Source organism: Spartobacteria bacterium UBA695, assembly GCA_002298145.1.
In the GTDB taxonomy this organism is placed as follows: Bacteria; Verrucomicrobiota; Verrucomicrobiia; order Chthoniobacterales; family Chthoniobacteraceae; genus UBA695.
Genome location: DBMP01000004.1, coordinates 57672 through 115342 on the forward strand (window position 1 = coordinate 57672; position 57671 = coordinate 115342).

The 57671-nt window shown below is 58.8% G+C and carries 40 protein-coding genes, 1 tRNA gene, 2 other RNA genes and 2 pseudogenes (2 of these 45 cut by a window edge); 18 read left to right on the forward strand and 27 right to left on the reverse strand.

The features are described 5' to 3' along the window. The 5 genes from B2828_RS01400 to B2828_RS01420 form a co-directional block, all read left to right on the forward strand. Window positions 1-138 carry the final stretch of a GYF domain-containing protein gene (locus B2828_RS01400; protein ID WP_479631889.1) on the forward strand. The gene continues 888 nt to the left of window position 1, outside the view, so 138 of the gene's 1026 nt are visible here — the last part of the coding sequence; its start codon lies beyond the left edge, outside the window; it ends in the stop codon at window positions 136-138. A gap of 24 nt (window positions 139-162) precedes the next feature. Further along, complete coding sequence (locus tag B2828_RS01405; RefSeq protein WP_479631890.1) at window positions 163-666, forward strand: HIT family protein; 504 nt, start codon at window positions 163-165, stop codon at window positions 664-666. Between the two features lie 52 nt (window positions 667-718). Further along, window positions 719-1861: an AI-2E family transporter gene (locus B2828_RS01410; RefSeq protein WP_479631891.1), complete on the forward strand. Its 1143-nt coding sequence runs from the start codon at window positions 719-721 to the stop codon at window positions 1859-1861. Further along, a complete protein-coding gene (locus B2828_RS01415; protein WP_479631892.1) occupies window positions 1858-2217 on the forward strand; it encodes a hypothetical protein in 360 nt (119 codons plus the stop codon). The genes B2828_RS01410 and B2828_RS01415 overlap by 4 nt, the downstream gene beginning before the upstream one ends. Before the next feature lie 132 nt (window positions 2218-2349). After that, window positions 2350-5367 carry a hybrid sensor histidine kinase/response regulator gene (locus tag B2828_RS01420; RefSeq protein WP_479631893.1) on the forward strand — a complete coding sequence of 1006 codons (3018 nt, stop codon included), beginning with the start codon at window positions 2350-2352 and terminating at the stop codon, window positions 5365-5367. 88 nt (window positions 5368-5455) lie between these two features. Here the strand turns inward: B2828_RS01420 and B2828_RS01425 are convergent, their stop codons facing one another. Next, window positions 5456-6703 carry a TIGR03862 family flavoprotein gene (locus B2828_RS01425; RefSeq protein ID WP_479631894.1) on the reverse strand — a complete coding sequence of 416 codons (1248 nt, stop codon included), beginning with the start codon at window positions 6701-6703 and terminating at the stop codon, window positions 5456-5458. A 108-nt stretch (window positions 6704-6811) separates the two neighbouring features. Continuing rightward, entirely contained in the window at window positions 6812-7300 is a 489-nt protein-coding gene (locus B2828_RS01430; RefSeq protein ID WP_479631895.1) for a hypothetical protein, read from the reverse strand. Window positions 7301-7488: 188 nt separating this feature from the next. On the opposite strand from B2828_RS01430, the gene B2828_RS01435 reads away from it, so the two are divergent. Together B2828_RS01435 and B2828_RS01440 are read left to right on the forward strand one after the other, a co-directional pair. After that, complete coding sequence (locus B2828_RS01435) at window positions 7489-7689, forward strand: hypothetical protein (protein WP_479631896.1); 201 nt, start codon at window positions 7489-7491, stop codon at window positions 7687-7689. Window positions 7690-7736: 47 nt separating this feature from the next. Further along, on the forward strand, window positions 7737-8231 hold the full coding sequence (locus B2828_RS01440) for a 3D domain-containing protein (RefSeq protein ID WP_479631897.1): 495 nt from the start codon (window positions 7737-7739) through the stop codon (window positions 8229-8231). Between the two features lie 9 nt (window positions 8232-8240). Here the strand turns inward: B2828_RS01440 and B2828_RS01445 are convergent, their stop codons facing one another. Next, on the reverse strand, window positions 8241-8936 hold the full coding sequence (locus tag B2828_RS01445; RefSeq protein ID WP_479631898.1) for a YggS family pyridoxal phosphate-dependent enzyme: 696 nt from the start codon (window positions 8934-8936) through the stop codon (window positions 8241-8243). A gap of 67 nt (window positions 8937-9003) precedes the next feature. Between B2828_RS01445 and B2828_RS01450 the strand changes: the two genes are divergently transcribed. Continuing rightward, window positions 9004-9894 carry a LysR family transcriptional regulator gene (locus B2828_RS01450; protein WP_479631899.1) on the forward strand — a complete coding sequence of 297 codons (891 nt, stop codon included), beginning with the start codon at window positions 9004-9006 and terminating at the stop codon, window positions 9892-9894. Between the two features lie 52 nt (window positions 9895-9946). On the opposite strand, the gene rnpB is transcribed toward B2828_RS01450, so the two are convergent. The 5 genes from rnpB to B2828_RS01475 all read right to left on the reverse strand — a co-directional run bounded on the left by rnpB (window position 9947) and on the right by B2828_RS01475 (window position 15120). Continuing rightward, window positions 9947-10345: RNase P RNA component class A (gene rnpB / locus B2828_RS01455), an RNA gene on the reverse strand. 107 nt (window positions 10346-10452) lie between these two features. Continuing rightward, window positions 10453-10633, reverse strand: a non-coding RNA gene (gene ssrS, locus B2828_RS01460) — 6S RNA. A gap of 157 nt (window positions 10634-10790) precedes the next feature. Continuing rightward, window positions 10791-13148, reverse strand: coding sequence for a phenylalanine--tRNA ligase subunit beta (gene pheT, locus B2828_RS01465; protein WP_479631900.1), 2358 nt, complete (start codon window positions 13146-13148; stop codon window positions 10791-10793). A gap of 5 nt (window positions 13149-13153) precedes the next feature. Continuing rightward, window positions 13154-14170, reverse strand: a complete 1017-nt coding sequence (gene pheS, locus B2828_RS01470; protein WP_479631901.1) for a phenylalanine--tRNA ligase subunit alpha — start codon at window positions 14168-14170, stop codon at window positions 13154-13156. A 50-nt stretch (window positions 14171-14220) separates the two neighbouring features. After that, window positions 14221-15120, reverse strand: coding sequence for a LysR family transcriptional regulator (locus B2828_RS01475; RefSeq protein WP_479631902.1), 900 nt, complete (start codon window positions 15118-15120; stop codon window positions 14221-14223). Window positions 15121-15241: 121 nt separating this feature from the next. On the opposite strand from B2828_RS01475, the gene B2828_RS01480 reads away from it, so the two are divergent. Beyond that, window positions 15242-15967, forward strand: coding sequence for a class I SAM-dependent methyltransferase (locus B2828_RS01480; protein ID WP_479631903.1), 726 nt, complete (start codon window positions 15242-15244; stop codon window positions 15965-15967). Between the two features lie 5 nt (window positions 15968-15972). Here B2828_RS01480 and B2828_RS01485 read toward each other — a convergent pair whose 3' ends face one another. Continuing rightward, window positions 15973-17121: a cysteine desulfurase family protein gene (locus tag B2828_RS01485; RefSeq protein WP_479631904.1), complete on the reverse strand. Its 1149-nt coding sequence runs from the start codon at window positions 17119-17121 to the stop codon at window positions 15973-15975. A gap of 85 nt (window positions 17122-17206) precedes the next feature. On the opposite strand from B2828_RS01485, the gene B2828_RS01490 reads away from it, so the two are divergent. Then, on the forward strand, window positions 17207-17812 hold the full coding sequence (locus B2828_RS01490; protein WP_479631905.1) for an HD domain-containing protein: 606 nt from the start codon (window positions 17207-17209) through the stop codon (window positions 17810-17812). Window positions 17813-17851: 39 nt separating this feature from the next. Here B2828_RS01490 and B2828_RS01495 read toward each other — a convergent pair whose 3' ends face one another. Next, a complete protein-coding gene (locus B2828_RS01495; protein WP_479631906.1) occupies window positions 17852-18964 on the reverse strand; it encodes a M24 family metallopeptidase in 1113 nt (370 codons plus the stop codon). Window positions 18965-19124: 160 nt separating this feature from the next. Between B2828_RS01495 and B2828_RS01500 the strand changes: the two genes are divergently transcribed. Beyond that, window positions 19125-19216: transfer RNA gene (locus tag B2828_RS01500), tRNA-Ser, on the forward strand. 237 nt (window positions 19217-19453) lie between these two features. On the opposite strand, the gene B2828_RS01505 is transcribed toward B2828_RS01500, so the two are convergent. The 7 genes from B2828_RS01505 to B2828_RS01535 all read right to left on the reverse strand — a co-directional run bounded on the left by B2828_RS01505 (window position 19454) and on the right by B2828_RS01535 (window position 33070). After that, window positions 19454-22759 (reverse strand): hypothetical protein, encoded by a 3306-nt coding sequence (locus B2828_RS01505; protein ID WP_479631907.1) that lies wholly within the window; start codon window positions 22757-22759, stop codon window positions 19454-19456. Window positions 22760-22811: 52 nt separating this feature from the next. Then, a complete protein-coding gene (locus tag B2828_RS01510; protein WP_479631908.1) occupies window positions 22812-26210 on the reverse strand; it encodes a cellulase family glycosylhydrolase in 3399 nt (1132 codons plus the stop codon). A gap of 37 nt (window positions 26211-26247) precedes the next feature. Continuing rightward, window positions 26248-29820, reverse strand: a complete 3573-nt coding sequence (vccA, locus tag B2828_RS01515) for a Verru_Chthon cassette protein A (RefSeq protein ID WP_479631909.1) — start codon at window positions 29818-29820, stop codon at window positions 26248-26250. Beyond that, complete coding sequence (gene vccD, locus B2828_RS01520) at window positions 29817-30419, reverse strand: Verru_Chthon cassette protein D (protein WP_479631910.1); 603 nt, start codon at window positions 30417-30419, stop codon at window positions 29817-29819. The genes vccA (B2828_RS01515) and vccD (B2828_RS01520) overlap by 4 nt, the downstream gene beginning before the upstream one ends. Next, window positions 30407-31390, reverse strand: coding sequence for a Verru_Chthon cassette protein C (gene vccC / locus B2828_RS01525; RefSeq protein WP_479631911.1), 984 nt, complete (start codon window positions 31388-31390; stop codon window positions 30407-30409). The genes vccD (B2828_RS01520) and vccC (B2828_RS01525) overlap by 13 nt, the downstream gene beginning before the upstream one ends. A gap of 3 nt (window positions 31391-31393) precedes the next feature. Next, the gene (gene vccB, locus B2828_RS01530; protein ID WP_479631912.1) at window positions 31394-31915 is read right to left on the reverse strand and encodes a Verru_Chthon cassette protein B; all 522 of its coding nucleotides are present in this window, start codon (window positions 31913-31915) and stop codon (window positions 31394-31396) included. Between the two features lie 138 nt (window positions 31916-32053). Continuing rightward, window positions 32054-33070: a LacI family DNA-binding transcriptional regulator gene (locus B2828_RS01535; RefSeq protein ID WP_479631913.1), complete on the reverse strand. Its 1017-nt coding sequence runs from the start codon at window positions 33068-33070 to the stop codon at window positions 32054-32056. 135 nt (window positions 33071-33205) lie between these two features. Here B2828_RS01535 and B2828_RS01540 point away from each other — a divergent pair, with 135 nt between their 5' ends. The 5 genes from B2828_RS01540 to B2828_RS01560 all read left to right on the forward strand — a co-directional run bounded on the left by B2828_RS01540 (window position 33206) and on the right by B2828_RS01560 (window position 40162). After that, the gene (locus B2828_RS01540; protein ID WP_479631914.1) at window positions 33206-34234 is read left to right on the forward strand and encodes a glycoside hydrolase family 130 protein; all 1029 of its coding nucleotides are present in this window, start codon (window positions 33206-33208) and stop codon (window positions 34232-34234) included. Window positions 34235-34240: 6 nt separating this feature from the next. Further along, the gene (locus B2828_RS01545) at window positions 34241-35671 is read left to right on the forward strand and encodes an ADP-ribosylglycohydrolase family protein (RefSeq protein WP_479631915.1); all 1431 of its coding nucleotides are present in this window, start codon (window positions 34241-34243) and stop codon (window positions 35669-35671) included. A 200-nt stretch (window positions 35672-35871) separates the two neighbouring features. After that, complete coding sequence (locus B2828_RS01550) at window positions 35872-38259, forward strand: beta strand repeat-containing protein (RefSeq protein WP_479631916.1); 2388 nt, start codon at window positions 35872-35874, stop codon at window positions 38257-38259. A 19-nt stretch (window positions 38260-38278) separates the two neighbouring features. Next, window positions 38279-38866: a hypothetical protein gene (locus B2828_RS01555; protein WP_479631917.1), complete on the forward strand. Its 588-nt coding sequence runs from the start codon at window positions 38279-38281 to the stop codon at window positions 38864-38866. Window positions 38867-38917: 51 nt separating this feature from the next. Then, a complete protein-coding gene (locus B2828_RS01560; RefSeq protein ID WP_479631918.1) occupies window positions 38918-40162 on the forward strand; it encodes an acetylxylan esterase in 1245 nt (414 codons plus the stop codon). 438 nt (window positions 40163-40600) lie between these two features. Here the strand turns inward: B2828_RS01560 and vccD (B2828_RS01565) are convergent, their stop codons facing one another. The 4 genes from vccD (B2828_RS01565) to B2828_RS01580 are packed head-to-tail and all read right to left on the reverse strand — an operon-like array spanning window position 40601 to window position 46394. Next, window positions 40601-41242: a Verru_Chthon cassette protein D gene (vccD, locus tag B2828_RS01565; protein ID WP_479631919.1), complete on the reverse strand. Its 642-nt coding sequence runs from the start codon at window positions 41240-41242 to the stop codon at window positions 40601-40603. Then, window positions 41239-45024, reverse strand: coding sequence for a Verru_Chthon cassette protein A (gene vccA, locus B2828_RS01570; protein ID WP_479631920.1), 3786 nt, complete (start codon window positions 45022-45024; stop codon window positions 41239-41241). The genes vccD (B2828_RS01565) and vccA (B2828_RS01570) overlap by 4 nt, the downstream gene beginning before the upstream one ends. After that, complete coding sequence (gene vccC, locus B2828_RS01575) at window positions 45021-46043, reverse strand: Verru_Chthon cassette protein C (RefSeq protein WP_479631921.1); 1023 nt, start codon at window positions 46041-46043, stop codon at window positions 45021-45023. The genes vccA (B2828_RS01570) and vccC (B2828_RS01575) overlap by 4 nt, the downstream gene beginning before the upstream one ends. 18 nt (window positions 46044-46061) lie before the next feature. Further along, window positions 46062-46394, reverse strand: a complete 333-nt coding sequence (locus B2828_RS01580; protein ID WP_479631922.1) for a hypothetical protein — start codon at window positions 46392-46394, stop codon at window positions 46062-46064. Here B2828_RS01580 and B2828_RS01585 point away from each other — a divergent pair. After that, window positions 46393-46629, forward strand: a complete 237-nt coding sequence (locus tag B2828_RS01585; protein ID WP_479631923.1) for a hypothetical protein — start codon at window positions 46393-46395, stop codon at window positions 46627-46629. The two genes, B2828_RS01580 and B2828_RS01585, sit on opposite strands and share 2 nt — an antisense overlap. A 42-nt stretch (window positions 46630-46671) precedes the next feature. Here B2828_RS01585 and B2828_RS01590 read toward each other — a convergent pair whose 3' ends face one another. Further along, window positions 46672-47625 carry an IS481 family transposase gene (locus B2828_RS01590; RefSeq protein WP_479631924.1) on the reverse strand — a complete coding sequence of 318 codons (954 nt, stop codon included), beginning with the start codon at window positions 47623-47625 and terminating at the stop codon, window positions 46672-46674. Between the two features lie 208 nt (window positions 47626-47833). Here B2828_RS01590 and B2828_RS01595 point away from each other — a divergent pair, with 208 nt between their 5' ends. Continuing rightward, complete coding sequence (locus B2828_RS01595) at window positions 47834-48925, forward strand: LacI family DNA-binding transcriptional regulator (RefSeq protein WP_479631925.1); 1092 nt, start codon at window positions 47834-47836, stop codon at window positions 48923-48925. Between the two features lie 82 nt (window positions 48926-49007). Here B2828_RS01595 and B2828_RS01600 read toward each other — a convergent pair whose 3' ends face one another. The 5 genes and pseudogenes from B2828_RS01600 to B2828_RS01620 all read right to left on the reverse strand — a co-directional run. Then, entirely contained in the window at window positions 49008-51665 is a 2658-nt protein-coding gene (locus B2828_RS01600) for an autotransporter-associated beta strand repeat-containing protein (protein WP_479631926.1), read from the reverse strand. Window positions 51666-51939: 274 nt separating this feature from the next. Further along, window positions 51940-54768, reverse strand: a complete 2829-nt coding sequence (locus tag B2828_RS01605) for a sugar-binding protein (protein ID WP_479631927.1) — start codon at window positions 54766-54768, stop codon at window positions 51940-51942. A 430-nt stretch (window positions 54769-55198) separates the two neighbouring features. Next, window positions 55199-55552: pseudogene (tnpA, locus tag B2828_RS01610) on the reverse strand (IS200/IS605 family transposase); the annotation flags it as partial. A 116-nt stretch (window positions 55553-55668) separates the two neighbouring features. Further along, window positions 55669-57063 (reverse strand): annotated as a pseudogene (locus tag B2828_RS01615) (GH1 family beta-glucosidase). An 89-nt stretch (window positions 57064-57152) separates the two neighbouring features. Then, window positions 57153-57671: the 3' end of an MFS transporter gene (locus B2828_RS01620; protein ID WP_479631928.1), read on the reverse strand. The gene runs 858 nt beyond the window's last position; 519 of the gene's 1377 nt are visible here — the last part of the coding sequence; its start codon lies beyond the right edge, outside the window; its stop codon occupies window positions 57153-57155.

A 57671-nucleotide genomic window follows, 5' to 3' on the forward strand; every position in this document is an offset into this window, starting at 1 on the left:
CTGGTCGCCGCCTCGGGGCTGCTCCTGCTGGGCCTCGGGTTCATCATCACCGCGCCGCTCTATACGCTGATCATGCTGGCGCTTTACGAGGAGATCTTTCGCACGGAGCCGCCAGGCCCCGGCGAGCCGCAAGCCTAATAGACTGCCGAGTGCTTTTTTGCCATGTCATTTCCCGATTCTCTGAAATCCGTCTGGGCGCCCTGGCGCGTGGAGTATTTTTCCATCGATAAGTCGAACGATTTCCTCGCGCAAGCGGCCCAGACCACCGACGACCCCGGGCACCTCGTCGTGCGGCGGCTGAAATCCACCTTCCTCATCATGAACCGCTACCCGTACACGGTGGGGCACCTGATGGCGGTGCCATACCGCAAGGTGGCCGACATCGCTGACCTGACGGCCAGCGAGCGGGAGGAACTCTGGGACCAGGCGGCCTTTGCTGAACGCATTCTGCGCCAAGTCGTCCATGCTCAGGGCTTCAACGTGGGCCTCAACCTCGGCACCGCGGCAGGCGCAGGGGTGGCCGATCACCTCCACCTTCACATCGTCCCCCGCTGGGAGGGCGACAACAATTTCATGCCGGTCCTGAGCGGCGTTCGCGTCATGGCCGAGGCGCTCGGCTCCTTGTACGAAAAGCTGGTGGCGGCGGCGGCCGAGGCCGAGGTGTAGACTCTCATATTTGATAAAAACATTTCCCGGTAATTTTCAACCCTGCGCATTTATGAACTATCCGACGCTCTGGCAGAAAAAAATTCTTTGGGGCGCTCTGACCGGTCTGGCCATCGGGGTCATCGGGGCCCTGGCCGTGGGGCTCATCTGGGGGGTGAACGCGCTAATGGGGTTCCTCCAGCCGCTGCTGGTGCCCGTGGCGGTGGCGGGGATCTTCTCCTTCCTGCTCAATCCACTGGTGAACCGTTTCCGGAAGTGGGGCCTGAGCCGCCATACCGCGGTGCTGGCGGTATTCGCCTCGGTTTTTCTCCCCATCGCCTTGATCTGCCTCTGGGCCATGCCCGAGGTTTACGATCAAAGCGCCGATTTCGCTGTCAAGCTGCCCGGCTACGTGGACCAAAGCGTTGCGGCTGTAACAGAGCAGACCCGGCGGCTGGTCACTTGGTTGCAAGTTCAGTACCCGAACAACGATTACCTGGCCGAGGCCATGGGCTGGCTCCAGAAACAAGCCCCCTCGCTGCCGCTCAAAGTGTGGAAATTCGTGACCGGCGGGGTGCAAGGTTTCCTCGGCGTGGCCGGATTCTTGCTAGGGATGGTCCTTGTCCCCGTGTACCTTTATTATTTCCTGATCAATTCCGAATCCATTTCCGCCCATTGGGGCGAATACCTGCCCTTGAGAGCGTCAGCCTTCCGAACCGAGGTGGTCAGCTGCCTCACCGAAATTAACAGCTATCTTGTCGCCTTCTTCCGGGGGCAGATCCTGGTCACCATGATCGACGGTCTGCTCATTGGCACAGGACTCAGCATCCTGGGGCTTCATTTCGCGCTCTTGATCGGCCTGATGGTGGCCATACTGCAATTGATCCCCTATCTGGGCGTCGTACTGTGCTGGATTCCCTCGGTCCTCATCGCCTTTGCCCAGTTCCACGACTGGATCCACCCGGCCCTGGTAACGCTGGTCTTTTTCATTGTCTTTCAACTGGAAGGGTTCGTGATCGCGCCCAAAATCGTAGGCAACGCCGTGGGGCTCCATCCGATGACGATCATTGTATCCATGTTCGCCTGGAGCTTGATCATCGGCGGGCTTCTGGGAGCGCTGCTGGCAGTGCCGCTCACCGCCACGCTCAAGGTGCTCCTGCGCCGCTATGTGTGGGAGAAACGCGTTGCGGAACGGGAGGCGCCCCCTACCCCATGAGCCAGCCGTACATCGTTCCCAGCACCGCCCGGCGGGATTGGCTCCTCGGGCTCGCTGCGGGCGCGCTATTCCTGGGGGCGGTCATCTACGCCGTCATGAACCTTTCGGGCGGGCTTTCCGGCAGCACGATCAACGGCACCGTCGTAGCCAAGCACTTCACCCCCCAGCCCGAGGATCGCATCACCATCGGCAAGCGGGGGCTCGATGCGCGCCATTCCGAAGGCGAATATGTCCTGGAATGCGTCGCCAAGGACCGATCATACCTTGTCACTGTGGATAAGCAAACCTACGAAGCCAAAGCGGTGGGCGATTCGTTTATCTTTTCACGCCCATTGGACGAATCCACCCCGAGGTAGCTATAATGCGTACACCAAACTGTTTGATTCCCGAGAGGTTGCGTAGTTTGATACAACTATTCCCCAATAGGTTTGCCCCAGCCGAAGCCGGTCGCCTTTAGACAGCCGATCCCCGAGAACAGATTCAACGCCATGCCCTCACTCCGTGTGCTTCCAGTGGGAATTCTCGAACGATACGACTCCATCGTACCTGCGGAATTCCGTGGCGATAAAAACGGGGGCCTGGAATGGCTCTCGCCCGTCAGCTTCGAGCGCCTCAACGAGGCTCTCTCTCATGAGAAGCCCGACCTTATATTATTTTTCGACGAATGCCGGGGCAGCACCGCGATCCGCCAGTCCATTGCCACGGCAGGCCGCCTAGCCTCCGTCGTGCTCGTGCCGACTTACGACGAAGACGATGCCACAGACTGCATTCAGCGGGGAGCGCAGGATTACTTGGGCACCGAGGGGCTCGCCCCAGGCACGTTTCACCGCGCCCTGCTCCACGCTTGGCAGCGCGCATCCATCCGGGCCGCGCTTTTCCGCTCAATAGAAGGCTCTGCTTCGAACCATCCGGGGCCGGCCTCCTCAGTTTTCGCAAGCCGCTTGAGGGAGCTTTCCGAAGAACGCGTTCGCGCGGAAAAGGCGCTGGTGGAGACCGTCAGCCGCTACCGCTTCCTGCTCGATATCGTTCCCCAGATTATCTGGACCACCGACCGCACGGGAGACATCATTTATATCAATCGGTATGGCACCGATTACACGGGCCAGCCCATTGCATCGGCGGCGAACCAAGGCTGGCGGGTGCTGATCCACCCCGATGACCTCGACCACACGCAGCGCGCTTGGGAGAGAGCCATCCCGGAAGGCGTCGGTTTCGAGATCCAACACCGCATCCGAGCCCGGGACGGCAGCTACCGCTGGTTCGACCTGCGGGCCGTGCCCCGGCGCGATGAAAAGGGCAACGTCCTGGAATGGATCGGCATCGAGGCCGATATCGACGAAGAGAAGCGCGTCGAGGCCCGCCTGACGGAGGCTCAAGACGAGCTGGGCATCCGCATCCTAGAGCGCACCTCCGAGCTGGCCTACGCCAACGAAATGCTCAAAGCAGAGGTGGCCGAGCGCCGCTTCGCCGAGGCCGAGGCCCAGCGGGCAAGGGAAATCGCCGAAGCCGCCAACCGCTCGAAGAACGAATTTCTGGCCAACATCAGCCACGAGATCCGCACACCGATGAACGGCATCATCGGAATGACGGAGCTGGCGATGGAGACCGACCTCACCTCGCAGCAGCGGGAGTACCTGCAACTGGTCGCCCACTCCGCCGACTCGCTTCTGGTGCTCATCAACGACATGCTCGACTTCGCCAAGATCGAGGCGGGCAAGCTGGAGCTGGAGAACGAGCCCTTCCTGCTGCGCAAGGCCGTGCAAGAGTCAGTGGACACGATGGCGGTGCGCGCGGCCCAGAAGGGATTGGCGCTAGACGTCCTGGTGGGCGACGAAGTGCCCGCCGTGGTCTTTGGCGACGCCATGCGGCTGCGCCAGCTCATCATCAATCTGCTCGGCAACGCCACGAAATTTACTGAAAAAGGACGCATCGGCGTGCGCGTCACCGCGGCTTCCGACGAAGCCGGAAAATCCGAGGTACTCTTCGAAATTTCCGATACCGGCATCGGCATTCCCGACGACAAACAGGCGGTCATTTTCGAGGCCTTTGCCCAGGTGGACGGTTCGATGACCCGCCGCTACGGCGGGACGGGGCTGGGGCTGGCCATTGTGTCGAGCCTGGTCCACAAGATGGGCGGCGAGGTCGGCGTGAGCAGCAAGCTCGGCGAAGGCAGCACCTTCACGCTCCAGATCCCCTTCAAAGTCGGCGTTGCCAGCGACGTCCCCGAACCGGCCACCTCCGGCCAGAACGATGCCACCGGCCAGGGCAAACCCCCGCGCCAGCAGGTGATCGTAGTAGCCGAGGAGAGCTCCGAGACGGCCCAGGCGCTGGTCCAGATGCTCGAGGGAATGCGCCGAGGCACAACGATCCAGGGCAGCGGCAAGAGGGCTGCAGAAGAGATTCTCCACCGGCGCGAACAAGGCCGCCCATTCCATCTCGTCATGGTGGACGCCACGCTTTCCGACATGAGCGGCGAGGCATTTGTGCAGTTGATCAACGGCGAAGAGCGGAGTTTCTCCGCGCCCGTGGTGCTGATGCTCCCGGCCACATCCACCCCGGCGGAGGTAAAATCCGCCTGGTCCGCCGGGCCCGACTGGGTACTTTACAAGCCGGTGATGCCCGCCGACCTGCGCGAAACGCTCGAACGCAGCGCCATGTCGGACCCCGGCAATGACAGCGACCGCTCGCCCTTCGGCGGAGGCTCCCCGGAAACCCGCGCCGCATTGCGCGTGCTCGTGGCGGAGGACAACCTGGTCAACCAAGTAGTGGCCGAGCGGATTCTCTCCAGCTTCGGATGCTCGTTGGTGACCGTCGCCAATGGCCGCGAGGCCGTCGCCGCCGTGGAACACGAGCCCTTTGACCTGATTTTGATGGACATCCAGATGCCGGAAATGGACGGCATGGAGGCCACGCGCCGCATCCGTTCGCTCCCCGACGAGCGGGCCCTCCTGCCCATCGTGGCCATGACGGCCCACGCGATGAAGGGAGACCGCGAACGCTTCCTCGCGGCGGGCATGGATCACTACATCTCCAAGCCCTTCCACAAAGACGAGTTGCTGCTCCTGATCAAATCCATCAAGCCGAGGGTACGCCGTGCCGTGGCCATGCCGGTCTCGTCGGCACCCGCCCCGGCGGTCCCCGATGACCCGGAAGCGCGCTCCAGCGTCTCCCTCAAGCGCTTCCTCAAGACGATGGGCGGCGACGAAACCCTCTTCCGGGGCGCCTGCGAGCTCTTCGTGGAGTGGATTCCCGGCCTGGTAATGGAGCTCGGCAAAGCGCTGGAGGAACACCGCGCCGACGACGCGGGCCGCCTCGCTCACAATTTGAAGGATTCGCTCGACTCCGTGGGAGCCCGCGAATGCTCTGAGCGCGTCACCGTGCTGGAAGCCAACCTGCGCTCCCGCGATTTCCCCGGGGCCCTCAATCTCTTCAGGACGATCGAAGAGGAAAACCGGGCCATCCTGACGGAAATGGATAAATTCCGGAGTTCCGCCGTGGCCGGTTAAGCTGAAAATTAGCCGCAAAAAGGCGCAAGAGGAGCAAAGAAGGGAAGGAACTGTTGCCTTCGTCTTTTGCTATTTCCCCTCGCGGCTTTTACGCCTGCGCGCACGACCGCAACCACTCGACCGCTCGCCGCCCGGCGCGGGTGCCGGTGGCTAGGCAGCCTTGCAGCAGGTAGCCGCCGGTGGGGGCTTCCCAGTCGATCATCTCCCCGGCCACGAACATGCCGGGAAAGCGCCGTAGCATCAGCGTCCGGTTCAGCTCGGACCACCGGATGCCCCCCGCCGAGGAAATCGCCTCATCCAGCGGGCGCGGCCCGGTGAGGAAGAGGCGGCAGTGCTTGGTCTCATTGGCAAGGGCCAGCGGGGTGGCATACGGCCCCCGCGAGGCGAGGATAGCCGCAGCGGCAGGTCCCAGGCGCCAGCGGTTGCGGGCCTCGGGAAGCAAGTCCACCGTGGCTTTGCCCAGAGTCCCGAGCTTGGCCACCAGCTGCTCCACGGTGAAGTCCGGTTTGAAATCGAGTTCGACCTCGGCGGTGCCGTTGGCGCGGTGGAGTTCCCGCAGGACGGGTCCGAGAGCATAAAGCACGCTGCCTTCCAGGCCGTAGCGGGTGACAACCAGTTCCCCCACCGTCTCAGTCGTCCCAGCGCGGGCGCGCAGGTTCTTTAGCGGGAGGCCCTCGGCTTCTTTCAGCACCGTGTCAGACCACGGGATTTCCCAGCCGCAGTTGGCCGGTTCCAGAGGCGAGAGGCCGATCTCCATGGAGGCAAAACGCCGGGTCCATTCGCCATCCGAGCCGGTCTTGGCCCAGGAACCGCCCCCCAAGGCAAAGATCACCGCCTGGGTCTCGACAGAAACCGGCCTCCCCTCGGGGCCCACGGCGAAGTCGAGCCGGATGCCCTGGGGATGGCGGGAGCCGTCGGAAAAGGTCATGCCCGTCCAGCGGTGCCGGGTGCGGAACACAATGCCCTGGGCGCGCAGGTGCGAAAGCCACGCGCGCAGCAAGTGGGCCGATTTGAGCCCCATGGGGTAGACGCGCCCCGAGGAGGCGGCAAAAGTTTCCACCCCGAGCGAGGCCGCCCAAGCGCGCGTGGCGGCGGCGTCAAAGTCGGTAATGAGCGAAGGCCAGATGTCCTCCGGCATTTCCGGCCCGACGTAGCGCGTGGCCATCCGGTCGGGAGATTCGGCGCGGGTGAGGTTGAGCCCTCCGTATCCGGCCACGAGGAATTTGCGACCCAGCGAGGGTTTGGCGTCATAAAGGGTCACTGAGACGCCTTCGGCCGCCGCGACTTCGGCCGCACGCAGGCCCGCCGGACCGCCTCCAACAATGGCAAGATTCATACGCAGAATAGGATATTTCTCCTCTTTATGGCCCAAGTCCCCCCCGAGTTGAAGTGTTTCCGCCGCGAAATCCCACAAATCTACTGGGATTTACTCTGCGGGAGAAAATTACTGCGGGAGCCCGCTCAAGCCTCGCTGCTCAGTCAAATTATGAATGTGCTTGGAGGCGACCAGGACCAGGACCACCGGCAGGTAGACGGTAACGACTGAGAGAATGAGCCAGAGTTTATACTGGGAATCGCCCGAATCCGGCAGCGAGGGCAAGATGGAGACCGAGCCGATGATAATGAGTAGCAGCGTGCCCACGAGCACGTACTTCGCCCACGTCTGGCGGAACCACAACGCCGCGAGCAGCCCCGTGCTCCAAAGGCCGATGGCCATCAGAAACACCACGAGCAAATGCTGGTAGCCGACGGATAGATGCGGGTGCAGGAAGCGCATCACGGCAAGGTCCACGATCCGCAGCCAGAGAAAAAGCCCGAAAATATAGAGGCGGCCATACTTCGCCCGGTGTCTACGGCGCTTTTTCTTGACCCTCATGATGAGGGGAAAGTCGTCGGGATCTGGATCGGGGTCGAAGTGGGAGGAGGGATTCATGCCTTATGGCGAAGAACGGACCGGGATCCGTCGTAACCTTTTATATAACAAAGCAGGACGCTGGCCAAAAAGCAAAATTTGTCGCGCTCGCCCGCCGTTTTTTAACGCGGGCGGCCCTCCCCGGGGTTGCCGGGAGGCAAAAGAGCGGAATATAAGCAGCAAGGTGTAATACACCCACACTTAAAATCATGGACGAAATTCAAGACGCCGCGCCGAAACAGAAATTCAAACGCCTGCACCAGGAATCGTGTGGCTTTGCCCGCATGGAATACGACAGCTACGATGACGTTCGCCTGGCCTGCGAACGGAAGCTGGAGGAATGGGTACGCCGGGGGGTGATCCCGCCCTGGCAGCCGATGGCGAATAATGACTGGATTTTTTCCCGCTAAAGGCGCATGGATCGTGGCCGAACCGCCCGCACTCCATGCCTCTCCCTTTGTCCTTTTTTCGACGCAGCCTGCCGCTGGCCCTTGCGCTGACGCTGCTGACCGGATGTTTCCGCTCCCTGCCCCCCTATGAGGAACCGCTGCCCCGCGCGCGCGTCCAGACCGTACGCACCACGGCCTACACGCACACGGAGCGGGACCACTGGCGCTACGGGAAAAAGAACGCGCTCGGGAGCAATCTCTGCCACGGCAAGGTAAACAGCGCGGCCGCCGACTGGGCGCGCTGGCCTGCCGGGACGATTTTCCGGATTCAGGAAACAGGGCAGATTTTCGAAGTGGACGACTACGGCTGGGCCCTCGCCGGGCGCAACACCATCGACCTCTACAAGCCGACCGCGCGCGACATGAGCCACTGGGGAGTGCGCCGGGTGCACATCGAGGTGCTCCACTGGGGCGACCCCTGGGCCAGCTACCGCAAGCTCAAGCCCGCCCACGGCTACAAGCACGTCCGGCGGATGCTGCGCGAAATCCGCGAGTTTTATTGAGAAGGCGGATTACGGCTTCCAAGCCTTGCCCTGGCGCTCGCCAAAGAGGGCGGTACCGACGCGAACAAACGTCGCCCCTTCCTCGATGGCTACTTCAAAATCGCCGCTCATCCCCATGGAGAGCTCCGGCAACTGGACGCCGAATTCCCCCGCCAGCCGGTCGCGCAATTCCCTCAGCGCCACGAAGTAGGGCCGGGCCTCCGAGGGCTCGTCAACAAACGGCGGAATGGCCATCAGCCCCTCAATGGAAAGATGCTCCAGCGCAAGGAGTTCCGGCATCGCCACGCGAAGGGCCCCGGGATCGAAGCCGAATTTGCTCCCCTCCCCCCCGACGTTCACCTCCAGAAAGACCTTTGGCTTCACGCCCAGCTCGCCCGCGATCCGGTCGACATCCCGCGCCAGATCCACTTTATCAATGCTGTGGATGCGCTCGAAGAGCCCCAGCGCCTGGCGCACTTTGTTGGACTGCAAATGGCCGATCAAGTGCCAGCTTACCGGAGCGGCGACCAGCGGCGCCTTGGCCCGCGCCTCCTGCACCCGGTTCTCGCCAAACACCGTCAGCCCTGCCTGCGCCGCCTCCAAAACCGCCTCGGGGCCATGCGTTTTGCTCACCGCCACCAGCGTAATCTCCTCCGGACGGCGTAATGAGCGCCCCGCGGCTTCAGAAATCCGGGCGCGCAGGGAGGCGATATTTTCAGCAATCATATATTAGTGAAAGATGGGATGTTGACGGCGGTACGGGGATAGCATTAGGTTGGTTAATACCTCGCCAATGCATATCGAGACACTCAAGATATTCTGTGATGTTGTGGAAACCGCCAGCTTTTCCAAGGCGGGATCCATGAATTCCATGACACAGAGCGCTGTGAGTCAACAGATTCTGTCGCTCGAAAAGAAGCTCGGACGCACGCTGCTGGAGCGCGGCCGCCGCCAGTGTTGCGTAACGCCCGAGGGCGCGGTGCTCCTGGAAGCCGCCAAGGAAATGCTGGATATTTACAACAGCCTTGGCGAGCGCTTCAACGAACTAGCCGACGTCGTCGCAGGCGAGCTGCATATTTCCGCCGTTTACTCGGTAGGTCTCCATGACCTGCCTCCCTACCTGAAGGCCTTCCGCAAGATTTACCCGCAGGTGGACGTCCAGGTGGCCTACCGGCGTTCGGCTCAGGTCTACGCCCAGGTGCTTAGCGGCGAGGCGGTGATGGGCCTGGTGGCCTACCCCGCGGTGCGCAAAGGCATCCACATCGAGCCGTTCAAGGACGACGAGATGGTGGTCATCTGCCCGCCGTCGCATCCGTTCGCCGAGTGCGAGAAAATCGCTCCGATCGCGCTGAAAAAAGAGCGTTTCATCGCGTTCGATCCCGATCTGCCAACGCGCCAGTACCTCGACCGCCATTTCCGCGAAAACGGGGTGATGCTCGGGCATGCCATCGAGTTCGACAACATCGAGACCGTCAAGCGGGCCGTGGAGATCGAGCAAGGCATTTCCATTTTGCCAAAAGCCTCGGTAAAGGACGAAGAGGAGAGCGGCGTGCTGAAAGCCATCCCGCTCGACCCGCCGCTGCGCCGCCCCCTGGGCATCCTGCTCAAGCGCAACCGCCCCCGCAGCCCCGCGCTGCGCGAATTCCTGGCGCTACTGCAAGGCAAGACCGCAGAGGCGAGCTAAGGCGCGAGGCAAAAAGAAAGGGGCGCTCCCCGGTTTCCCCGGAAAGCGCCCGTATTAGCGGATGGCTATAAGCCGAATTTTGTCGAGCCGTGTTGCCACGGCCGGATGACCATTTATCTCACGACCCAAGCCCCCGAAGGGACCAGGGCCGAGCCAGCCTTGCAGCCGGTGCGACGATAACCCGGGAGACAACGGGCAGGCGGCCCAACTCCCTGTTCTGTCTTGCACCGCATGGGGTTTTTCGTGCCCCGGAGCTTACGCCCCGAGCGGTGAGCTTTTACCTCGCCTTTTCACCCTTACCGGAGTTGCCCCCGGCGGTTTGTTTTCTGTGACACTTTCCGTGACCGTGGACTTTCGCCCCCGGTCCCCGCATGTTCTACGCGGCATGCTGCCTTGTGGTGTTCGGACTTTCCTCCAACGGTTGCCCGCCGGCGATCACCCGCCATTCGCTGCGCGCAATCTAGCCCCGTTCGCGCCGCGGGGCAATCGTAGAATACTTGATCCCCTCCCCCTTCAAAAAAAGAGACCCTTCTGCTGGGAATGCCAACAGAAGGGTCATATTACCCCACAATGCCGTTCAGGAGCCTTAACCCGTTCCCTTAAGGAAACGGTGGATGACCTGGAACACCTCGCAGAAGTCCCACTGAAGGGCTTGTCTTTGAGAACGCCACATTGGCCTCCTTACGAATCAGTATCGGCCCGGGATTGCTGCCTTAAATCTCGAACATCGCAGGGTAAATTTAGGCGCCCTGCCCTCCCTCGCTATCGGAAAGGCAAAGCGAAATTTAGTTTGAGGGGCAAAGAGCATGGCGAACCTTGATTTCAAGGGCTCCGCCGATGGGTCTATTCTCCTCTCGAAGTGGCCGGATGTCAAACGATCCCGAGCCCTTTCGGGACTACTCGCGGAAGGTCGCGGCCAGTTCCGCTTTCAGCCGCTCTTTGAGCTTCTGGTGTGCCTGGGCGACTTCCTCGGCGGTGAGGGTTTTCTCCGCCGAACGGTAGGTCAGGGCGTAGGCCACTGATTTCTGTCCGGCGGGGACTTTCACGCCTTCGGGGTCGGTGAAGACGTCGAAGAGTTCTACCCCCACCAGCAGCGGCTCTTTCGCGCTGAGCAGGGAGGCGGTGATTTTCTCGTGCGGCACCTCGGCGGCGACCAGGAGCGCGATGTCACGCGTGACGGCCGGGAATTTCGGCAGCTCGGTGAACCGCCGGGTGGCGGGCGCGGGGTCGAAGACGTCGAGGTCGATCTCGGCCACGAGGATCGGCGCGGAGGCGTCGAGGTCGCGGGCGGTGGCCGGGAGCAACTGCCCCGCGACGCCGACAACGCGCTTGCCGCGATGGAGCTCGACGGCAAGGGCAAGGGCCGGGTGGGTGGCCGTTTCCAGCGTAACGCCCTTGAGGCCGAGGGTGGCGATGACGCCCTTCAGATCAAAGAAATCGACCGTGCGCGGCTTGGCCTCGCGCCAGGAGGCGGGGGCGGCGGCTCCGGTCAGGACGAGGGCCAGCGAGGTGTGTTCCTCGCGCTTGCCCGCCTGGAAGACGCGGCCCAATTCGAAGAGCCGCAGGTCGCGCTGGCCCGCGCGGAAGTTGCGGGCGAGCGATTCCAAGAGCCCAGGAACGAGGCTCGGCCGCAGAACGGCCTGGTCTTCGCCCAGCGGGTTGCGAACCTTGAGGAGGTTCCCAGCGGGGAAGACGGCGGCGGATTTTTCGCTGATCAGCGTCAACGAGCGGGCTTCGTGGAAGCCGAGGCCGGGCGCGGAAAGCTGGCGGCGGATTTGCGTGGCCTGGTCGAAGCGGCGATCGGCCTCGGAGCTGGCGGTGTAGCGGGTGACGAAGCGGGCGGGAACGGCTTCGATGCCGATGACGCGGGCGACTTCCTCAATGAGATCAATCTCACGAACGAGGTCGGGGCGGAAGGAGGGGGAGCGCCAGCCGTTGGCGGTCTTTTCCAGGCCGAACCCGGTGAGGATGCGCTCCACGGTCTCGGCGGCGACGTCGGCTCCCAAGAGCGCGCGGCAGCGTTCGAGGCGGAAGGGGACTTCGGGCGCGGAGACTGGGGCGGTCCCGGCGGCGCGGGGCGCGGGTTCGGCCTGGCCTCCGGCGACTTCCTGGATCAACGCGACGGCGCGGGCCGAGGCGGCGAGGACGCCCGCCGGATCGACGGTGCGCTCGAAGCGGTAGCTGGAATCGCTGGAAAGGGCGAGTTCGCGCGAGGTGTGGCGGATCTTTGCCGGAGCAAACCAGGCACTTTCGAGCAGAATGTCGGTGGTCGTTTCGGTAACGCCACTCTCTTCGCCGCCCATGACGCCCGCGATGGCCAGGGCGCGCTGCTGATCGGCAATGACCAAGTGATTGGGCCCGAGCTCGTAGGTCTTGCCGTCGAGGGCGAGGAATTTCTCCCCGGCCGTGGCGGGCCGGACGCGAATGCCGCCCTGGAGCTTCGCCTGGTCGAAGGCGTGCAGGGGCTGGCCGAGCTCTAGCATGACGTAGTTGGTGACGTCGACGATGTTATTGATGCTCCGCAGGCCGACGCTCTCCAGCTTGCCGCGCAGCCACGCGGGGCTGGGGCCGACTTTGACGCCGCGAATCGCCCGCGCGGTGTAGAAGGGGCAGACTTCGGGGGCTTCGAGGGCGATGGCGTCGCCCGCCGGGGCGGATGACACGCTCTTGCAGCCGAGGATGGCCTCGGGAATGCGCAGCGGCTTCTCTAAAAGGGTGGCGATTTCCCGCGCCATGCCGACGTGGCTCAAGAGGTCGGGACGGTTCGGGGTGACTTCGACGTCGAGAACGGTCTCGGGAGGGAAGAGGTCTTTGATGGGGGTGCCGACCACGGCTCCGGGCGAAAGGATGAGGAGGCCCTCGGCGTCCTCGGCCAAGCCGAGTTCCTTGGCGCTGCACATCATACCCGCGCTCTCAACGCCGCGCAGTTTGCCGGTCTTGATCTTAAAATCGCCGGGCATGACCGCGCCGGGCAGCGCGAGCGGGACTTTGTCGCCCACCTTGAAGTTCTTTGCGCCGCAGACAATCTGGCGGGGTTCGGCGGAGCCGTCGGCCACCTTGTTGACGCTGAGGCGGTCGGCGTTGGGGTGCTGGGCGGTTTCGAGGATCTGAGCCACGACGATGTGGTCGAGATCGCACCCGCGCGTCTCGATGCCTTCCACTTCCACGCCCGCCTTGGTCAGGATTTCGGAGAGGGCGTTGACGTCGGCGGGCAGGTCGACGAGTTCTTTAAGCCAGTTAAGAGAAACTTTCATGGTGCTTACTTGTATTGCGCGAGGAAGCGCACGTCGTTTTCAGTGAAGAGGCGGATGTCGGACACGCCGCTCAGGATCATGGCCAGCCGGTCGAGGCCGAAGCCGAAGGCGAACCCGGTGTATTTCTCGGCGTCGTAGGCTTGGTCGCCACGCTTTTTGTTGATCTGGGCGAAGACGGCCGGGTCGACCATGCCGCAGCCCGCCAGTTCCAGCCACTTGTCGCCTTTGCCAAGCGCGGAGGCCTTGATGTCGACCTCGAAGCTCGGCTCGGTGAACGGGAAAAAGTGGGGGCGCATGCGCACCTGGGCGTCGGAGCCGAGGAGTTCGCGGAAGAAATACTCGATGGTCCCCTTGAGGTCGCCCAGGGTCACGCCTTCGTCGACGTAGAGGCCCTCAATCTGGGTGAACTGCGCCAGGTGGGTGGCGTCGGCCTCGTCGCGGCGGTAGACGCAGCCGGGGGCGATGATGCGCACGGGCGGGGCGACGAGCTCCATGGTGCGGGCCTGGACGGTGGAGGTCTGGGTGCGCAGGAGGCGGCCGTCGGGCAGGTAGAAGGTGTCGGCCTCGTTGCGGGCGGGGTGGTCCTCGGGGGTGTTGAGGGCGTCGAAACAGTGCCACTCGTCCTCGATGTCGGGGCCGTCGGCCAGCGCGAAACCCATTTTGCGGAAGATGGCCACGGCGCGCTCCAGCATCTGGTTGATGGGGTGGACGGCTCCCTGGGGCACGGGAATGCCGGGCAGGGTGAGGTCGATCCCGGCCAACGCGGCCTGGTCGCGCTCGGCTTCGAGGGCGGCCTTGCGGGCTTCGACGCCGCCGGAGACGGCGTTACGGACTTCGTTGAGAAGCTTGCCGATGCGGGGCTTGTCCTCTTTGGAGACGGTGCGCATCCCCTCGCTCAAGACGGAAATTTTACCCGTTCGCCCAAGGAAGGCGATGCGAACGGCTTCGATGGCGGCTTCGTCGGCCGCCGCCGCGAGGGCCGCGAGGGCTTCGGCGCGGAGTTGTTCAAGTTGCTGGTCCATGGTTGTGGAGAAAGATTCTCATTGAAAGCCAGAAGATGCCCGCTGGCAAATCAAAGATGCAAGGCGCGCAATTCCGCCAGGAAGTCGGCCAGCGGAGAGGCGTCGGCGGTGGGGGCCGGGTAGGCGAAGGCGTGGCGCAGCCGGGGCGCGGGGGCGGGCAGTTCGAGGAAGGTGACGCCGGAGGCGATGAGCCGCCGGATGGAGGCGGAAACCAGGGTTACGCCGCTGCCCGCCGCGACCATGGTGAGCACGGCGGGGAGGCGCTCGGATTCCTGGACAATCCGTGCGGAAAGCCGGTGTTCCTCGACGAGTTCGGAAAACTGCTGGCGGAAAGCCGGGGCGGCCGTTCGGGAGACCATGACCCACGGCAGGCCATCGAGGTGGGCCCATTCCAGCGGATCGACGAGGGAAAGCGGGTGCCCCTCGGGCAGGGCAAGGACGAAGGGCTCCTCGTTCCAGACGGTAAAGGCGATGCCCTTGGGGGCGCGGGCCGGGGCGGCTCCGATGAAACCGCCGTCGAGTTGCCCCGCCTGGAGCGCGGCCATCTGAGCGGCGGGAGCGAGGTCGACGACATCCACCTGGCAGGCGGGGTGGGCGGCGCGGAATTGTTGCAGGAGGTGGACTAAGTTCTCGTCCAGGAGCGCGCCGATGAAGGCCAGGCGCAGCCGCACGGTTTCGCCCCGGCGGGCGCGCCGAAGGGTGTCGGTGGCGCGGTCGAGCTGACGCAGGGTGGCCCGGGCGTCCTCCAGGAAGAGCTGGCCCGCCTCGGTGAGGGTGACGGAGTGGGTATCGCGTACGAAGAGGCGGGAGCCGAGCTTTTCCTCCAGCGTCTGGATGCGCCGGGTGAGCGGCGGCTGGGAGAGATGCAGCGCTTTGGCGGCTTTGGAAAAGTTGAGCGCCTCGGCGACGGCGACGAAGCACTCCAGTTCCCGGATGTCGGGGCGGTTCATGCCGAAACGGTATCGCCATTATTTGGCAATAGCAATTCTGACAATCCAACTCACAGCTTATGCTTTGAGCTATGCCCGAACCCACCCCCCAAAGCTCCGCCCGAAAGGAGCGCTAATTTTTATGAGCACGCCATTGGAAAGCAAATCAACGATCGAGGAAATCCGTGCGCGGTTCGACGCCGACGTGGAGCGGTTCAGCAACCTGGAGACCGGCCAGCAGGCGATCCCGGACGCGGCGCTCATTCTGGACTTGGTGGCCCGAGGGAGCACGCTCCATCTGCGGCCCGGCTCGACGGTTCTGGATATCGGCTGCGGCGCCGGGAATTTCACGCTCCGGGTGCTCGGGGAAACGGCGGGGCTGCATTGCCACCTGGCCGATTTGAGCGCGCCGATGCTGGACCGCGCCCACCTTCGCGTGCGCCAAACGGGCCGGGCGGCTTCGATTACGGCGCACCAGGGGGATTTCCGCAACCTGAATTTCCCCTCGGGGACCTTCGACGCCATCCTGGCCGGGGCCGTGCTGCACCATTTGCGCGACGATGAGGATTGGAGGCGGGCGTTCGCTCAATTGCACCGCTGGCTTAAGCCCGGCGGGCGGCTCTACGTTTCGGACCTCGTTTGTTTCGCTCTGCCGGACGTGCAAGCGGTAATGTGGGCGCGCTACGGCGACTATCTCACGAGCCTGGGCGGCGAGGCCTACCGGGAAAAAGTCTTCTCCTATATGGATAAGGAAGATTCCCCCAGGCCGCTCCAGTTCCAGGTGGATTTGCTGACCGCCAGCGGGTTCACGCACTGGGACGTGCTGCACCGCAACAGCGTCTTTGCCTGCTACGTGGCGGTGAAATAAAAACGCTAAAGGCCGCGCAGCCGGGCGACGATGCCTGGGAGCACTTCCAGCACGCGCTCCACCTCGGCCCGGGTATTGAACCGCGAGAAGGAAAACCGAAGGCTGCTCCGGGCCCTCTCGCGGGAAAACCCCATGGCGGTCAACACGTGCGAGGGCGCGAGCGAACCCGCGGTGCAGGCGGACCCCGCCGAGGCGCAAATCCCCGCCCGGTCGAGCATGATGAGCGCGCCCTCGGCCTCGATGCCCTCGAAGGCGAGGTTGGTGGTGTTCGGCAGGCGGCACGCGCCGCCACCGTTGACACGAACGCCGGAAATGCGCTCCAGCACGGAGCGTTCGAAGAAATCACGCAGCGCAGCCACTTCGGTGCGCTCGTTTTCCAGCGCCTCAGCCGCCAGTTCCGCCGCCACGCCCAAGCCGACAATGCCCGGGACGTTCTCCGTACCCGCACGTTTTCCGCCCTCCTGACCGCCCCCGAGGAACAGGGGCCGGAAGGCCACGCGGCGGTCGATGTAGAGGGCTCCAACGCCCTTGGGGCCGTGGATTTTATGAGCGGAGATGCTCATAAAAGAAATGGCGGTTTCAGAGACCTTCAGCGGAACCTTGCCTGCCGCCTGGATGGCGTCGGTATGGAAAAAAACGCCCCGTTCCCGAGCCTTCGAGGCAAGCGCTTCGACAGGGAAAAGGACCCCGGTCTCGTTGTTCGCCGCCATGAGGGAAACGAGGGCGGTCTCGTTGTTAATTATATGATCTATGTCAATCGTATCCAGATTCCCCTTACCATCAACTCCGACGCGCGTAACGCTGTAGCCATGGGCTTCCAGCGCCTCCAACGGCTTGATGACGGCGTGGTGTTCAACGGAGCTGGTAACGAGGCGCTTCCGGCTGGGATTGAGCTCCAGGGCCGAGTGGATGGCGGTTGCGTTTGCCTCTGTCCCGCCGCTGGTGAAGAGGACCGCTTCCGGCTCGCAGCCGAGCAGCCGAGCCACCTGCTCCCGCGCCTTGCGCACGGCGTTGGCGGCGATCTTGCCGAAACGATAGCCGCCCGAGGGGTTCCCATAGTTCTCGGTCCAAAAAGGGAGCATCGCCTCGACCACGCGAGGGTCCACGCGGGTGGTCGCGTTGGCGTCGAAATCGATGAGCGGATCTGCGGGCATCTCAGGTGCTCTTTCCGCTCTTTTGCGGCAGGAGTCAACGACAAACCGTCTCGCCAACGCCCGGCCCGTTGCTTATTCAATGGGCATGACCGCACCCGTTTTCCGCCAAGCCATCGAGGAGTACCTCCGCGCGAACGCCTTGCCGGTGGAGAAATTCAGCCACCAGCCCCGGCTCTACCTACTGGCGCGGAAGCTGGCCGAAGGGCTCGCTGTGGACGACGACGTGCTCCACGCGGCGGCTTGGCTGCACGATCTGGGGGTGTTCACCGGACATCGCCCCGAGGAGCTGGAGGCGCTCGCCCGCTGGGATAACTTGGCCTACGTCCTGGACCGCGCGCCGGAACTGCTGCGGCAATTCGCCTTTCCCGAGGCGAAAATCCCGGCTGTCATCGAGGCGATCCGCACCCACCAGCCCTCGGCCACCCCCACCTCGCTGGAAGGGGCGCTGCTGCGCGACGCGGATATCCTCGAACAGCTCGGAGCGGTGGGGATCCTGCGCACCGTCTGCAAGATCGGGCGCGACACCCGCTTTTCGACCTTTAAAGACGCGCTCCGTTCTCTGGAACGCGCCCTGCATGAGCTTCCCGGCAAACTGCATTTCCCGGCCGCCCGCGCGGAAGCCGAAGCCCGGGTGCAGGCGCTCGACGCCTTTCTGCAATCGGCTGAGGCCGAAGGCGGAGAGTGGCTCTGAATTGGCAAAGCCGCCCCCCTTTCCGGCGCCAATCTGACCTCAGATTTCCAGGCGCTTCTCGAACCGGCTCAGCACGCGGATGCCTTTTTCCGTCACCGTCACCACATCCTCGATCCGCACGCCCCCCAGCCCCGGATAATAGAGCCCGGGCTCGACGGTGAGAACCTGCCCCGGCTTGAACCGTGTGCGGCCAAAGCGGGGCTCCTCGTGGATCTCCAGCCCAAGGCCGTGGCCGGTGCCGTGGAAGAAGCCCGTCGGGCGACCGTCGCGCGTCTCGGTCGGATAGCCCTTGGAGGCAAAGAACTCGGTCAGTTTCCGGTGCACCACGGCCCCGTCCATGCCCGGCTTCATGGTTTTAAGCACCCAGTTCTGCCCTTCGAGCACCGTCTCCCACAGCCGCCGCTGGGCCTCGGAGGCCCGGCCTCGAACCACCGTGCGGGTCATGTCGCCAAAGTACCCGGTGCGGGCATCGCGCGGAAAGATATCCATGATGATAAGCGAATTCGCTTTCAGCGGGCCATGGCCGGTTTCATGCGGGTCGCACCCCTGCTCGCCCCCGGCCACAATGGTATTCGCCGGGCTGCCTCCGGCGCGAAGAATGGCTGAATCGATCTCCGCGCGCAGTTTTTCCGAAGTGAGGGTTCCCCCACCCCATTGGAGGCGTCCCGCGGAGCCCGTCTTGGTGGCCGAAAGGACTTCCATGGCGCGCGCAAGCCCCGCCTCGGTAATCACCAGGGCCTTACGGAGCAGGCGCAGTTCATCGGGCGACTTGAATTCGCGTTCCGGGAAAAACAGCCCCTTCACCGGCTCCAGTTTGACGCCCCCCTTGGCCAACGCCATGGCCAGCCCGAGCGGGAACGAAGCGGGCACCAGCGCCTTGCGAACTCGGCGTTCTTTGAGAAGCTGCAAGACCACCGCAGCAAACGTCGGAGAGCGTCCAGCACGCCCAGCCACATCGCTCCAGGCGAGCACCTCATCCACCTGGGCTTGAGCGCGGCCACGGTTGAGCTCCAGGTCATTGAGCATCACCGTGCGGCGGCCCCCGGCCTCCAGGAAAACAAAGGCATCGGGAGCGGAAAACCGGGTAGCATACAGGAGATCGGGATCGGATTCGCTAACAGCGACAATCAGACGTGCGGGAGAGTTTTTCATGGCAACAAGGGGGCCATCGTAACCGAAAGCCACCCAAAGATCGCGCCGAAAGTTCCGGAAGGTCGCCGTTGGGGTAGAGAAAGGGCGGAAAGAGCGCGCTGCCCGCCACTTTTTGGTTGCGCAACCCCCGGGGGCCCACTACCTTGGCGCGGCAACCAACGGAAGGGTGGCTGAGTCCGGTTTAAGGCACTCGACTCGAAATCGAACGATGGGGTAACCTGTCCGCGGGTTCGAATCCCGCCCCTTCCGCCATTTTCTACTCTGAAATGGTTGCCTTCTAAAGAGTTACAGTTCTCTCGTTCTGTTCACTCCTAAAACGGGTCTCATTTTTCGTGCAGTATCAGGCACTATGGTAAGGGTCAAAAAGTGCGGATTTTGGTAGCTTCTGGAGTATCCCCCTATTCTCAACCATGCCGTCCAATCAGCTTCGATGGACTGCCGGGCGGCGTAATGACATTATGGGCGCTGGACTCATCGCCTCGCTCTTGCCTAAATCTTTATAACTGGCGATGGCATCCCCTCTTTCCCTTCGGCAGAAACAGCCGAAATTGTATAAAAATAGGTCTGGTTTTTTTGGGTGGAAAAATCGGTGAATTCCGGTTCAGGGCTCCAGCCGACAAATTCGAAGGGCCCTTTCGCACTCGACGCCCGGTAGAGATTATAATGGCCCCGGTTCGTTTCGAGCGATGCCTGCCACCACAACCGGACGGCTTCGCTGCTCAGTCCCGTTGAGTCGATCCACGCGGCGACGGCCCCCGCAGGCTTGCCTGGTATTTCTGCGTGAGAGGAAATGCGAACTCTGAGCACCCCCGGGCGATGCAGCCGGAAGCGGATGAATTGTTCATCTTCCGCACAGGCGTCGATTCCAAATCCGTTGGGATGCTTAAACTGATGGTGGGTAAAGACAGTTTCTCCATTGAACGAGATTGCCGTGTTCTCGGAGCGCGACGGAAGCTCCAGCCATAGCGGTTCGTCTGCAAAAATCTCCACTTGGAAATCCTCTGCGCCCACATAGTTGATCACTCGGGCATGCAAAATTCCCCCCTCAAACGAAACGGCCACGGGGAGCGTACATTCCGGATGGAGAATATCGTGTTCACCTGTCTTTTGGGCATGGGCGACACATCGTGATATCGGATCGTGAAAAACGGCCTGTCCGTCGGTCAGCTTGTTGCCATTGAGAATATTCCCGTCCGCGTCGGTCCAGAGCCGATCGTAAATGACCAACCCTTCGCTGCCGACGGCCCCAAAGAAGTGCAAGTCGGTATGGTTTGCGTCTTTGACTAGTCGCTCCACGTGCACATCCGATCCGAGTTCAATCAAAGGTGTCCAAGTGCGAACGAAAGACGACTCTTGGATCGTCTCATAGCCTTCATCCGGTGGCAGTGTCCGAAAATAGCTTTCCGGCTGGGAGGGAACATGGAAGCTTTTCTCCGCAATCGGTGCGTAGGGATTGTGCAGCACTATATTGCGGCGCACAAAATTGCCGCCGAAAAGCTCGTTCATGCCCGCGGCGAACAACGTGCTTTCTTTTGAGGCAAGACGATGGTGTACCAGCAAGGTTGCCGGAGATTCTGCTCCCAGAACGATCCGCAGGTGATTTTGCCTTCCGCCAAGCGCCACAGCGAGAACGTCCATTTCTGTCGCTTCCTGATGGCCAAGAATGAAAGGCCCGGGCAACACATGGCCGTTCACCTCCACCCGTTCGATATTCACAACTGCGCAACCGGCGTTTGTGATTTTCAGCAACGACAATTCGTGCGTGCCGTCCGGGAGGTCGAACCATGCCTCGATTTCTCCGGGGTGGGCTCCTTCAGGGGCGGAAGCCGCATCCACCAGTTTTCGGCAGCCCTCCAGAGGCCCACGATAGGCGGCCCGGTCGTCAAAGCGGAATCCCGCGCTTTCCGCCCTCAGCAATGTGCCTGCCGCGATCCACGGGGACATGATGCGCGATCCTGCGCTGCGGTTTTCATAATCTCCCTTCCACGCATAATGGGGGATCCACGCCTCTCCGGCGGATTCCGGGTCATCCGTGTTTGTTCGGATAACGGAACCGATCAGCATGATGGATCGCCGCAGTTTTTCGCGCAGATAGGCGTCCATCGGGTAATGCTGAAGCAATCCCGCCGCCGTGTAGATGTCCTGGAAATACTCGCCGTCGCTCCCCCCGGTGGCGGTATTCAGACTGGCATCGGATTGGAATTGGGACGTAAGCGTTTGCGGATATTCAAAATTGATGTCGAGAAATTCATTGCCGACCTTTTCGCCGATATAGCGGAGATAATTCGAGACACGCCGCGAGGCCAGGCGAATCCAATGTTCATCTCCGGTGACTTCATACAACCGGATGAGACCCTCTGCCCGGTAGTGAATGGCGTCCCGCGAACGCGCCCATTGCATGTGCAGAGAAACATAGTAGCCGAAAAGCTCTCGGCTTCCGGGGCTGTCTTGAAGCCGGGCGGGCACCCGCACCGCTCCATAAACCGGATGTTCCAGGTAGCCCATGCCCCGCTCTCCGATCGCTTCGTGCAATAGCTCCGCGGAATGCGTAACCCGGAACGCTTCCGTCACCGCAGCATGCATGGTTTCCTCGTGCCCGTTGGCCGTGATGGTCGGCAGCAGATGTTCGCCACGGTAATTATGGCATTGCTCGGGAAAAGAGCGCATGGCGGTATGAACCTTTTGGGAATCCATGTATTTGGCCACGAACCGCAGAAGGCGTTCCTTGAGACGTTCGTCTTGGGTGACGTGCCAGAGCATGGCGACGGCGCCGTAATAGAAATTCCCCGTCCCGCAATACTCAAGATAGCCGCTTCGTTTTTCCGGGAAGAAGGTTTCCAGAAAGTCCGTCAGGCAAACGTAATCGGCCACTCCCTGGAGCAGGTTTGCCGGAGCGTTTCCGCGCAACGCCATTTCCACCAGCGGCATCACCATGTAGGGGCGAATCCACATCGTGTGTCCGGAGGCGTAGAAGGTCTTGGCAAAAGAATCATAGTAGGCCAGCGGGAAAGCCCCTCGGCGCGCTCCCAAGCGGGGATCCGCGTACCGATGGAGTACCCATTGGCAGGCAGCTTCCGTCGGGTTCTTCGCGGCGGGCCCATCGTTCCGGCGCACGAGGATTTTCTCCAGGCGTTCGCCTCCGCCTTCAAAGATCCTGTAGTTAAATTCCTTCTCGCGGAATCCGTAGGGAAACGGGGCCGAGAGGTTCAGCCGCCAAGCGCCGGACGCATCCGGCTCGGCGATGTAACACGGAATCATACGCGCCGAACGCACATAAATAACATCCTCCGGCGCCAGATCCAGCCGGAAGCCCAAATCGGGATCGAAGGTTTTCACGGCAAACCGCAGCCGGTGGAGGCGATCTCCCTCCAGACCGGCCAACTCGTGGGTCTCCCACTCCGAACCGCTGGCGGCGCAAGCATCGTCGTCATTCCCGCCGGGGCGCAAATGCACCGTAAGGCGCTCGATGGGTTTGGGCGCGTAAAACTCCAGGGCAAACATCGCGGCGGACACCTCCCGGGAAACAACAGGCGTAAAGCAACCGTAGGCGTTGTCATGGCAGTGAAAGCCAAAGCCGTAGGTGACACCGCCATCTTCGGGATTCGCCCGGGGGTACTTTCCGCCGACCAGTTTTTTGAACGGACGCACGAATCCGTTGTTGATCGGGATGAACAGGTTGGAGTAGCCCGCGTCCTCCGCCTCGATTCGCACCGGTCCCGATTCGGGGGCCGCGCGGCCCGAGAGTTCGAAGGTTTCCAACGGCGCAACCGCTCGTGTGTCTCGATTAGTCATCATGCAATCCTCTGTTTTTAGAATACCATTTGTGCAAGAGAGCCTCCCGGTCTTTTTATTTATGGGATTGTTGCTCTTCGGATTTGGATGCTCCGCGCTCCGGCAATAGTTTTCCGTATAGGGAGGGATCTTTTACTCCGCCGATGCCGCCGCCCCATTCAAGGTAGCCCTGCCTCCCGGCCCCGTCGTTGTTGTTGACGACCATGGAGAGGCGCAACGGCCGCCCGGGAACGTAAACCGCCGGATACAATTCCGACCATTCAAGGAAAAGCCGGTAAGCGGTGACGCCGTCCTTGCGCGCAATCTCACAGTTCCCATACTGGATGGGGCTGTTGTCAAGTGACCGGCGCGCGGGAATATCCGCTCCCGAATCGGCATTCTTGATTTTCCAAAACACGGTGCTCCCGGGTTTCAGCGCCGCTAGAATTTCGGCGTTCTGTCCGTGGCGTCCCCGTCCCTCGCAGTCGATGCCGATTTGCACCGAATCCCCATTCCACCACTGGCTTTCTTCATTTTGCACGTGCTTGGCATCCTTGACCTCGATTTCGATTTCAAGCCCCTGTTCCGTGGCGCTCACGCGTGCCTTTGCGGAAATGGGAACCTTGGGGGCGTCCGCAAAAAGCGGAGTCCATTTCCAGTTCTGGTCGATCCATTTCGCCTCGGCTTTTCCCGTGGCATAAGAGGCAACCGGCGCATCCGCCGACTGCCGCTGGATTCGCTCAGCCGGGTCCAATGTATCCGCGTTTTCCGCCGTACGCCAGGTGTCGGCCAAAGCGCTTAAATAATAGATTTTACCGGAAGCGAGTTCTTTTTGCCCCTGGATCGGGAGTGTCTTGCCTTCCCAATCCTTCAAAATGGAAGAGCCGCTCGCGAAAATCGCCGCCCGTTCCAATGGCGCCGGGCCTTTTTCACTCCAGAATGCCAGGAGCGGCCCGTGGTCAGTTTGCAAAACAATCCCGGTGGCGTCGTCGCCAAGCCGCACTTCCTTTACAAAACGGGCTTCTCTTCCGGTGACTCGCAGAAACTGCGCCATGACGACCGCTGGATGGCGGGGTTCGAGCCGAGGCGCGCGGCGGAAGAGTCCTGCGCAATGGGTAAACCACTGATTCTCCCGAGCGAAAGGGAGCACTTCCTTTTCCACCTGGTCGGTCATCTCGAAAATGACCAGCATCGACACGCCCTGCTTGATTTGCAGCAACGCCGATTTCATCATGCGTAGCGAGAGCGCCTCTTCCGAGGGAAGGTCTTTGCCATCCGCAAAACTGCCGATCAGAAACGCGTGCCATTCCGAATTCACCACCGGCTTGAAGGGCACCTGATGGGCCTTTTCCACGGCCTGAAAATTTTCCACATCCACATTTCTTCCATGGAGCGAAAGGTCGTCGAAGTAAGCGCCGCCGCCGCCCGCTAGCACGCGATTTAGAAATTCCCGATAGGATGGAGTATCGGCGATGCCCCCATTCCAGACTCTTGCCTCGGGCTGCAAGCGCTTGATGGTTTCATACCCCGCCTTTTGCAGCCGGAGATAATTTTCCGGCGTATCGGACCAGAAGCAACTGGCCCCGGGGAGGTTGGGTTCGTTCCAGATTTCCCATGTCCGGATCGTCTCTCCGTAGCGTGCAATCGTCTTTTCGATGAACCGGGTGAAATCGTCCATGTTCACCGGCGCATAGGCGGAGGCTTCGCGAACGCAAATGTTGATTTTGTTTTCCCGCTCCGGATACGGAGACGCCCAAATGGGGGTGTAGCAAAACTGGCCTCCGATCTCGAACCCGGCCTCGCTGAGCGCCTTGACATCGGCGTCCAGCGCGTCCCAGCGGTAAACATCCCGAGCGGGCTGGATGGCCTTGCCCAGTGATGCAAAATGAGCCCCCCATGGAATGGAGTGGATCATCGTAAAATCGAAACCGACCGCTTTGGCCAGTGGAATTTCGCTCTGGTTGAGGTGATATTGCCAGCCGAATTCGCCGATGGCTTTCGGCGCGGCATCCCACGGGGCCACGACGGCCACACTGTACGCCGCGCGTTCAAAGCGGGCTTTCGCGCCGTTGGGCGCCTGGATCCAGAAAACGTCTTTTAGTTCCACTTTTTGCCCGGACGCTCTGTTCCAAGAAAATGCGATTTCGTAAAATCCGGGTTCCGAGGGATGCCACACCCAGCCCTCCCGCAAAAGCGCTTCGCGCGAAACGGAAATCGTCTTGAGGCCCTTGCCGGAGCCATCGGTTATCTGCCCCTCCAGCGCCTTCAACTCCGCGGGAACCTCCGGCTTGGCCGGTTTGAAAACAACCGCCTCCCCCGTCTCCCACCACGCTAAAGCTTTTGCCGCTTTCAGGGAAAACGTTCCCGGCGCGTCGGCGGCGGTATTCGGGACGTTGGCGCTCCATTTTTCCTTGAGAACAGCGAGGCGGTCGGTTTCCTGCCCGCCCCCCTGCGAACCGTCAATCGGGGCATCGGGCGCAACGGAAGGGTCCCAGCCGTTCCAGCCCCCGAGGGAATGAAAGGTCCAGTCCCACCCAAGCTTTTCGAACAAATCAATCGAGTCCTTCAACCACTGGGCGTTCCCTGCGGCCCATCGAATCACACCAAATTCGCCGACTAGAATGCGGACCCCCGGGTTGCGTTTCTGGAAATCAATGACCGGCTTCATGCTCTCCTCCAGCCTCTGGGCATTCCAATGCTTCACATCCGTTCCATCACCAAAGGTCGGGCAATCGCCCGGATAAGAATACCACCCGCGAGTGTCGACCGCCGATGCGTTGCCCACGTGGCTCACTCCCTGGTGCGTGTAGGCATGGGGCATATAGTGATGGAAGCTGTAAATGACCCGCGCGTCGTCCAGCGTGGGCATCTGCTCAAACCCGGAGGGCAATCCCCACGGGCCCGGCTCTACCACGATCCAAATCGAGGCGTCCGACTCGCGAATTGCCGCGACGGATTGCGGGAGCGTCTGTTTCCACCAGTTGTCTGCCTCGGAGCTTTTGTAAGTCGGCTCGTTGAGAATGTCGTAGCCGATCAAAGCGGGTTCGTCTTTGTAGCGCGCCGCGAGGGCGCGCCAAATCTCGACAATCGAGGAACGGTAGTTCTGCCCGTCCGCAGTCTGATTCCAAAACACGTCGAGCCTACGCCCGGGCACTCCCGAGAGGCAGAGAATCACCTGGATGCCCCGAGCCCGGCAGGCGGGAAAGACCGACCCCAGGTTGGCGAGGGATTTCTGGTAAGGGGCCAGCGGATCCCCTCCGGCCTCCGCCCCCTTGTCCATGTCGAGATTGACGCGCAGCGCGTTGCACCGGTACGCCGCCATACGCTCGATCAGCGCCGGGGTGACATCGGCGGAATGCACGTTATTGCCCCGCAAACGGGGAAAGATGTCCCGTGGAATTCCGGCAAAGACGCCGGTGGCGAACACGAGCGACAGCAAGCTGTGCAGAAGGTATTTGAGGAATGTTTTGGTCATGGTCAAGGTTGATTCCCGTGGGCTCGTGCAGCGGAAACTAGGGATTGAACTGCGTATTGCGTATGACACGCCACTTGTAAAACGAATCCAGCGTCTTGTCGCCCGCGAGCGTGGAGTTGGCTGCGTCCTTCGCGTAGTCGGGCACCGCCGTGTCAGGAGAGATGAACCGTTCGATCACCGTGGCCCCGCGGTATTCGCCGATAACCGAGTCTCTTTTTTCGGTCCAGGTTCCGGTCGCAGCGGTTTTTGGGGGGCAGAGCGTCTGAACGCGGAAATGAACCGTGTAGGTGTTTGAGCGGACCGTCAGGCGCGGATAAAGAGTCGTGTACACTCTCTCTCGCAAATTATCGCCCGTGAGTTGGTGAGCGGACCAGAAAGCGGTCATGCCGGAGAGGGACGTTCCCTGCGGCACAATGTCGAGATCGCAAATTTCCGAGGCCGCTTTAAAAACATCCCCCGTCGAGAACTTGCTGGTGAACTGTTTGAGCGTCTCCGTGACATTGACCGAGTACCGATATTCCCCTGTATTACCGCTCGTTTTGTAGCCGGATTGATCGTTGCCGATGGCCGCCACTTTCTCGCCGTTCAACAAGGCGTAAATACCCGTCACCCGCGTCAGGTTGGTGAACGGCAGGATCTGGTAGTTGAGGTTGATTTTTCCGGCGGTGGAAAACCGGTCGCTGATGGCGTAGGGCTCCACCACCGGCATCCAGAAAAGGTCCATCATCAGATGGTCCTTGGGACTCGCCGCGCCCGGGTGGCCGTCCTGATGCCGGAAGAGCAGCGTTTGCCAGGGTGTCCCGGATTTCACCCCTGTCGGAAGCGATCCGAACATCCCGGGCGAGGGCATCTGGCGGTTCGGGGAAAAATAGGTGTCGTTGGTTGGAACCTGGGTGTAATCGTTGGTGAAATAAGGGATGGCCGAAGTTCCCGCTCCGTTCAAGTTCCCCTCGTCGGGCTTGTTGACATAGGGGCCGTCCGGCGAATCCGCCATTCCCGTGTCGTAATCCCCCGTGGACTCGGGGGTTACCGAGGCGTCCGAGGGGATCTTGGGGGCACAGCGCGCAGTATAAGTAATATTGGATATGTATTTTCCGCCAGAATCCCAGGGTGTTTCCGCAGAGGGGTCGTAGGGCGCGCCGAAGCTGGCGGCGATCCGCCGCGCGGTATCATCATAGCCGGGATGTTTTTCAAACGGTGAGCCCGAAGAGTTGTCGGTGCGGTTTACGCTGGAGGGGAGGGTGATCTGCTGGGCCGCCGCGATCAGCCGGTAATCTCCATGGGACGGGATCACGGTGCGCAATACGTCGAAATTTTTCTGCACCACGGCCCCGTTGCTTGTGGGGGAATTGCGCGCGTAAAGCAGGCGTCCGCCGGGCGTGGTTGTTCCGTTGATTCCCTTGGCTTCCATCCGCCACCAGAATTCCTTGGCCGTAGCGCCGTAGGTATTGTCCACCAAGTTTGGAATCGGGAAGGTTCCCCCCGGAATTTTGATTTCCATTTTTTGCACCAGGGCGGATGATGCCGTGCTGTCACCCGCATAAAGGCTGACGGTCACCACTGCCCCATTCATCACGATGGTGCCCCCGGTGGTCGAAATCGTAATCGGACTGCCTACGAACGGATAATCCGGGGTCGTTTTGGAGGGGATGCTCCGGCCTGGCGCCGAGGTATAGCGGAAGCAAAGGTTCCCGCCGTAATCCCGCCCGTTCGACATCGAGCCAAGCGGCTTGGCAAAATAGGCGCTCTGCGAGGCGGGTAGCCCCAGGGGTTTTGTATTGCCCGCGCCGTCGGTGACGCTCAACTGATCGAGGCCGACGATTTGAACCGTCACGGAAGGGACCATTCCGTTCCAGCCCTGCATCACGGAAAATAGCTCCAGGAGCGTCGCGGCCTGGATTCTTTTTTGATTCACGCCCAACTTCGTCCCGCCCAGGGTGTTGTTGGTCGAGGGATCGTTGCTGCCAAGGGACTCATCGGTGCCGGTCGTGCTCGGGTCATCCGGCGCGGCATTGCAGATGAAGAGCGTTCCGATTTCGCTCAGCGTGGCGAAACGGCCGAACCCCATGGTGCTGTTGGGCCCGTGGGAAGGAACGACCTGGCCGTAACCGGGCCACCACAAACCGCTGCCCAAACCGGGGTTGGCGCTGCTTGGGTCGCGGTAGCTGGTGTACTGGTAGCCCGATCCGGTGGTGGAGGCGGATGTCTTGGTCGCCAGCATCGAATCGTACAGATTGACGGAGCGGATATAGTCGAAAATCTCCGTCAGGATCTGGTCGGCATCGGACGGATACTTGTCCGAGAAGCGCCCGCCGGAACCGGGAATCGACTGGGACATGAGGTAATGCAGATATTGGTAGATTTGATTATTGCGTGTGATCGCCACATCGCCGGTGATGCTTTGGGAGTCCGCGCGTTGGAAATAATAGGGTACCGTAGCGCCGGTGGTTCCCGTTGACGCGCAAAAGGCGATCAGGCGATCGAAGGCGGTGGTGTAAGGGCTTTCCGCGTTGGATGCGAGGTCCGAGTGGATCGGCCAGCAGGCGACGCGGGGCAGGTTGAACAAATTGGTTTCGGGGGAACGGCTCTGCGCGGTGATGAAGAATTTTGCCTGCTCGACCTGAGCCTGCGAAAGCCCGGTGTTTACCGACCGCGACGGCGTGTAGAGCAATTCATCCACGCTGGCGTACAACCGGTCGTTGTCCAGCGTGATGGCTGCCGTGGGAGCTATGGTGCCTCCATACGATCCGCCCCCCTCCACGCGCGGAACGATGGCGTAAATCTGCGACCCCGAAAGCGCCGGGAAAACGGAACTCAGGCAGGTCATCGCGGGATGCCCCGGGTAACGCTGGAATTCATTGCGCGCAGGCTGATAGGAGGCATAGGCGCGTTCGGTGGTGGTATCGGCCCGCGGCATGTCCCAATAGGTGCCCTCGCCGGCGGTGTTGATATTGACCTTGCAGCTCTCGTCATCCGTCCAGAAGGCAATCCGCCCCACGATGGACGATGTCCCCTCCACTGCGACGGTGTTCGATCCTGTAGCCGTGGGTGCCACCACCGAGCCGTCCTGCAACACATAGAGCCACTTCACCGGCATGACGACGGACGTGCCAGAAGTGTTCGTGTAACCCGTGGGAGCAGCCGAGGGGTCGAGGATCGGATAAATGCCGTTCATCGGCTCGTTCAAATCGGTCCACAGGGCTGGAGAGGAGGCCCAGTCGGAGGAGGGGAGATCGGACGAGCTTCCGGAGGCGATACCCGCCGATCCGGAAATCATATCCGGTGCGCTATAAAGCTTGTAGGCACGCTTGAGACTTCCCGCCGTATCGAAAGTGCGAACCATGCCAGGCTGCGAAACCCAGGCGATATTGGAGCCTTGCGTGCTGGCAAGGTTGATTTGCCCCTGCACCAGACTTACCGCTGTATCGGCAAGCTGCCGGGTCGTCACCGAGGAATGGAAGCTCGACGCCGCAACCCTTTCCATATTGGCGCGAATCAGCAGACCCACAACCAGCGCCGCGGTGAGCGCGAGTATGGCCAGCACCGTTACGAGCGCGAATCCCCGTGCCGTAAAGGCCGGGCCGCTGCTGTTTGAAAAATATTTGTTCATGGCCTGAAGACGGTGGTTTTGCCCGTCAGCGGATTCACTTGGAGCGTATAGTAATTGGGGGGAGGATTGCCGCTTGCCGTGGCGTAGTTCAAAGTCACGAAGTTATTGCTCGTGGTGAGGGCGCTTTCCGTGAAGCCGTTTGCGCGAAAGCGAAACCCGGCGCACGGGACGGCTCCATAGGCTTGCAGCCGCATGGTGCCGGTGTTGAGGGTCAGCATGGGCGAAAGCGCCGGGGTCGCCGAAATGACGACACCTTCCGGAAGGCGCTGCATCCGCCCCAAAGCCACGGTGCCGCTGGTCGAGGAAATCCCCCAGAGCTGGAGCGCGCTCCAACTGGTGCGTTCGCCGTCCTGAAGCTGATAGAAAGTGACCAGGATATCCATGTTTCGTGTAATCGCCTCCTGCCTCGCCAGCGCAAACTGATCGCCGACCACTTGCCCGGCGCGATTGAGGTTCGTCCCGGAAAGCAGTGTGACAGCCGAGGGAAGGGCGAGCGCGGTCAATACCCCCACGATGACCAGCACCAGCAAAAGCTCGATCAACGTAAATGCCGCCGCTTTTCCCGTTCCCTTTTGAAGGCCGTATTCTATTTGCTCCATTTGGATTCCCGGATGGGGACCGCGCTTGAAAATACGCGGTATTCGATGTTGCTTTTGATCAGGGCCGTTTCGAGATCGCTCAAGTCCTTTTTAAATGCCGTGTCGGAGGAGGTTTGGAACTTTCCCGCCAGAGCCGACTGGATCGCCGCGGGTTGCGAGGAGCCGCTCTCCAGTCGTTTCGCGGAGGTTTCATCAATGGCGACCATCGTCACTTGGATCACCGGCGGCAGTTGATTGGCGGTGATCGGCTGCGGGTTACTGGCCGCATTGGTCTCGGTGTTGTAGGTGTAATCGGTGGTGATATCCGACGGGGTTGAGGAGGGGTCCTGCGGCCGCAGAATCAAGAGAATGACATTGTCCGCCGCAATGGTGGCCTTGCCGGAATTATTGGTAAACCAGTCCGTCGAATTGGTTCCGCCGGAATAGATCCCGTTGCTTTCCGTGGGAACGAGCAACTGCATCAGCCGGTACCGGCTGGGATTGACGGCAGTGAGGTTTGCGCTGTTGAGCACGTGGGCGGGGATGTCGGTATTGGTCGAAAAACTGATATAGTATCCGCACGTGTTCAGTAGCGAAGTGAGCGGGGCGTTTGCCGTCACTGCGGAGTAACCCAGCGGAGCCTGGAAAAATACTGCCTGCCCGGTATTGGCAGTGCCGGGGAAGGGGCCCGTTCCCGCCGGACCACAGACAAATGCCAGTTCGGACTTTCTCAAGTAACGTGTGGGCGCGGTGCTGCTGTCGTAATCAAGGTAGGTGTTGAGGGTGGCCTGGCTCAGATTCCGGGTCAGAAGATCAAAGCCGATGCGGGCGCTCTGGAAGGCTTCGATCTTTTCCGAAGAGCGCTTCCACACCGTAGAAGTCTGCCGGATGACCGAAAGCAGGATCGCCAGCAACAGCGAGAACACCCCCATGGCCACCATCACTTCGAGCAAAGAAAATCCGCGACGGGCCTTATGTAAACTTCCGCGCATCGCTCAATTACCCGAGTTCGGCACTAAAATGTTGAAATAATCCGTTCGCTTTTGCGCCGCCGACGCACTCGGAGCCGAAACCAGTTTCACCTGAACACTCACGAGGCTGTCGGCGATCGTGTCGCTCGTCGCAACGGTGGCGGACCCCGGGTAAAGTGGCGTTGCGATATTGGCGGTGAGCCAGTAGCGCGTATTCGTTGTGGGGGATGTTTGCGCCTGCCCTTCCTGATCGTAGTAAAAAGTGGTCTCGGAAAACTTGTCTTTCAATCCACTAAATGGGGTCAGCAGGGTCTCACCACTGAATTTTTGGATGATCTGCGCCTCGACGGTGCTGTCCATCGCGGACCGCAGCGTATTCAAGCCCGTGGGCACCACCCCCAGCAGCGAGAGCAACGCGACGGCGACCACGCCAATGGCAATGGTCACTTCGATTAGACTGAACGCAGCCCGGCTATTTCCAGGGCGGCAAATTGCGGAACCGGTTCCGATGGATACGCTGACAATCTGGGGAGCATGACGCGTCATTAGAATGTGGGGGATGCGAGATATAGTCCACCATTCGGGGTGTTTCGTCAACACGAAATGAAATAAAATGAAACTCTTTCATACCACTCACCAACCCTCTTTGACGGAAACGCTTTACGTCAAAACGTGAACGCTCGCTTATTCCTGGATTGCCACCGCCGCCGTCGAGTGCCGGGCGACCAATGAAATCGCGATGTGCTTGGAAATGCAATTTTTCCGAACGGTCTTTTGCTTGGCATTAACCATCGTGCGTAGCATCTTCACGGCTTCTACGCCCATCGTATAAGCCGGAGTCTGCATCGCGGTGATGGGCGGGTCCAGCAGGGTCAACGCCTCGGTTTCCTCAAATGCCAGTAGAGAAATATCCCGAGGCACCGAAATCCCCATCGCCTTGGTTTCCGCCTGAAAGCCGGCCGCCAATTCCTCGTTGGTGATGATCACGGCGCTGGGCTTCTCGTGCGGACTCAGCAACTGACGCGCCGCCGATCTGCCCGCTTCATAGCTCGCCTCGTTGCACTGAATGCAAACCGGCTTGTCGGAACCGATGGCGCTCATCGCGCCTTCAAAGCCACGATAGCGGTCCAAATGCCCTTGATCCAAATGGCTGAAGGAAACCATGGCAATCCGACGGTGCCCCAGCGACAGAAGAAATTCCGCCGCGTTGCGTCCCGCGTCAAAGTCGTCCAGAATCACCTGGAGCACGTCGTCATCCTGCGGTTTATGCCCGATGACCACATGGGGCAACCCAGCTTCGTCCAGCCGGTCAGGAATGGAATACCCCTGATAAAGAGAAATCAGAATGCACCCCGACACCGCCTCCTGCATATAAAGCTGCCGAAGGTCGCTTACATCCTTGGCCTGGGAGGGGAAGCGGCGCAACTGGAGCCCAAAACCGAGCGCAAAAGATTCATCGGCGATGCCGCTCATGATGCGGGCCACATAGCCATTATCGAACGCCCGTTTGTAATCCGGCGCAAAGACCAAAAAACGGTTGCGATCCAGCGCCTTCCACCGCGGCTGAAAATTCAGCGTCTCCATCACGGTTTTGATCCGGTTGGCTACTTCGGCCTTCACGCCTTCGCGTCCGTTGATCACTCGTGAAACCGACGCTGGCGAGGTTTGGGCGGCCTTCGCGATATCGTAAATCGTCATCATGAATAAGAAACTGTTTCATTTTTCCCTATTGGGGTCAAGAAGCAAACCCGTTTGAGATGTTTGCTTTCTGGCGTGTCATGAAATCAATCAATATTTATATTGCTATTCAAGAAACTGTTTCAGTATGATCCATCCATGCTCCTCGAAAGCCAAAACTCCAGCCGCACTGCTGCCCCTGCCCAGAACGGCCATCCCACCCCCAAAACAACGCTTCCCCTGACTTCCCGCGTTCTCAAAAAGCACCCCGCCAATCCCGTTCTTTACCCGGGGAAATTCCCGGAAGGGGTCATGTACGTCTTCAACCCCGGCGCGATCCGCTACCAGGATGAGTACATCATCATCGCGGATGCGGCCACTTACGCCCAGCCGGTGGTCTTCTGGATCGCCCGCAGCAAGGACGGCGTGCATTTTACGCCCGACCCGGCTCCGCTGAACTGGCCGCCCGCTCACCCGGATCATCCCGAAGATTGCGTCTACGATCCTCGAATCACCAAAATCGGCGACGAATATATCATCGTTTACGCCAGCAGCTCAGAAACGGCGGGCGTACGCGTGGGAATTGTCAAAACCAGGGACTTCAAAACTTTCGAGCGCATTTCCATTGCCAGCGAGCAAGGCAACCGCAATGGCGTGCTCTTTCCTGAAAAAATCAACGGCCTCTACGCCCGTTTGGATCGGCCCTTCGGCGACGCCAACGACACCTGCGGCGTGTGGGTCAGCTATTCCCCGGACTTGATCTACTGGGGGCGCTCCCGGCCAGTGTTGCACCCCCGCCCCGGTTTATGGGACGGGCTGAAAGTGGGCGCGGGGGCGGTTCCCATCAAAACAGAGCAGGGCTGGTTGGAAATTTACCACGGAGTCACCAACACAGGCGCGGGGTTGATTTACCGGCTGGGCGTCTGCCTGCTGGATCTGGAAGATCCCTCTCGGGTAATCGCCCGCGGCGAAGACGCCATCCTCTGGCCTGAGCTTCCCTATGAAATGGTCGGCCGGGTGGGCAATGTGGTCTTTACCTGCAACGCCCTGGTGGATGCAGACCGGAACGTGCGCATCTATTACGGAGCCGCAGACACCTGCATCGGGCTGGCCGAAGGAAAGCTCGATGATCTGCTCGATGCCTGCCATCGCAGGAACCCGCTTCTGTTGCACACCCCCAGTTTGTAAGATCCTATGGTATCGCCAAATCACGTCGCCCGGATCCACGGCTGCTGGATGGGAAAATCGGTCGGAGGGACGCTCGGGCTCCCCGCCGAGGGGAAAATGGAACGGTTGAATTTCTCCTTCTACGATCCGGTGCCCACGGTGGCTCCGCCCAACGACGATTTGGAGTTGCAACTGGTGTGGCTTCACCTAGTCGAGCAAGCCGGTGTCTCGTTGACACAGGGGGACTTTGCAAACGCCTGGTTGCGCCACATTCACTACATGTGGGATGAATACGGGCGTTGCCGGTGGAACCTGCGGCGGGGAGTTCCGGTGGAGAGCGTGGGCACATTTGAAAACCCGTTTCATGCGGGAATGGGCTCTCCTATTCGCTCGGAAATCTGGGCCTGCCTTTTTCCCGGCGATCCCGGCAGCGCTGCGCATTACGCGGCGCTGGATGCCTCGCTCGATCACGGCACCGAAGGGATCGCGGGTGAAGTTCTTTTCGCCGCGATGCAGAGTGAAATCGCGGCGGGAAAGAGCCTGGAACAAGCCATCACCGCGGCCTTGCGCTATATTCCCGGGAATTGCGAGACCTTCCGCGCGGTCAATTTCGTCCGCGAAAGGCATCGCCGTGGCGTCTCCGAATGGGAGACATGGGAGGCGCTGCTGGAGTGCCATCAAAACGAAAACTTTACCCATGCACCGCTCAACATCGCGCTGACGCTCTGGGCGCTTTTGTACGGCGGGGGCGATTTTGAAAAAAGCATCCTTTTGGCCGTCAACGCCGGGTACGATACCGACTGCACGGCGGCGACGGTCGGCGCAACTCTCGGCCTTGCGCTGGGAAAAGAGGGGATTCCCCGGCGCTGGATTGCCCCCATCGGGGAAGGTGTGTTTGTCGGTCCTGGCATCCGGGATATTCCGGCTCCCGAGACCCTGACGGAACTCACCAGCCGGGTGGCGGCCCTCACGGGAAAACTGGACGCGAGAACCTGGGACGGCGGCATCTGGACTCAACGGCCCCCCGCCGTTTCCCTGGCGAGTTTGCCGGGAACGATTTCGCTTTTCCCTGTCGGCGGATCCGAACCCGCAGCGTGGGCCAACGGAGAACTTCCGGCGGCGGTAAGATCCTCGGGCGGAGCGCATTGGGAATGGAGAGGCGCGTCCGGCGAGCCGCGGAAAATCATCTGTTTGGCTCGGGGCGGCGCAAGGCTCTTTATTGACAATAAGCTGGTGATCGAATGCCCGGCGGGACTGCCTTACGTACCGGCCACCCATCGGAGCGCTCCGGGGTCGAGCGTCGATGTCACCATCGCCCCCGGCCATCATACCGTTCGCTTTGAACTCAACCAGCGGGACACTCAACAAGATGCATGTGTGATCCTGGCCTACCCCAACGGCCATCTTTGCCCGTGGACGGAAGCCGAACTGCCGGAGAAAGCCCTCTTGCCCTCATAACTCCTACTGCGGTGCTCCGCTGGATTGCCCGTGACGCATCGCCGCTACCCGTGGATATCCCCCAATTGAAATCCATCCTACCGCCTAAATTGAATTAATATGAAACTGTTTTCATTATTTCATGTTTTGTGTTGCCAACTTTCGAAATCAGCGATAAAAGCCAATCCGCAACGTCTAAAATAAAACCCCTATTTTACCCTATGAAACCCCGCATCTCTCCCCACAAGTCTTCGGGCTTCCCCCGTAATTACCGCTACTTGCTGGCATTGATAAGCGCCGCATATGTGACGGCAAATGGTATCGCCAGCGCATCCACCGTCACGTGGGATGCCAACACCACCACAACCGGCGCGCAGGATGGTGCGGGAAGCTGGACCACCAGCGGCACCAACTGGTGGATCGGAACGGCGAATACAACCCTTGGCACCTCGGATACCGCCGTTTTCGGAGCCGGGGGCACGGCAGGTACCGTGACGGTTGACAGCAACGTTACCGTCGGCAATCTCAGTTTCTCAGGCACCTACACGCTCGGCTCCATCACCGGCACCAACACCCTGACACTCGGCGGCAGTGGCGGGACCGGCGTGGGCATCATTGCCATGTCGATCGGCGGGGTCACCATCAATTCCTCCATCGTCAATAGCGGCACCCTTATTATCGGCAGCGCCACCAGCAGCGACTACAACGGCCTGACGCTGACGGGCACCAATGCCGGGCTAACCGGCAGCGCGATCATTGGAGGCACGGGAGCAGGCGGGACGGGCAACGTATTGCTGGATTTGAAAAACAGTAATGCGCTGGCCAGCACCTCATCCGTAACCGTCAACAATGGTTCCACCCTTCGCCTCGACCAACCGCTCTCTGGGGCCGGCATCTATACCATTTCCAATTTGACGATATCGGGCACCGGCATGGGAGGCCGGGGCGCCCTCAGTTTCTATGCGAACAATGGAAGCCTCTCGGGAACCATTACGCTTGCCGGCACCACCAATGTTATCCAACAGCAGGTAGGCAACTTCACGCTTAACAGCACCATTAAGGAAACCGGGGGGGCGCGCAACCTTACGTATCAACAACTGTCGCAGACAGGCACCCTGGCGCTTACGGGCAGCAACAGCTACACCGGATCGACAACCTTCAGTACCAGTGTGAGCGCCTATACCATCGGCGTCAACAAGGATGCCGTTTTCGGCGCGGCCCCCACCTCGGCAACCAATAACCTCAGTTTTGTTGGAACCAGCACCGCCTATTACGAAACGTTGCGAGCGGATGCCTCCTTTGCGATCAATTCCAACCGCAATATATCGGTATCCACCCTGGCGGGGTTCACCTTCGACACCCAGGGCTACACCCTGACGGTAGGGGGTGTCATTAGCGGCACCGTACCTATCGCCAAATCCGGCGCGGGCACTTTGATTTTGGCCGGTGCGAACACCTTCACCGGCGGGCTGAGCGTCAATGCGGGCAGCGTACAGATCGGCAACGGCACCTCCGGCTCTCTGGCGGGTGGCACACTTGCTATTGCCTCGACCGGCACCGCAGTTTTCAACCAAGCCAACAGTACCGGCTTTTCGGGTGCCATCACCGATAACGGAGTGCTCAAAGCCACCTCCAGTTCCCTAAACACCCTCTCCGGCAACATCTCCGGCACGGGTTCCTTCTCGCAAGAAGGCAGCGGCACCACCGTCCTCTCGGGCAACAACACCTACAGCGGGGCAACGAGCGTCTCCAATGGTGTCCTGACTGTCAACGGCACCTCTTCCAACAGTACCGTTAGTGTCAGCAACAACGCGACCCTGAGCGGCAGTGGTGTTATCAACGGCACCACGAGCGTTGCCTCGGGTAATATCAGTGGTAACGGTCTGACTCTCGGAACGACCACACTCAACGGTAACAGCACGCTCTCCGGCCACAATATCGCCAGCAGCGTGACGATCGCGGGCGGCACCACCACCCTAAGCGGCACCACCCATTCCACCAGCGCGCTTTCCGTCTCGGCGGGGGCTACGTTGAACGCCAACGGCACTATTGAGGGAAGTGCGAATGTCAGCGGTTTGCTCAAAGGTAACAGCACCGTGACGGGCAATCTTTCGCTGACCAGCGGCACCCTGTCACCCGGCAACAGCGCTGGCATCACGACCGTCTCCGGCAACTTCATCATGGATGCTTCCTCCAAGCTGGTCGCTGAAGTCAGCGGCACAGTAGCGGGCAGTTCTTACGACCAGCTCAAGGTCGCCGGAAGCGTAACCCTGGCCGGAACGTTGGATCTCACCACGTTGAGCGAACTGACGCTGGGCGAAACCATCACCCTCATTGAAAATACCGGCAACGGAACGACAACCGGATATTTTTCCACAATCATCACAAGCGGCAGCACCTATACCGTCAGCACCTCTGGCAGCACCTATACGTTTACGGTTGGCACGACGGAGTATGAAATCAACTATGCAGCAAACACTGATTCAGGCAGCACCTACAATGACGTGTCCTTGACAGTGGTTCCGGAGCCGGGCACCTGGACGCTGCTTGTGGGCGGTCTGGGGTTGTTGCTGGGCTGCCAGCGTTTGCGTCAGCACAAGGAAATATAGCCTTCCACAGCGCATGCACATGGGCAACTTAGCCTACCTAAATCGAACTATGAAAAGCTCTTCCTTTTTGAAATTCTTCTCGTTCATGGCCATGTTCTCTCTATCGGCTTCACTGCTGATGGGCCAAACTCAAAACACTACGGCTGATACGCCCGCAAGCGTCACCGCGTCCGTCCTGCTTCAGGAAAAATGGGACGGAAACTCCACGCTGGACTGGGCGCCCTCGCCGAAAATCATCGAACAAAAAGGCGCGCGCGCGCTCGAAATCAGTGCGGAAACGGCCAATGGGTTCCACGCGTTTTCAGCCAATTTGCCGATTGCCAAATACAAAGGCAAAAAATTGCTGATTTGCACCCGTGTGAAGGGTGAAAACATCTCCGAAAAACCCAAGAGTTTCAATGGAATCAAGCTGATGCTCATGGTGCTCAACACGGAGGGCGCGAAAGACTACCCCCAAGCATCGCTGCCCACGGGAACTTTTGATTGGCAGGACGTGAAGTGGAGCGTTTCGATTCCGGAAAATGCCGTTAGCGCGCGCATTTCGCTTGGGCTCGAAGAAGTCAGCGGCAAAGTTTGGTTTGATTCCATCAAAATCGTGGAACAATAATAGCCATTATTGTTCCGCTTTCCCGGCAGATAGGCTTCTCCGCCTCCTCCCATGAAAGGATTCTTTGTTTTATCCACCTCGCTGCTGATTTCGGCGCTTACGCTATGGGGCGGCGAACTCACCTTCACCGGCACCACGGATAAAGCCGTCGCCCTTTATGAACCGGGGGAGAAAATGGTCTTCGACGTCCAGCTATTGGACAACGGCAAGCCGGTGGCGGGTAAAAACCTGCAATGGAGGAGAACCGGAGACGACGCCCAGACCGAGACGGGGAAAGCGGTCTCCTCGGAGGCCGAACCGCTCACTGTTTCAACGAAGCTGAATACACCCGGCTTTGTACGCATTGAGGTATGGGCTGTGGACGAACAAGGCAACCCGCTGGTCGACTCCAAGAACAAGCCCGTCCGGTTTGACGGTGGAGCGGGTGTCGAAGTGGAAAAGCTGACGGGCATTCCGGAACCGTCCGATTTTGACGAGTTCTGGACCAAACAGAAGGCGCGGCTTGCCGAAGTCCCTTTAAAATTCAGGCTCACCGAAGTTCCATCAACCAACCCCGGCTTTGTCGTTTACGACGTCAAGATTGATTGTGCCGGAGGCAAGCCGGTATCAGGTTATCTTACGAAACCAAAGGATGCCGCGCCAAAATCCCTCAAAGCGCAAATCGGTTTCATGGGTTATGGCGTCGCCTCCGCAACACCCGGTTATGCGGCAGGTACGCTGACCCTCAATATCAACGCGCATGGCATTGAGAACGGCAAAGATGCGGCGTATTACGAGAATCTCAAAAACGGTGAACTCAAAGGGTATGCGTTCAAAAACGACGAAAACGTCAAGCCCGAGACCGCTTACTTCAATGGCATGATCCTGCGGGTTTTGCGTGCCCTTGAATTCTTCAAAGCCCAGCCGGAATGGAATGGCAAGGATCTGACGGCCGCCGGAGGCAGCCAGGGCGGATTCCAGGCTCTCGCCGCCGCTGCCCTGGACAAGGACGTCAGCATATGCGTTCCATCTATCCCATGGTGCTGCGACCTCGGCGGTATAAAGCTGGGGCGCCTGCGCGGCTGGAGGCCCGACTACGCCGATGGCCTTGGCTATTACGACGCAGCCAACATGGCCAAGCGCATTCATTGCGAAACCCGAATTATCGCCGGATTGGGCGACTATGTTTGCCCGCCTTCCGGGGTCTGTGTCCTCTACAACAACCTTCAAGCTCCAAAGCAACTGGAGCTACTCCAGGGGAAAACCCATCCCTATACACCTCCCAATCCTCAGAAAATCACGTTGAGCAGCCATTGAAGCTCCCGTGAGCCGAGAATGCGATATGAAACGGAAGGGGGGAGCAATCCCTTGGACTAACTCTCCGTCTGGTCCAGAAATGAGAGTCACGTCAGGGTCCTTATTCTACCTAAAACTAGAAGGAACCCATGTTTTATGTAGCAATATGGTAGGATATATTTTCCAACAGAGTAATTTCCATCGACTCGAAATCGAACGATGGGGTAACCTGTCCGCGGGTTCGAATCCCGCCCCTTCCGCCATTTATTTATCAGCTTTCCACGGGCGATTCGCTATCTTCGGAATTCCTCGCATCAAAGAGGCCACTTAACCTTTTTTGACGAACTGGCGATTGATGGCGCCTTTCACCTTTTAGAGCCGCGATACTCCCTACGTTTCCCGCAAGGAGGCAGAAGGAAGATGAATGCGGCACGGAAAAGGAGTGCGGGCATTTTACGGCTACGGACGAACAGTGTTGGTGCGTCCGGTCATCGGGTCGATGACAATAGTGAGGAAATTTCCCCCTTCAGACACTTTTTTGCCCTGTTCGAGGATGAGCGTCAGAAACAGATTCGTTAGTGGGAGATTGGTGGAGCCGCTTGGCCTAAACCAAAATGAGCGGTAGGCATAGTTGAGTCCATAGGTCGGGATGGAGTCTGATGGCGACGGCGTCTTTTCGTCCAGATACGTGGGATCCAACAGTGACGATTCTGTTGCTATGCTTGAACAGATCACCGGATTGCCAAAGTAGACCGGTTTGGTCAGGGCGATTGAGTTGGTATCGTTGATGAGAAAGATTTGAAAAGCGCGGTAAGTTGATGGGGACCCGGTGGATGCAGCTCCGTAGCCGGGAAGTTTGTAAATCCGGACTTCCACAGGGAGACTTCTCGAGATGGCCGTTTGGCGGGCATAGTTCAGATAATCGACCACTGCGCTGCCTGATGAATTGAGGCGCGACGAGCGCATGTTTTGCGTAACTGCCGGCGTGCAGAGTGCCACAAGAACGCCCATGATGGCTACGACCAGGGTCAATTCAAGCAGGCTGAACCCGTGATGGCGAGAACGCTGGTCGCCGCGATGAAATGGAGGCTGAGTCCTCATGGAGCAAACTGCTTGGCTTCAACGACGCGGGTTTTGTAATAGCTGCTGATCGGTGTGCTAAGGCCAGGCTGGCCGGCGTAGTCGGGGATGGTGTCGTTGGGATCAATGTAACGCTCAACGGTTTGGAAGCCGCGGTATTCTCCCGCAATCTTGTCTTTGTTTTCATCCCAGACTTGAGGATCGGTTCCGCGCAGTTTTTGCAGCGACTGCGCGCGATAGTGGATCGTAAAGGTGTTGGACTTCGTCGTCAGGCGCGGGTAGATCGTCGTGTAGGGCCGCTCCAGTGTATTGTCTCCGGTGAGCTTATGGCTGGCCCAATAACTGTCCATGTTCGCCCGGGTCGGGTTGGCCAGGGTGGAAGCCGGGGCATCCGCCGGTACCAAATCGATGGAGCAAATCTCGCTTGCGGAGCGGAAGATGTCCTTGTTGGTCTCAAATCGGGTCGTGAACTGTTTGAGCGTGGCGTCTGGATCAATCGACTGCTTAAATGCATTGGCGGTATAATTGCCCGCCCAGCTATTGGAGGGGATGCCGTTGCCCGTTGTAATCGTCTTGTAAGTGGTTCCGCTTGTATCGGGAATGGAGGTGATCTTTTCCGATTTAAAAATAGCCCGCAGCCCGGCGTCGCGATGGATGTAGGTAAAGGGGATGATCTGGTAATTCATGTTGATCCTCCCGGCCGTGGAGAGCGGCTCGCTGATGGCATAGGGCTCCACCACCGGCATATTAAAGAGATCCATAAAGAGATGATCCGGCGGGTTACTCAACCCGGGATGACCGGACGGGCCTGGGCGGAAAAGCAGAGTTTGCCAGGGTTTGTTGGAATAGACGCCGCTGGAGAGTGAGCCGAACATGCCTGGCGATGGAATCATGCGGTTGGGCGAGAAGAGGCTCGATCCCGGCAAATTATCTGCCCTGGTATAGTCCAGCGCATAATAAGGGTAAAAAATCTGCGTCCCGTTCATGTGTCCCTCATCGCCTTCATCCGCTTTGTTGATGTAAGGGCCGTCGCGCAGGTTTGCAATGCCATTATCCCAATCCGCAGCCACACCATTGATTTGGGTTACGCCATTGGGCGACGGGTTATCGGTTTCCCTGGTCGATCCAACGGAGCTACTGTCATACACCGTGGTGGAAGCGCTGGTCTGGTCATTGATCTTGTTGACCCGATAAGTGATGCCAGACACCGTGAAGTTAGCATAGCTCCCAGGATAATTGGGGTAGCTCACATTGACCAGTTTGCCAGAGGTCGCTCCATAGAGATAATAACCGATTCCATCCTTTAAGTTGTGGGCAAATTGGTATTGGGTTCCGGTATAGAGTGGATGGGGAGCAAAGAGCGCATTGGGCGGCTGTTTTTGCGCCGCGATCAACCGCATATCCCCCGGCGTGGCAATGACAGATCGCACCACGTCGGCGCTGCAAATGCTAGGCAGTTTTTCATTGGCCGTTAGGCGCCCGCCGCTGAATACCTGAAAATTGCACGGATACAAGCCCGTCAGTACCGGAGCGACCTGGGGCACCGGGAAATCCTGATTCGGAAAATTCAATGTAACTGTCTGCAACACGGGCGACGCAACTTTGTTGCCCGAGCTATCCTTGCGATAAAATTTTACGGTAATATCGCCGCCCTTGAAGGAAAAAACTCCGCCCGCGGGAAAATCCTGAGGTTGACTCGCTGAGGCCGTTGAGCCGGTTAGGTTGCTGACCAAGGGATAGGTCGCGTTGATGAACGCGCGATAATAGTGCCAGCCTCCATAGAAGCTCAGGTGCGTATAGTTGGCGGTACTGGGAGTAAGCGTTGCCAAGGCAGGAAACCCCATGCCGATGCCGCTGGCGCCCGATGCGTCCCACTTGAAATTCTGGGCTCCTTCCACGTCGATGCAATACCACGGTTTGTTGAGCACCTGTCCCAGCGAGGGATCGAACACCGATATGAACAGCCCGGCTTGCACGCGCACTTTTCCGGGCAGCACCGTGGAGTTGGTCCCGCCGATGAAGTGCAAAACCGCCCCTTGTACCGTGGGGAATCGGCCAAACCCTCGGGTGCTGGTGGTGGTGTCTTCAATCGGCACTACTTGGCCAATGCCGGGGAAAGCGGTGTTCCCACTCACCAAGTTTTTGGTATATTCGCCGGTCCACGAGGTGCCCGTTGTCCCGGCAAGCCCCGATCCCCAAAGGCTGCTGTCGCGCAGATTGGTGCAGCGGATGTAATCGAACATTTCGGTCAGGATCTGGTCGCGATCCGTCACGGTGCTATTCCCGGGGTATTTGTTGAGAAAATTGTTTCCAAAGCCGGGAATGTCCTGGGTGGTCAAGGTGCGCAGGTATTCGAGCAGAGTGCGGTTCCGCGATATCTGATCGAGATCATTGGTCGGGTGGTTGGGGTCCATCCGTTGGAAGTAATAGCCGTTGCCGTGGATGGTGGAGCAAAACGCGATCAACTTGTCATAAGGGGTTGTTTGCTGCACCCCCGAGCTGGCGTCCAAGGTAATGGGCCACATCGAGACACGCGGCTTGTTGAAGAGATTGAGATCCGGCGCGCGGCTGCTTGCTGTAAGGAAGAACTTGGCTCGCGACAAGGTATCTTTGTTGAGGATGGTGGCGGTGGATGGATCGTTGCCGGTAGCCGTGGGATCGTTCAAATTCCGCTCCGTTCCGGAAGTGAGGGTGGGTTTGAAAGCCAACTCGTCCACGCTGGTATAGAGACGATCCGAATCTGGCACGATCGGGGTCGGCGCGGGGGAGACATTGGCCGTGGTGCTCGTGCCGCAGAGCGAGCCGCCGTCTTTCACTCTAGGGGCAATTCCGTAGAGCTTCGATGCCCACTCCTGGTCACTCGTGCCATTCGGTTTTTTGAGCACCGAGGAGAGGCACGTCATCGCCGGATGCCCCGGGTAGCGCTGATACTCCTTTTGGACCGGCTGGCATTGGGCTTGCGCCCAATCATCCAACGAATAGGCGCGAGGAATGTCTGTATAGGTGCCTTCTGCAGCGGTGTTGATGTTAATCTTACAACTTTCATCGTCCGCCCAAAAAGCAATTCGGCCGGTGATCGGGTTTGCAGACGAGGCGCCCGGCACTGTCACTGTGTTGGCGATCCCGCCAGAGGTCGGCGCCACAATCTGGCCATCCTGCAACACATACAGCCATTTGACCGGCATGGGCACGGGGTTGGGATTCGAACCCGTCGCCACGGGGGCATCTTTGATGTAGAATCCGTCAATAGCCGCCGCTGATCCCGAGCCGTAAGTCGTACCGGATACCGCCGGAGAAAGCGTCGAGCCCGCAACCATGTTATTTCCGTCCACAATTGGATAAATGATGCTGGTGCCTGTGCTCGACACCAAGCGAAGGGGCTGATTCAGATCGGTGAATAGTGCCTTTTGGGTTTGCCAGCCATTCGGCCCCGACGGAATGGTATTATCCGTGGCATCATAGGCGAAGGCGCCGGAACCGGTCATATCCGTCCACGAGTAAAGGCGGTAATATTTGGCGGCGTGTCCCGTGGTGTCGTAGGTGCGGATTATTCCCGGCTGGGAGGCCCAGGCCAGAGTAGAGCCTGCACTGTCCACGCCCTGGCATGCCTGGGAAATTTGAGCGGTGACAAAGTTCACGGCGGTTTGGCCCAGCAGTTTTGCATTCGTGCCCTGAGAATAGACTTTGGATGACTGCAATTCCGTGCTGACGCTGGTAAAAAACGCCATGACCAGAGCGGCCAAAAAGACGAGGCTCGCAAGAACCAAGACCAAGGCGATACCTTGAGAAGAGTTCTTTTTCATAGATTACTCCATTTTGAGTTGCGGAGCGCCACTGTTGTCCGGAAGACACGAAAATTAATATGTCGCGAACTCAGGGTCTTCTGTAGAGAATCCAGATCGTTTTCAAGAGAAGACGGGATCTGAAACAAGCCTTTCAGTCCAAAATCCGGAGCCGACGCTGTGGTGCACAACCGGATCGCCGAAGGCTCATCAATGGTCACCAGGATGACCTCTACCAAAGGGGGAAGTTGATGGTTGGTTTCCGTTTGGGAGGCGGATGCCGTCGGCGCCGAGCCGCCACGGCTGTCATACTCAAAGCTGTCGGCGGTCAGGTCGGCTTCTTGGGCATCTTTGGGGAGAAACACCAAAGCCACAACGTTATCGGCAATCTGCCGAACCGCCGGAGCGGAAGAGGAGATCGGCCCGGTAAACCACTTGGTGGAAGCCGTGTCGCTGTAGATTTCCAGGTTTTCACTCGGCTGCAAAAACTGAACCAGCCGGAAGCGGTATTGATACGGCGGTGGGTTGGGCAGGGTCGCAAGAAAGGCTGGCCGTGACGAATCCTTGTCGTAAGTGACGTAATATCCGCAGGCGTTCAAAAGCGTATTCATATTTTGATACGCCGTTGTGCCGCTGTAACCCGCGGGAGTCTGGAAAAAAATGGAATGAGAGACCTGGCCTGTCACAAGCTCCTTGCCCGAGATGAATTGGAGATCGGAATAACGGCCGTAGTTTGCGGGCATAAACGTGGAGGCATTGCTTTCTGTTCTCCGGTTGCCGCTGGTATCATAGTAATCGTAATAAACATTGAGAGTTGCCTGAGAGATGTTTTGGATAATCGTTTCAAAGGCAGCCCGCGATTTTTGGAATGCCTCTATTTTGCTGCTGGTGCTTTTCCAGGCATTGGCGGCCTGCTGGGTAATGCCAAAGACGATCAACAAGATGACCATCAAAACGCTGAGGGCCACCATCAACTCGACTGTGGTAAAGGCAACCGCCGAGCGATTCCTTCTACTCCTGATGATCGATAGGGGAGTCATATCAGATCATGACGAGCATTAGCTCCGCGGAACAATGATAAAATACTTGCTGAATTCACCCGGATGAGCCCGGTTTTCAATCATGATGGGCACGGTCTTTCCCGCGGTTTTCTCCACCAATTCCGTGTTCAGATCCGTCGGTGAATTCACGGTAACAGTATAGATCCTCTCGCCGAAATTGCCGCTGGTCACCTTACAGCCTTCCTGGTTGTAGTAATAGGTTGCCGGGCCTAGATTGTTATAGTCAGTTCGCAGGATCTCGCTGCTGACATTCTGCACAATGGTGGTCTCCACCGTCAGATTCATGGCTTTTCTAAAGGTGCCCAACCCCGAAGGGATCAAGCCGATCATGCTTACCATCGCAAAGGAGACAACCCCGATTGCCAGCACCGTTTCCAAAAGGGTGAATGCTGCTTTCCGAGTGGTGTTCTTCCGAAAGTTAAACGATGAGGGGGTGGCCATTGACGCGAAATTAGAACTGGCGGGGGTGGAAAAGGCCGGGTTTAAGATAGCTGATCCTGGAGATCTTGGGTTACGGTTTGAATCTACGGCAGAGAACGAAGATGCTCAACTTTTGAGGAGTTAAACAGTTAACCAGAAGCCCAAACAATCAAGCGTAAATTTCACGCTAGATGTGGAGTGTCAACAGGTTGTCCTGAGATGAGGGCAGCCTGGAGACTGGAGGAAGATAATTAAGAGCGGAGTGAGGTCTGTGCCAGTTGTAGAAGTGAAGGAACTCAGGCAAGCGGGCTTCTCGGAGGCTTGAGTGGTGGTAAGAGCGTGCGTAAGCCCACTCGCGCAGCGAAGTTTGTATGAAGCGCTCGGCCTTGCCGTTGGTCTTTGGGGTGTAGGGCCTAGTGCGGACATGGCGCAGGCCAAGGCAGCGGAGGTAAGCGGCGAAGTTTTTGGAGATGTAGCAAGGCCCGTTGTCGCTCATGATGCGCTGAGCCTTGATGCCCAGAGCGGCGAAGTAATCCAAAGCAGATTGAAGGAAGTTGATGGCGCTCTGAGCACTCTCATCGGGCATGATTTTGGCAAAGGCGATGCGGGAAGCATCGTCGATGGCGACATGAACGAACTCCCAACCAGCGCCCCGAAGATGATCGCGCTGACGGTCGCCGGTAATACGGTGGCCGACGCGCTCGATACGGGCGAGCTTCTTGATATCGGTGTGGATGAGTTCGCCGGGATAAAGGCGCTCGTAGCGGCGTACAGGAGGCGGCGGATCAAGCAGCGAAAGGCGATGGAGGTTGTGAGCGCGAAGGATGCGCGAGACGGTGGCTTTGGAGAGACCGGTCTGACGGGCGATCTGGAAGCCGGGCATGCGCAGCTTGCGAAGGGAAAGCACCGTGGCGACCTGTGCTGGAGGCGTTTGCCTGGGGCTGGAGTGAGGCCGCGAAGATCGATCCTGTAGCCCAGGGAGCCCCTCGGCCCGATACCGGGCCAGCCACTTCCGGGCGCTTCGTTCGCATACTCCAAAGGAGGCCGCGGCCTCCTTTGGAGTATGCCCTCCTTGGATGATGGAATGCACAAGCTCTTCTCGACGGCACGGCAGTAACCGTGCATTGCTATGGATGTTCATGCGGCGGGATTTGGGTCGCTGTTTGTTTTGCAACTCCAGTCTCCCAGCTTCTGTCCGCATGGACAACCTATTGAAACATCACATCTAGATCCTTGCGTATGCCGCAAAAGACGCGCTGCGATACTGCCGGAAAAACATCCGTTCGAATCATTGAGTTAAAGGTTAACTTTCTTTTGAGAACGGGGGGGCTCGTGTATAGTGCATCACGATGAGCAACCCCCATACCATTCGCCAGATTGCGACGGCAGCAGGCGTATCCATTGCCACGGTCTCACTGGCACTTCGCAATCATCCGAGAATTTCCGAGGCGACCCGCCAGCGTGTGCTGAAAGTGGCCAAAGAGCAGGGATATACGCCTGATCCCCTTGTCTCGACCCTGATGAACAAACTTCGGACATCCCGCGTGAATCGGAACGCCGAAAAAATCGCTTACATGACCTTCTGGGACACTCCTGACGAATGGCGTCAGAATTACAACGACTTTGCCTACTTTACGGGAGCCTGCGAACGGGCCGCACAGACGGGCTACGAGATCGAGCACTTTTGGGCAAGAGAACCCGGTATCTCCAGCGCCCGCCTAAGCCGTATTCTTTATACCCGGGGGATTCGGGGCATTGTTTTTGCACCGTTCCATCGTCCCAATGGCCATCTTTCGCTCGACTGGAAATATTTCGCATGCTCTGCATTGGGGTTCTCCATTCTCCGGCCCTGCTTACACCGAACCAGCCATTATTATCAGGAGGGGATGAAGCTCTCCTTGAGAATGCTCAAGCGCCACTGCTACAAACGCATCGGCTTTGCCAACTTTACCGTCTTTGACAAACGCGCGCAGCATGGCTGGCTTTCCGGTTATCTGGTTTACATGAATCAACTGCCGTTGAAGCGACAGATTCCGCCACTATTAGTGCCTGCAGATAGAACCAAAGGCATTCAAACGTTCCCGAAATCGCCCGAGATTCGCAGGCAGGCTCTGACGCCCAATCTTTTCTGGAATCCGGAGTCTTTTTACAATTGGCTGGACCAATATCAGCCGGATGTGGTTATCAGTAATACCATTCACCCTCTCGCGTTTATGAAAGAGCGGGGAATCCGTGTTCCGGAAGACATCGGATTTGCATCCCTTGATCGCGTTTTGGATACAGACCCATGGGCGGGTGTTAACCAACGGCCCAAGAACATCGGCGGCGCCGCGGTAGACCTCGTGGCTAGCCAATTGCAAAACAATGAATATGGCCTGCCGCCCCAAGCCAAATACGTGATGCTGGAAGGGACTTGGGAAGACGGCCCCACCATTCGCTGATCGGCGGCAGGCCCTGCGTGGAACGACAATAAAGGCTGAAGAGTTGCCCCGAACATCCTCAGCCTTATCCCCGTTTTGGAAGTCAAGACTCCCGGCGGCGCAAGGTCTGAGCCCCGATCAGCATCCCGAAACCGGAAGCAATCATGGCCCAAGTGGATGGCTCGGGCACGACCGTGAACTCCAAGGTGCTGGCGCTGGAGCCTGTTCCGAACGCGCTGATGGTATCGTCGACCGCGCTCACATTGATAAGGCTCGAATCGATCAAGGCATATCGGGTTCCGTTTAAGACCACATCCGTGGAATCTACCGTACCGTCGCTATCGACTACGTAGTAGGTCAACTGGGCATTTTCATAAGCCGCCAGCAGCGACGCGCCGGAAAGGCCCTCCACATAGAAAGACCCTTCGAACTTGGCCCCCGCGCTGGAGGCGAGCGTGGCAGTGTCGAGCGAGGAGAAATAGATGCTGATGTGGTTGGAACTCGAGAGATTCAGCCCGCCGCTGGATTGGGTAATGTGGAGAACATCATTAAGGCTGTTAACGGAGTTCGCGTAATTGGGAGTCGCCTGGGCGAGTTCGAAGGCAAAGGAGAGGCTGTTGCCAACCTCCAGCGACGAAGCGGTAAGGATGCCCGGGCTGTTGCCGGGAGAGACCACGCCCGACCCGCTCAGGGTGCCAGTGATCAAGGTGCCCGCGAGGGTGCCGCCAACGGCTACATTGCCGACCTTGCCGGTGCCTTGGAGCGTGGCGCCGGAGACGACATTGACATTGCTGCCGGTGGTTCCGGAAACGGTGAGTGAGCCAGTATTCACCTTGTAGCCGGAGGATGCAATGCTGCTTCCCTTGAGGAAGCTCGCACCGTCGAAGGTGGCCGAACCCAGGAACGTTAGCCCATTGCCGTTGATTGTGGCGCTGGAGACATTGACATTGCCCGAAGCGGTGCCGCTGCCGGAGAGCGTATGGCCACTCTGAACGGTGAAGTCAGAAGTGATCGAGCCATTGTTGGTCACATTGGCATTGAAGGCGCTGGCCGCCGCCGTGGCCCCGGAGCCAACGGTGAGATCATTATTAAACGTCAAGCCACCGGAAATGGTTCCACTGTTCATCACCACTCCGCTGAGCGTTCCGGATCCGGCAAGTGTCTTGGTGCTTGCAACCGTGAGATCGGAGGTAATGGTGCCGTTGTTGGTGATGTTGCCATTGAACGCGCCGGCCGCCGCCCTGGCGCCGTTGTTGATGGTGACATTGTTATTGAGGGTCAAAGCGCCGGAAATCGTTCCGCTGTTGACCACCGCTCCGTCAATGATGCCGGTGCCCGACAGTGTTGCCCCACTGCCCACCGTCACTGCGCTGTTGGTGGATCGCCCGGTGATATCAAGCCGCCCCTGCGAAATCGTCGTCGTCCCGCTGTACGTATTGCTCGCGGAGAGAACCGTCACCCCAGACCCGCTTTGGACGAACGCCCCAGTACCGGAAATGATACCGGAAAGCGTGTTAGTCCCGCTGGCAATGGCCGAGATCGCTCCACTATTGGCGATGGCTGCTCCAAGGGAACCGCCATTCGCCTGATTGAGCGCCAGCGTGGCTCCCGAGGAGACGGTCACGTTGGCGCTATTGATCGAGCCGCTGGTTCCATTGCCAATTTGCAACGTGCCGTTGCTGACCGCTGTCGAGCCGGTATAACTGTTGGTTCCGGCGAGAATGATGGTGCCGCCGCCCGAGCCGGTCACGCTGTAGGAACCGCCCGTTTCATAAATGGTGCCGCTGAAGAGAGTGGTGCCACCCGTAGTTGCGGTCAGCGTGATCCCGGTGCCCTGCAGATTGACATTGCCGGAGTAGGTTGCCACACCGCTCGTGATGTTGCTACCTACCACGCGGGTATCGGTGGTGTCAGTGCTGGTCAATATGATATTGTTGGCAATGGTGATGCCACTGGTCCCGATCAGCAGTGCTTGCGTTTCCGCCGTCCCCGCAGATTGCCCCCCCAACTGGATGCCCCAGGCTCCCGACACTGAGGCCGCATTATTGACGACCAAAGCGCCTTTAATGACATTGACCGCACCGCCTCCGTTCAATGCCGTATTGGTGCCGCTCAGCCGGTAAACCGCGCCATTGCTGGACGCGGTATTGCCGATACTGATATTCAGGTAATTACTGGAGCCGTTCTTGGTAATATTGCCGGAAATATCTATCACTGCGGTCGAAGCATAGGAAATGAGGGAGAGAGTGCCGTTAGCCGCATTCGTGTGCTGGATATTTCCCGTAATCGTCAGGCTGCTAAGGGCACCGGTGGTAGTAAATCGCTTTTCAGAAGCTCCAGAGAGATAGATCGTGCTGCTGATGGAAGCCACCGTGTTGCTGCCGGTAGCAATGGTGGTCGCAGAGGCTCCGGAAGACAACGTGATGGGGCCGCCGGAGAAGGTATAGGTTGATGAGCCCGAGTTGCTGGTGCTTGCAGCGATACCGGTATTACCAACAAGCAGGGAAAACGCGGATACCCCGCCCGCATCCACTGTAACCGTTCCGTTATTTCCCCGCAAGAACACAGCAGTTCCACCGGTGACCCAGGCTCCATCTGATCCAGTGGAATCCGAAGTGGATCCCCAGTTGAGGTTTGAACTATTCCAAGTGCCCGTCCCACCAAAAGAACCATCGCTGGCAACCCCGTTGGGATCCCAATAGCCTACCGCCGCTTGCGCCGAAGATCCGTTCCAGAGAACGGCCGCAGCTGCCAGCGCCATAAACATTCTTTGCCATACCGGGGTGTGGGTTGCGCAACCTGCGCGATTGATGGTATCCCATTGTGAGGGAACAGGGGCATTTTTCATAATAGGGGTATTGTTTTGTTTGATAGGAAACGAACGTTTCGGGGAAATGAAGTTGCTTTGAAATTGCTCCTAGCTAATGCAACTCGCAATTCGTATTTAGTTTAATGGTTAACCTATGAAACCGTAGGCGGCAGATAGCGAAAATCGGCGCGAGCAAGAAGATGCCTTTTGTGAGTTTGCCCTCGGATTAATTTTCCACCAGGTGGGCCCGTCCCCACCCTCCCCGATCCCCGGAGTTTTTGGCGGTTCCATTCCACATAAGCTGCTGGGCGCGAGTCGCTCCATTATCGCTATTATCAATGGCAACATCAAATAACATTTCCAGCCCAGGCTCCGCTTTGACGCCAAGAACGCTCCATGGAATGGAGGCTTCCAGAACATACCCGTCACCCGAAACATCCTTGATAACGAGGCTTTGGCATTGGGCGCTTTCTTCCGGGTGATCGGCGATGAAGATCTTCGGCTCCGGGCTTGCTCCCAGAATAATTTGGCGATCACTAAAGACCATCGTCCCGCCTTCCGAAATGTTTTTAGCGCCAATGAACAGCTCGATTCCGTCGCCTTTCCAAAGGGAAGGACCGGGATTCCCGTTGAGCATGGGCGTATGATCCTTGACCTGAATCAGGAAATAGAGCGCTTTATCATCCCAGCATACTCGAAAATCCCCCCGCATATCCTGGTTGGAGTTCCCGAACACCAACCGGCTCGATTCAATGGGTGTCGCGGGACGCCCCGGCCAGTTGGTCGTGGAACCATCAAATTTCATACTGGCCAGCGCGCGCGGAATGGCCACGGTGCGCAAAGCAGAGCCCTTGGCGTTGCTGGCAAAACGGGGATCGTCAAAGGAGAAGGGAGGCACTTTTCCAAGCATCACATCATAAATGCGCTTATGAGTTTGAAGGGCAGCCTTGACTAGTTCCTCGTAGGGCCGATCCGCCACATTGACAAAACCGATATTGTTTCCTTCGCCATTAAGCCCTTCAAACGAGCGCCCCGTAAGGGGTTGATCCAAAAAAGAAAACCATTCCGAGCCCACAACGTACGGCGTTGATGCCGCCTGCTCAACATAGTGACGGTAAGCCAGTCCCCGTTCCTGCTGATTATTGACCTGGATTAGCGTCCCAAGCCCTTGATCCGCAGCGCTGTAATACCATTCACTCAAAATAATCGGACGCTGGCCGCTCCTTTCATAAATCTTTTTTAGAAAATCCATTTCCATCGGATAGGTGTAGTAATTGACACTCACCACATCCAGGTGCTTTCCGGCAATCGTCACCACATCCGCATTGTTCGCAGTGCTGGGAGTCCAGCGGCAGCCGATCAATAAATGGTTCTGGTCATACTTATGGAAGACCCGATCCACCGTCTCAAAGTATGTTTCCAGAAAGAGTCTGAAAAAGGAGCGCATATCATCCGCCGCAGCTTCAGTGCGGACTATGAGCGGCTGTTCCCGGGCTTCATCAAAGCTGGCGAACGGCTTTACGGGATTCCACGCAGCGTTAAAGTTAGCAATCTCGCCATACTTATTCTCCAATAGCTCGACCAGCTTTCTTTTCGAAGGCGACTGGCTGGCCTTGAAGGTAGGCACCCGTTTGGGGACCAGTTCAAAGTGTTGTTCGTTACCCAAAAAATAACCGATCAGGAGAGGATCGTCCGCTTTCGGATAGACTTTGGATTCAAACACTTTTTCCATCGCTGCCCCGATGTTCGGAGCAAAAGGATCAATGCATTCGGCCGCCCCGATTTTTTCCGGCAACATGGGCAGGTTGTTCCATCGGTTGAGCGGCAGACTTAAAACATAGGGAATCCGGGCCGTTTTCATCGCCTCCGTCGGAGGGGTGAAAGCTCCCGTGCTATTGAAGCCCCAGGCGCGTAGGCGTTCGATGCTTTGGGCCGAATACTCCTCGAGCGAGAAAGGCTTGTTATACTTCTGGATCCAGTTTGCGATGAAAAAAGAAACCGTGCTGCCGGACCGCCACGCTGGCCCGAACTTCTCCTTGGGCGGGAGCCACTCGAATGCATTTTCGCGCCCCGCTACAATGGTGGCATCGTCGGCATTGACAGCGCATGTTGCCAGGTGAAAAAACACATTCCCCTCAGGCGTCACCATCACTTTGCGATGGCCTAGATCCTCCACATGAAAAAATCCCGTTTTTTTTAGATGGTATTGCGCGCCGCTGCCCGCCAGCCCCCTAAAGTCATCTTGGGGATAAGCATCAAACTTCCCAAGCAGCGCTTTTTGTTTGGGAATGTCAGCCACGAGTTCCGACACATCTTTGACTTTCTCGGGGAAATCCTTCCGCGCGCTCTGCCCAAAACGCGTTAGTAAAATCTTCCGTTCGGCCTTCGGCTGAGACGCTGCGCTGGGCTCCCCTTCCGCTCCGGGAACAAACGGCGCAAATTTAACCTCAAACGACTTTTGCCCAGGATGAGTCACAAAGGTGAAATTGAAAACACCCGCGAAAACCGGCCAGTTGAAAAACCGATTATCACCCAATTGATGGTAATCGTGCGGCAAGATAATCGAAAGCCCATGGTTCAGCGGGTCCACAATATTAAACCGCGAGGCGTGCGTGCCCTGGATGATCGCCTTCTCCTTGCTTTCCGGAAGCGGCGTCAGCGCTGCCTGGTCGAAAGAAAACCGTCCACCTTGGTTGAACGACATGGGAAAAGTCATCAGCGCCACAAAACCCCAAGCGCCCGTTGGTACACCGTCAAACGAAAACACCACCTTTTGCTCCGCAGGGAAAAGCTCTCCCCTGACATTTGCCCCGGAGGCGTAACTTGCCACAAAGGTATTGCCCTGGACTTCCACAGCCGCTGGTTTTTCACCGCTATAATCCTTCTCGTGTCGACGCAGCGCCGGAACTGGGAAAAAGAACTTGCCCATGCTGCCCGCATCGATCTGGATTCCTCTTTCAGAGACCGCGGTGTTTAACGCTGGCGCTTCGGCACTACAGATAACTTGGGAGATGAATAATACGGCTAATAGGAAAAAACTATGAACAAGTTTCATATCGCGGAGAACGGTTTCGGCTGGAGCGGAGGGAAGAACTCCGAGGGAGCGCCTGCACGATAGGTCTCAAGTAAACCTGCCACAAGGAATAGATTTCGCCGCGATATTAAACAGTTAACTTGCGGTGCCGAGAAACAACATAACTCTCGTTTGGCTAATGATGCATAGGGCGCATGGAAGGCCAAGATATCGATGAGAATGGTCTCGGTGCTAAAAAACCGGAGGAACCTTTGTTTTACGTAAAGATATGGTAGGAATTATTCTCTGACAGAGTATTTCCCATCGCCTCAAAATCGAACGTGGGGGGAACCTCACCGCGGGTTCGAATCCCGCCCCTTCCGCCATTTCCTACTCTGGAAATGACGCTTTTCCGAGAGTTGCGGCAGTTTTTCCGCTCCTCTACGACCGGAAGGTTGAGTTTTTCCTCTGTATCTCGGCCCACCGTGTCCACGAAGAACCCCCGTGCCCAAAAGCTTTGCCCAGCATAATTCCTCTCTCGTTTCAAGAAGTGCCGCGCCACGTGGATGGCGCTCTTGCCCTTGATGTAACCCACCACTGCCGACACCGCCAATTTCGGCGGCACATTAATCAGCATGTGGACGTGATCCGGCATGATATTCCCCTTCTCTTTCCAGCAGCCCTTCTGCTCAGCCGGTTGGTCGAACACTATCCCCAATCTCTTTTTCACCACCTCGTAGAGCTTCTTGCGCCGATACTTCGGGATGAAAATCACGTAATACTTACACTGCCATCTGGTATGGCTTAAACTGTTGTGGTCTTCCATTGTTCGTTTGGTCTTGTGGCTTTGCACGGCTCACCAGACCAGCGAACAGGAAGACTGCATTATAAGTTAAACTCTGTGAGTCCTCCGGCAAAGCCGGAGGGGTTCCTATTGGACTTCTAACTTGTTTGCTGCAAATTTCCCCCATTAGAGGCAATAAGATCGCGGTACCAAAGGGCGGAATCTTTCAACGTGCGCTTCTGGGTTTCGTAATCGACATGAATGAGGCCAAACCGGGGGCGATATCCCTCGGCCCATTCAAAGTTATCCATTAGCGACCAGTAGAAATAGCCTCCGAGCGGGATGCCTTCCAGGGCGGCTCGTTGGAGGCCCGAGAGGTAGCGGCTGATAAAGTCGATTCGCTGGGGATCATGGACCTTCCCGTCCCGCGCAACCCAGTCGGTGATGCAGACCCCGTTTTCCGTGATGACTACCGGGAGCCTCCCATAGCGTTCGGACAGGAAACGGGGCGCCCAATAGAGCGCGCTGTCTTCGAGTTCCAGCTAGCCCAAGGTGCCGACCGGGTTGCCCGGCTGCTTTGGGTGGGAATGGGGTTTGCCGTCCGGATCGCGGGATACCTTGCAGCCGGTGTAGCTGTTAAACCCAATGAAATCGAGCGGCTGACGGATCGTCTCCATATCGCCGGCAGCCACTTTGGGCATCGCTTCTTTGAAATGGGTATAGGCTTCGGCAGGGTACTCGCCGAGGTGGATTGGGTCCGCCCAAATGCCGATGTTGTACACGGAATCGGAGCGGACTCCAAAAAAGACTTCCCTTGCGGCTTCAATATCTGGGAGGCTTTCAGTTGCGGGGACCTGCGCCGTGCTGGCGGAGGCCATACCGATCCTGATTGGGCCGGGGCAGGCGGCCCGCAGGGCTTGCACCGCCGTTCCGTGGGCGATCAAAACATTGTGAACGACGCGCAGGACTTGAGAGATTTCCAGCTTATCGCCCGGCGCGTGCAGGCCTTCGTGGTGTCCCAGGCCGACGAAGCACTGGGGCTCGTTGAGTGTGATCCAGTGTTTGATGCGATCGCCCAGGCGGCTCCCCATCAGGGTGGCGCACTCGCCAAACCATTGGGCGGATTCCCGGTTAAGCCAGCCGCCGCTTTGGTAGAGGCCCAGCGGAAAGTCCCAGTGAAAAAGCGTAAGATACGGTTCGATGCCCGATTCCAGCAAATGATCCACCAGGCGGTCGTAGAAGCCAAGCCCTGCTTCGTTGATTTTCCCAGTACCTTCCGGCACAACCCGAGGCCAGGAGACGGAAAATCGGTAAGCTTTCAGGCCAATGTCCTTCATCAGGCCCACGTCCTCGCGCCAGTGGTGGAAGTGGTCGCAGGCGACTTGGCCATGGTGATTGAGAAAGACGGCTCCTGCTTTTTGGCACATCATGTCCCATACGCTCGGACCTTTGCCCTCCTCATCCCATACGCCTTCGATTTGATAGGCTGCGGTGGCGGCTCCCCAGGCGAATGAGGCAGGGAAAGGACTGGTGTGGGTGTCGGCTGGGATCATGGTAAAGCGGCGTGGGTATTGTATGGGGTACCGAAAAACAAGGATGACGGGATGACTGGTGTGAATTTTTCCTGCGCTACACGCTGAACTTATTCCGGAGCCTTATACCCCGTGGTTCCGCCCAATAGCAAAAACCTCCGGTAAACGATAAGCCCCGTCAACAGCGCCATAAAAGAGAGAATGGAACTTACCAGAAAAATGTGGCGGTAAGTATGCCCTGTATAGTCAAGGATACTCCCCATGATCGGGCTGATGATAATGCACCCTAAACTTGATACAATTCCCGCCGCCGATGAAAATTGAGCAAACCGGTTCTTGGGGAATAGTCGCTGCTGAAGCGAAGCGGTTGCGGTAAGCCAGACTCCGGCGAGGAAACATTGGGGAACCAGAACAACGCCCAACGTGAGGGAATTATGGGAAAAGAACCCGCCCCATAAGGTCACGCCGGTATAGATGACTAGTGTAACCAACGACACTTGCAACGGGTGGAAACGATCCACAAGAACCCCCAGCGGATAGGCCGCTACCAGCGAGAGCAGGAAAGCAACCGCCATCAGTTTGCCGAAGGTATCCATACTCATCCCAACGCTTTGGGCGAAATATACATT

Excerpts from the sequence above, each read along its gene's own strand:
- B2828_RS01405 (WP_479631890.1), top strand. The coding sequence starts at position 163 with ATGTCATTTCCCGATTCTCTGAAATCCGTCTGGGCGCCCTGGCGCGTG.
- B2828_RS01410 (WP_479631891.1), top strand. The coding sequence starts at position 719 with ATGAACTATCCGACGCTCTGGCAGAAAAAAATTCTTTGGGGCGCTCTG.
- B2828_RS01415 (WP_479631892.1), top strand. The coding sequence starts at position 1,858 with ATGAGCCAGCCGTACATCGTTCCCAGCACCGCCCGGCGGGATTGGCTC.
- B2828_RS01420 (WP_479631893.1), top strand. The coding sequence starts at position 2,350 with ATGCCCTCACTCCGTGTGCTTCCAGTGGGAATTCTCGAACGATACGAC.
- B2828_RS01425 (WP_479631894.1), bottom strand. The coding sequence starts at position 6,703 with ATGAATCTTGCCATTGTTGGAGGCGGTCCGGCGGGCCTGCGTGCGGCC.
- B2828_RS01430 (WP_479631895.1), bottom strand. The coding sequence starts at position 7,300 with ATGAATCCCTCCTCCCACTTCGACCCCGATCCAGATCCCGACGACTTT.
- B2828_RS01435 (WP_479631896.1), top strand. The coding sequence starts at position 7,489 with ATGGACGAAATTCAAGACGCCGCGCCGAAACAGAAATTCAAACGCCTG.
- B2828_RS01445 (WP_479631898.1), bottom strand. The coding sequence starts at position 8,936 with ATGATTGCTGAAAATATCGCCTCCCTGCGCGCCCGGATTTCTGAAGCC.
- B2828_RS01450 (WP_479631899.1), top strand. The coding sequence starts at position 9,004 with ATGCATATCGAGACACTCAAGATATTCTGTGATGTTGTGGAAACCGCC.
- pheT (WP_479631900.1), bottom strand. The coding sequence starts at position 13,148 with ATGAAAGTTTCTCTTAACTGGCTTAAAGAACTCGTCGACCTGCCCGCC.
- pheS (WP_479631901.1), bottom strand. The coding sequence starts at position 14,170 with ATGGACCAGCAACTTGAACAACTCCGCGCCGAAGCCCTCGCGGCCCTC.
- B2828_RS01475 (WP_479631902.1), bottom strand. The coding sequence starts at position 15,120 with ATGAACCGCCCCGACATCCGGGAACTGGAGTGCTTCGTCGCCGTCGCC.
- B2828_RS01480 (WP_479631903.1), top strand. The coding sequence starts at position 15,242 with ATGAGCACGCCATTGGAAAGCAAATCAACGATCGAGGAAATCCGTGCG.
- B2828_RS01485 (WP_479631904.1), bottom strand. The coding sequence starts at position 17,121 with ATGCCCGCAGATCCGCTCATCGATTTCGACGCCAACGCGACCACCCGC.
- B2828_RS01490 (WP_479631905.1), top strand. The coding sequence starts at position 17,207 with ATGACCGCACCCGTTTTCCGCCAAGCCATCGAGGAGTACCTCCGCGCG.
- B2828_RS01495 (WP_479631906.1), bottom strand. The coding sequence starts at position 18,964 with ATGAAAAACTCTCCCGCACGTCTGATTGTCGCTGTTAGCGAATCCGAT.
- B2828_RS01505 (WP_479631907.1), bottom strand. The coding sequence starts at position 22,759 with ATGATGACTAATCGAGACACACGAGCGGTTGCGCCGTTGGAAACCTTC.
- B2828_RS01510 (WP_479631908.1), bottom strand. The coding sequence starts at position 26,210 with ATGACCAAAACATTCCTCAAATACCTTCTGCACAGCTTGCTGTCGCTC.
- vccA (WP_479631909.1), bottom strand. The coding sequence starts at position 29,820 with ATGAACAAATATTTTTCAAACAGCAGCGGCCCGGCCTTTACGGCACGG.
- vccD (WP_479631910.1), bottom strand. The coding sequence starts at position 30,419 with ATGGAGCAAATAGAATACGGCCTTCAAAAGGGAACGGGAAAAGCGGCG.
- vccC (WP_479631911.1), bottom strand. The coding sequence starts at position 31,390 with ATGCGCGGAAGTTTACATAAGGCCCGTCGCGGATTTTCTTTGCTCGAA.
- vccB (WP_479631912.1), bottom strand. The coding sequence starts at position 31,915 with ATGACGCGTCATGCTCCCCAGATTGTCAGCGTATCCATCGGAACCGGT.
- B2828_RS01535 (WP_479631913.1), bottom strand. The coding sequence starts at position 33,070 with ATGATGACGATTTACGATATCGCGAAGGCCGCCCAAACCTCGCCAGCG.
- B2828_RS01540 (WP_479631914.1), top strand. The coding sequence starts at position 33,206 with ATGCTCCTCGAAAGCCAAAACTCCAGCCGCACTGCTGCCCCTGCCCAG.
- B2828_RS01545 (WP_479631915.1), top strand. The coding sequence starts at position 34,241 with ATGGTATCGCCAAATCACGTCGCCCGGATCCACGGCTGCTGGATGGGA.
- B2828_RS01550 (WP_479631916.1), top strand. The coding sequence starts at position 35,872 with ATGAAACCCCGCATCTCTCCCCACAAGTCTTCGGGCTTCCCCCGTAAT.
- B2828_RS01555 (WP_479631917.1), top strand. The coding sequence starts at position 38,279 with ATGGGCAACTTAGCCTACCTAAATCGAACTATGAAAAGCTCTTCCTTT.
- B2828_RS01560 (WP_479631918.1), top strand. The coding sequence starts at position 38,918 with ATGAAAGGATTCTTTGTTTTATCCACCTCGCTGCTGATTTCGGCGCTT.
- vccD (WP_479631919.1), bottom strand. The coding sequence starts at position 41,242 with ATGAGGACTCAGCCTCCATTTCATCGCGGCGACCAGCGTTCTCGCCAT.
- vccA (WP_479631920.1), bottom strand. The coding sequence starts at position 45,024 with ATGAAAAAGAACTCTTCTCAAGGTATCGCCTTGGTCTTGGTTCTTGCG.
- vccC (WP_479631921.1), bottom strand. The coding sequence starts at position 46,043 with ATGACTCCCCTATCGATCATCAGGAGTAGAAGGAATCGCTCGGCGGTT.
- B2828_RS01585 (WP_479631923.1), top strand. The coding sequence starts at position 46,393 with ATGCTTACCATCGCAAAGGAGACAACCCCGATTGCCAGCACCGTTTCC.
- B2828_RS01580 (WP_479631922.1), bottom strand. The coding sequence starts at position 46,394 with ATGATCGGCTTGATCCCTTCGGGGTTGGGCACCTTTAGAAAAGCCATG.
- B2828_RS01590 (WP_479631924.1), bottom strand. The coding sequence starts at position 47,625 with ATGAACATCCATAGCAATGCACGGTTACTGCCGTGCCGTCGAGAAGAG.
- B2828_RS01595 (WP_479631925.1), top strand. The coding sequence starts at position 47,834 with ATGAGCAACCCCCATACCATTCGCCAGATTGCGACGGCAGCAGGCGTA.
- B2828_RS01600 (WP_479631926.1), bottom strand. The coding sequence starts at position 51,665 with ATGGCGCTGGCAGCTGCGGCCGTTCTCTGGAACGGATCTTCGGCGCAA.
- B2828_RS01605 (WP_479631927.1), bottom strand. The coding sequence starts at position 54,768 with ATGAAACTTGTTCATAGTTTTTTCCTATTAGCCGTATTATTCATCTCC.